The sequence below is a fragment of the Flavobacterium sp. genome, assembly GCF_043780635.1.
In the GTDB taxonomy this organism is placed as follows: Bacteria; Bacteroidota; Bacteroidia; order Flavobacteriales; family Flavobacteriaceae; genus Flavobacterium.
The window spans coordinates 1-41,580 of sequence record NZ_JAYWCK010000032.1 but is presented as its reverse complement, the minus strand read 5'-3'; the positions used below and the strand labels follow the sequence as shown (position 1 = coordinate 41,580).

Annotated in this window: 42 protein-coding genes and 1 riboswitch; of the genes, 22 read left to right on the top strand and 20 right to left on the bottom strand. The window is 33.2% G+C overall.

Annotation, left to right across the window (positions count from 1 at the left end; all coding sequences use genetic code 11):
* On the top strand, positions 1-3,385 hold a 3,385-nt coding region (locus ACH2BV_RS03060; protein WP_395049216.1), incomplete at its 5' end, for a response regulator.
* Positions 3,386-3,414: 29 nt separating this feature from the next.
* Complete coding sequence (locus ACH2BV_RS03055; protein WP_395049215.1) at positions 3,415-4,704, top strand: ATP-binding protein; 1,290 nt, start codon at positions 3,415-3,417, stop codon at positions 4,702-4,704.
* Between the two features lie 148 nt (positions 4,705-4,852).
* On the opposite strand, the gene ACH2BV_RS03050 is transcribed toward ACH2BV_RS03055, so the two are convergent.
* The 5 genes from ACH2BV_RS03050 to ACH2BV_RS03030 form a co-directional block, all read right to left on the bottom strand.
* Positions 4,853-5,272 carry a hypothetical protein gene (locus ACH2BV_RS03050; RefSeq protein WP_395049213.1) on the bottom strand — a complete coding sequence of 140 codons (420 nt, stop codon included), beginning with the start codon at positions 5,270-5,272 and terminating at the stop codon, positions 4,853-4,855.
* 158 nt (positions 5,273-5,430) lie between these two features.
* A complete protein-coding gene (locus tag ACH2BV_RS03045; RefSeq protein WP_395049212.1) occupies positions 5,431-6,039 on the bottom strand; it encodes a YkgJ family cysteine cluster protein in 609 nt (202 codons plus the stop codon).
* A gap of 145 nt (positions 6,040-6,184) precedes the next feature.
* On the bottom strand, positions 6,185-7,483 hold the full coding sequence (locus ACH2BV_RS03040) for a TIGR00341 family protein (protein ID WP_395049210.1): 1,299 nt from the start codon (positions 7,481-7,483) through the stop codon (positions 6,185-6,187).
* A gap of 57 nt (positions 7,484-7,540) precedes the next feature.
* Positions 7,541-9,346: an acyl-CoA dehydrogenase gene (locus ACH2BV_RS03035; RefSeq protein WP_395049208.1), complete on the bottom strand. Its 1,806-nt coding sequence runs from the start codon at positions 9,344-9,346 to the stop codon at positions 7,541-7,543.
* A gap of 59 nt (positions 9,347-9,405) precedes the next feature.
* Positions 9,406-10,173, bottom strand: a complete 768-nt coding sequence (locus ACH2BV_RS03030; protein WP_395049207.1) for a glucose 1-dehydrogenase — start codon at positions 10,171-10,173, stop codon at positions 9,406-9,408.
* A 216-nt stretch (positions 10,174-10,389) separates the two neighbouring features.
* Here ACH2BV_RS03030 and ACH2BV_RS03025 point away from each other — a divergent pair, with 216 nt between their 5' ends.
* From ACH2BV_RS03025 to ACH2BV_RS02990, 8 genes are all read left to right on the top strand, one after another.
* Complete coding sequence (locus ACH2BV_RS03025; RefSeq protein ID WP_395049206.1) at positions 10,390-12,471, top strand: CotH kinase family protein; 2,082 nt, start codon at positions 10,390-10,392, stop codon at positions 12,469-12,471.
* Between the two features lie 88 nt (positions 12,472-12,559).
* Positions 12,560-13,459: a MerR family transcriptional regulator gene (locus ACH2BV_RS03020; protein ID WP_395049204.1), complete on the top strand. Its 900-nt coding sequence runs from the start codon at positions 12,560-12,562 to the stop codon at positions 13,457-13,459.
* A gap of 53 nt (positions 13,460-13,512) precedes the next feature.
* Positions 13,513-14,985 carry a phytoene desaturase family protein gene (locus ACH2BV_RS03015; RefSeq protein WP_395049203.1) on the top strand — a complete coding sequence of 491 codons (1,473 nt, stop codon included), beginning with the start codon at positions 13,513-13,515 and terminating at the stop codon, positions 14,983-14,985.
* 2 nt (positions 14,986-14,987) lie between these two features.
* Positions 14,988-15,827, top strand: a complete 840-nt coding sequence (locus tag ACH2BV_RS03010; protein ID WP_395049201.1) for a phytoene/squalene synthase family protein — start codon at positions 14,988-14,990, stop codon at positions 15,825-15,827.
* 37 nt (positions 15,828-15,864) lie between these two features.
* Entirely contained in the window at positions 15,865-16,305 is a 441-nt protein-coding gene (locus ACH2BV_RS03005) for a carotene hydroxylase (RefSeq protein ID WP_395049199.1), read from the top strand.
* Complete coding sequence (locus tag ACH2BV_RS03000; RefSeq protein WP_395049198.1) at positions 16,253-16,984, top strand: lycopene cyclase domain-containing protein; 732 nt, start codon at positions 16,253-16,255, stop codon at positions 16,982-16,984. Before ACH2BV_RS03005 ends, ACH2BV_RS03000 begins: the two co-directional genes overlap by 53 nt.
* A gap of 2 nt (positions 16,985-16,986) precedes the next feature.
* The gene (locus ACH2BV_RS02995) at positions 16,987-17,448 is read left to right on the top strand and encodes a hypothetical protein (protein WP_395049197.1); all 462 of its coding nucleotides are present in this window, start codon (positions 16,987-16,989) and stop codon (positions 17,446-17,448) included.
* A complete protein-coding gene (locus ACH2BV_RS02990; RefSeq protein WP_395049196.1) occupies positions 17,448-18,743 on the top strand; it encodes a cryptochrome/photolyase family protein in 1,296 nt (431 codons plus the stop codon). The genes ACH2BV_RS02995 and ACH2BV_RS02990 overlap by 1 nt, the downstream gene beginning before the upstream one ends.
* Position 18,744: 1 nt before the next feature.
* On the opposite strand, the gene ACH2BV_RS02985 is transcribed toward ACH2BV_RS02990, so the two are convergent.
* From ACH2BV_RS02985 to ACH2BV_RS02960, 6 genes are read right to left on the bottom strand one after another with little or no spacing between them, the layout of a single operon-like run.
* Positions 18,745-20,163 carry an SDR family oxidoreductase gene (locus ACH2BV_RS02985; protein WP_395049194.1) on the bottom strand — a complete coding sequence of 473 codons (1,419 nt, stop codon included), beginning with the start codon at positions 20,161-20,163 and terminating at the stop codon, positions 18,745-18,747.
* A gap of 22 nt (positions 20,164-20,185) precedes the next feature.
* Positions 20,186-20,800, bottom strand: a complete 615-nt coding sequence (gene folE, locus ACH2BV_RS02980) for a GTP cyclohydrolase I FolE (RefSeq protein ID WP_395049193.1) — start codon at positions 20,798-20,800, stop codon at positions 20,186-20,188.
* 48 nt (positions 20,801-20,848) lie between these two features.
* Positions 20,849-21,532 carry an SDR family NAD(P)-dependent oxidoreductase gene (locus ACH2BV_RS02975; RefSeq protein WP_395049191.1) on the bottom strand — a complete coding sequence of 228 codons (684 nt, stop codon included), beginning with the start codon at positions 21,530-21,532 and terminating at the stop codon, positions 20,849-20,851.
* Positions 21,533-21,545: 13 nt separating this feature from the next.
* Complete coding sequence (locus tag ACH2BV_RS02970) at positions 21,546-21,824, bottom strand: TIGR03643 family protein (protein WP_395049190.1); 279 nt, start codon at positions 21,822-21,824, stop codon at positions 21,546-21,548.
* Positions 21,825-21,826: 2 nt separating this feature from the next.
* Positions 21,827-23,131, bottom strand: coding sequence for an ABC1 kinase family protein (locus ACH2BV_RS02965; protein WP_395049189.1), 1,305 nt, complete (start codon positions 23,129-23,131; stop codon positions 21,827-21,829).
* Complete coding sequence (locus tag ACH2BV_RS02960) at positions 23,131-23,790, bottom strand: TetR family transcriptional regulator C-terminal domain-containing protein (RefSeq protein WP_395049188.1); 660 nt, start codon at positions 23,788-23,790, stop codon at positions 23,131-23,133. The genes ACH2BV_RS02965 and ACH2BV_RS02960 overlap by 1 nt, the downstream gene beginning before the upstream one ends.
* A gap of 120 nt (positions 23,791-23,910) precedes the next feature.
* Between ACH2BV_RS02960 and ACH2BV_RS02955 the strand changes: the two genes are divergently transcribed.
* Entirely contained in the window at positions 23,911-24,825 is a 915-nt protein-coding gene (locus ACH2BV_RS02955; RefSeq protein WP_395049187.1) for a TIGR01777 family oxidoreductase, read from the top strand.
* 2 nt (positions 24,826-24,827) lie between these two features.
* Here the strand turns inward: ACH2BV_RS02955 and ACH2BV_RS02950 are convergent, their stop codons facing one another.
* Together ACH2BV_RS02950 and ACH2BV_RS02945 are read right to left on the bottom strand one after the other, a co-directional pair.
* A complete protein-coding gene (locus ACH2BV_RS02950; protein WP_395049186.1) occupies positions 24,828-25,373 on the bottom strand; it encodes a YceI family protein in 546 nt (181 codons plus the stop codon).
* A 17-nt stretch (positions 25,374-25,390) separates the two neighbouring features.
* Positions 25,391-25,753, bottom strand: a complete 363-nt coding sequence (locus ACH2BV_RS02945) for a hypothetical protein (protein WP_395049184.1) — start codon at positions 25,751-25,753, stop codon at positions 25,391-25,393.
* A gap of 88 nt (positions 25,754-25,841) precedes the next feature.
* On the opposite strand from ACH2BV_RS02945, the gene ACH2BV_RS02940 reads away from it, so the two are divergent.
* Genes ACH2BV_RS02940 through ACH2BV_RS02925 form a run of 4 tightly spaced genes read left to right on the top strand, consistent with a single transcriptional unit; the run spans position 25,842 to position 28,423 of the window.
* On the top strand, positions 25,842-26,234 hold the full coding sequence (locus tag ACH2BV_RS02940) for a hypothetical protein (RefSeq protein WP_395049182.1): 393 nt from the start codon (positions 25,842-25,844) through the stop codon (positions 26,232-26,234).
* A gap of 10 nt (positions 26,235-26,244) precedes the next feature.
* On the top strand, positions 26,245-26,757 hold the full coding sequence (locus tag ACH2BV_RS02935) for an ankyrin repeat domain-containing protein (RefSeq protein WP_395049180.1): 513 nt from the start codon (positions 26,245-26,247) through the stop codon (positions 26,755-26,757).
* A 7-nt stretch (positions 26,758-26,764) separates the two neighbouring features.
* Complete coding sequence (locus ACH2BV_RS02930; RefSeq protein ID WP_395049179.1) at positions 26,765-27,538, top strand: T9SS type A sorting domain-containing protein; 774 nt, start codon at positions 26,765-26,767, stop codon at positions 27,536-27,538.
* A gap of 9 nt (positions 27,539-27,547) precedes the next feature.
* Positions 27,548-28,423 (top strand): DUF5777 family beta-barrel protein, encoded by an 876-nt coding sequence (locus ACH2BV_RS02925; RefSeq protein ID WP_395049178.1) that lies wholly within the window; start codon positions 27,548-27,550, stop codon positions 28,421-28,423.
* A gap of 4 nt (positions 28,424-28,427) precedes the next feature.
* Here the strand turns inward: ACH2BV_RS02925 and rmuC are convergent, their stop codons facing one another.
* On the bottom strand, positions 28,428-29,777 hold the full coding sequence (gene rmuC / locus ACH2BV_RS02920; RefSeq protein ID WP_395049176.1) for a DNA recombination protein RmuC: 1,350 nt from the start codon (positions 29,775-29,777) through the stop codon (positions 28,428-28,430).
* A 131-nt stretch (positions 29,778-29,908) separates the two neighbouring features.
* Positions 29,909-30,274, bottom strand: a complete 366-nt coding sequence (locus ACH2BV_RS02915; RefSeq protein ID WP_395049175.1) for a hypothetical protein — start codon at positions 30,272-30,274, stop codon at positions 29,909-29,911.
* Positions 30,275-30,444: 170 nt separating this feature from the next.
* Here ACH2BV_RS02915 and ACH2BV_RS02910 point away from each other — a divergent pair, with 170 nt between their 5' ends.
* From ACH2BV_RS02910 to ACH2BV_RS02900, 3 genes are all read left to right on the top strand, one after another.
* The gene (locus tag ACH2BV_RS02910; protein WP_395049174.1) at positions 30,445-31,014 is read left to right on the top strand and encodes a pseudouridine synthase; all 570 of its coding nucleotides are present in this window, start codon (positions 30,445-30,447) and stop codon (positions 31,012-31,014) included.
* An 80-nt stretch (positions 31,015-31,094) separates the two neighbouring features.
* A complete protein-coding gene (locus ACH2BV_RS02905) occupies positions 31,095-31,547 on the top strand; it encodes a tRNA (cytidine(34)-2'-O)-methyltransferase (protein WP_395049172.1) in 453 nt (150 codons plus the stop codon).
* 5 nt (positions 31,548-31,552) lie between these two features.
* The gene (locus ACH2BV_RS02900; protein WP_395049171.1) at positions 31,553-32,365 is read left to right on the top strand and encodes a hypothetical protein; all 813 of its coding nucleotides are present in this window, start codon (positions 31,553-31,555) and stop codon (positions 32,363-32,365) included.
* Here ACH2BV_RS02900 and ACH2BV_RS02895 read toward each other — a convergent pair.
* From ACH2BV_RS02895 to ACH2BV_RS02880, 4 genes are all read right to left on the bottom strand, one after another.
* Positions 32,358-33,140: an ABC transporter ATP-binding protein gene (locus tag ACH2BV_RS02895; protein ID WP_395049170.1), complete on the bottom strand. Its 783-nt coding sequence runs from the start codon at positions 33,138-33,140 to the stop codon at positions 32,358-32,360. The two genes, ACH2BV_RS02900 and ACH2BV_RS02895, sit on opposite strands and share 8 nt — an antisense overlap.
* 99 nt (positions 33,141-33,239) lie before the next feature.
* Positions 33,240-33,650 carry a GxxExxY protein gene (locus tag ACH2BV_RS02890; RefSeq protein WP_395049169.1) on the bottom strand — a complete coding sequence of 137 codons (411 nt, stop codon included), beginning with the start codon at positions 33,648-33,650 and terminating at the stop codon, positions 33,240-33,242.
* Positions 33,651-33,786: 136 nt separating this feature from the next.
* The gene (locus ACH2BV_RS02885; RefSeq protein WP_395049168.1) at positions 33,787-34,818 is read right to left on the bottom strand and encodes an iron chelate uptake ABC transporter family permease subunit; all 1,032 of its coding nucleotides are present in this window, start codon (positions 34,816-34,818) and stop codon (positions 33,787-33,789) included.
* Between the two features lies 1 nt (position 34,819).
* Positions 34,820-35,962, bottom strand: a complete 1,143-nt coding sequence (locus tag ACH2BV_RS02880; protein WP_395049167.1) for an ABC transporter substrate-binding protein — start codon at positions 35,960-35,962, stop codon at positions 34,820-34,822.
* A gap of 85 nt (positions 35,963-36,047) precedes the next feature.
* Positions 36,048-36,246: riboswitch (cobalamin riboswitch) on the top strand.
* A 79-nt stretch (positions 36,247-36,325) separates the two neighbouring features.
* Between ACH2BV_RS02880 and ACH2BV_RS02875 the strand changes: the two genes are divergently transcribed.
* Positions 36,326-38,266, top strand: a complete 1,941-nt coding sequence (locus tag ACH2BV_RS02875; protein ID WP_395049166.1) for a TonB-dependent receptor plug domain-containing protein — start codon at positions 36,326-36,328, stop codon at positions 38,264-38,266.
* A 65-nt stretch (positions 38,267-38,331) separates the two neighbouring features.
* Here ACH2BV_RS02875 and ACH2BV_RS02870 read toward each other — a convergent pair whose 3' ends face one another.
* The gene (locus tag ACH2BV_RS02870) at positions 38,332-39,810 is read right to left on the bottom strand and encodes a S41 family peptidase (RefSeq protein ID WP_395049164.1); all 1,479 of its coding nucleotides are present in this window, start codon (positions 39,808-39,810) and stop codon (positions 38,332-38,334) included.
* Between the two features lie 121 nt (positions 39,811-39,931).
* Between ACH2BV_RS02870 and ACH2BV_RS02865 the strand changes: the two genes are divergently transcribed.
* The 3 genes from ACH2BV_RS02865 to ACH2BV_RS02855 are packed head-to-tail and all read left to right on the top strand — an operon-like array spanning position 39,932 to position 41,420.
* Positions 39,932-40,441, top strand: coding sequence for an RNA polymerase sigma factor (locus tag ACH2BV_RS02865; protein ID WP_395049163.1), 510 nt, complete (start codon positions 39,932-39,934; stop codon positions 40,439-40,441).
* Positions 40,428-40,880, top strand: coding sequence for a hypothetical protein (locus ACH2BV_RS02860; RefSeq protein WP_395049161.1), 453 nt, complete (start codon positions 40,428-40,430; stop codon positions 40,878-40,880). Before ACH2BV_RS02865 ends, ACH2BV_RS02860 begins: the two co-directional genes overlap by 14 nt.
* Positions 40,881-40,892: 12 nt before the next feature.
* Positions 40,893-41,420, top strand: coding sequence for a DUF4252 domain-containing protein (locus ACH2BV_RS02855; protein WP_395049160.1), 528 nt, complete (start codon positions 40,893-40,895; stop codon positions 41,418-41,420).
* Positions 41,421-41,580 lie beyond the last annotated feature (160 nt).

Sequence of the window (41,580 nt, the reverse complement as noted above, 5' to 3'; positions counted from 1 at the left end):
AATTTATCGTGAAATAGAAACTATTGATAAAAAAACAAAAGAGTTGAAGGAATTGGTTGATGATAAAGGAAAAGTCATTCTGAAAGAATTTGAAACCACTTGGGCCAGTTATCAACCCGATCTCAAGAATATTATTTCATTGTCAATGAAGAATAAAGTTGAGGAAGCAACTGAAATTTCTACTAATAATGGTTTGAAAGTAAGAGATAAGGCAAGAAGTCAGCTAAAGAGGCTCATTGATAAGAATCAATTGAGCATGGAAAATGCTAAAATAGAAAATAACGCAAGTTATAATAGTGCCTTGAGTTTAATTATCTATTTAATTATCGCAAGCATCCTACTAGCAATTATCATTTCCTACTGGATTATTCAAAGTATTACCCAACGAATTTCATTAATAGCAAAAGAAGCTGAAAAAATTGCCAGTCGTGAGTTTTCAAATGAAAAATTGGAAGACCATACAAATGATGAATTAAAACCTATATTCAATTCACTTGTGAGTGTAAATGAAAGTTTTAAGGAGATTACAGAAAATGCAAATAATGTTGCTTCCGGCGATTATACAGTTAGCCTGACTCCCCGTTCAGACAAGGATATTTTGGGCAATGCTTTAAATAAAATGACACGATCATTACATGAAACTACTGAAGCAAATAAAAAACACAATTGGCTTGCAGTAGGTCAAAATCAACTCAACGAAAAATTAAGTGGAGACCAAAGCATAGAAGAACTGGCCAGCAACGCAATTAGTTTTTTATGTACTTACCTGAATGCAAACATTGGAACTGTTTATCAGTTGAATGATAAAGACAAGACACTAGTGCTTTGCGGACAATATGCTTTTTCGTCGCCAGAAAATACAAAAGAAAAATTTGCACTTAATGAAGGATTGATAGGCCAGGCAGCAACTGAAAAAAAACAAATTTCTTTAACAGATATAACTGATGAACAAATACGCATCACTTCATCCGTTCTGAATACTAAACCAAAGCATTTAATCATTACTCCCTTTTTGTTTGAAGGCAAAACAGTGGGCGTAATAGAAATAGGCAGCATTACAGATTTCAACGAAACAGAAAAAGAATTTATCACTATTTCAATGAACAGTATTGGTATTAGTGTTAATTCGGCCATTTCCAGAAAACAGATACAGGAATTACTCGAAGAAACACAGGTTCAGACCGAAGAACTTCAAACCCAGCAGGAAGAGTTGAGACAAATGAACGAAGAACTGGAAGAACAAACTCAAAATCTGAAACAGCAGCAGGAAGAATTGCAAATGACCAATGAAGAATTAGAAGAGCAAACCCAATCATTGGAAGAAAAAAATAAGGAAGTAGAAGCTTCAAAAAACGACATTGAACAGAAAACAAAACAACTGGAAATAAGCAGCAAGTATAAATCTGAATTCCTTGCAAACATGTCGCATGAGTTACGAACACCGCTGAATAGTTTACTCATCCTATCGAAAGATTTATCTGAAAACAGAAAGAAAAACCTGGATGCTATCCAAGTTGAAAGTGCCGAAATAATTTATAAAAGTGGTCACGATTTGCTGATATTAATTAATGAAGTTCTTGACCTCTCCAAGATTGAGGCAGGAAAAATGTCAATAAATATTGAACGAGTATCATTGAAAATTTTTACTGAAGACCTCATTCGCAATTTTAAACATCACGCAGAACAAAAAGGATTGGAGCTCACGGCAAAATTAGATACAGAATTACCTGAATTTATCCACACAGATTCACAACGTTTGAGCCAGATATTAAAAAATCTAATTTCCAATGCTATTAAATTTACCGAAAAAGGAAGCGTAAGTATAAGTATCAACAAATACACGGAAAGCACAGTGATTATCTCTATTGCCGATACTGGTATTGGAATACAGGAAGACAAACAAATGGCCATATTTGAAGCTTTTCAACAGGCCGAAGGGGGTACTTCCAGAAAGTATGGCGGTACCGGTTTAGGGCTTTCGATTTCACGTGAACTCGCCAAATTATTGGGGGCTGAAATTAAGTTGAGCAGCAAGATTAATGAAGGCTCTTCATTTTCTCTAATTATTCCGCTAGAAATCTATCCTGAAGAGGAAACTCTCTCCACAAACACAGTACAAGAATCTGTTCTGTTAAAATCAACCGACGAAAACAGATTGCTATATCTAAATTATCCCACGATAGAAGATGACAGAAATACAATAACCAAGGATGATAAAGTAATACTCATTATAGAAGACGACCTGATTTTTGCCTCTATACTTTTGAAACAAGCCCACACCAAAGGATTTAAATGTTTATCCGCATCAAGCGGAGAAGATGGTTTATTGCTAGCTTCAAAATACAAACCAACAGCCATTATTCTCGATATGGGATTGCCAGGCATTAATGGACATGATGTATTGTTTGAATTAAAAGTAAATCCATCGATACGGCATATTCCAGTTCATATTATTTCAGCAAATGAACGTTCGTTAAACTTAATCAAAGAAGGAGCTATAGAATATTTGATGAAACCCATTAGCAAAAAAGATTTGGAAGAAGCCTACGGCAAAATTGAAAAATTTGTCAATAAAAAAATGAAAAACCTACTCATCATAGAAGACAATGAAAATTCCAGGAAAGCACTGCGTATTCTTATTGGGAATGGTGATGTAAAATGTTTAGAAGCAGGAACTGGAAAAGAAGCTTTGGCCATCTATGAGCAGCATGACATTGATTGCATCATATTGGATATTGGTTTACCTGACATGAGCGGGTTTGATCTTATCCATAAATTAGAGCATGTAAAAGGCCATAACATTCCGCCTATAATTATCTATACCGGCAAGGAACTTACCAAAGAAGAAAACAAAGAACTTGAGAAATATGCCGAAACCATTATTATAAAGGGAATAAAATCTGAAGAACGATTGCTGGACGAAACAGCGCTTTTCCTTCACAGGACCGTAAGCAATTTACCAGAATCAAAGCAAGCAATTATAAATAATTTGTACGATAAAGAATCAGTATTTCATTCAAAAAAAATATTGTTGGTCGATGATGATGAGCGAAATGTATTTGCCTTAACTAAAATATTACAAGAACGCGGAATGGAAATAATAAAAGCAGAAAATGGTAAAGTAGCTCTGGAGATGTTGGATATTCATCCTGGCATTGATATGGTATTGATGGATATTATGATGCCAGAAATGGACGGTTACGAAGCAATGAAGCGAATCCGATCCCAAGCAAAGTTCAAGAGAATGCCTATTATTGCCCTAACGGCAAAAGCCATGAAAGATGATAAACAAAAATGCATTGATGCAGGTGCCAATGATTACATCGCTAAACCTATTGATGTAGAGCGTATGTTATCATTGATGCGTGTATGGTTAAGTAAATAAAAAATAAATTAAACTATTTTACAATGGAAATGAAAAAAAATAGCCCAGTTAAAATATTAATGGTAGACGATAGAACGGAAAATTTATTTGCTTTAGAAGTAATTCTTTCTGACGAAAATTATGTGTGCGTAAGAGCAAGTTCAGGCGAAGAAGCATTAAAAATTATTTTGAGCGAACAAGATTTTGCCATCATATTAATGGACGTGCAAATGCCTAGGATGGATGGATTTGAAACAGTAGAATTAATTCGCCAAAACCAAAAACTTCATGATATTCCGATTATTTTTTTAACTGCCAGTATGGATAATTCTGTTCAAATATTCAAAGGGTATTTGGCTGGTGCAGTCGATTATATGATTAAACCATTTTCTCCTGCAATACTAAAAGCAAAAGTTTCTGTCTTTGTGGATTTGTATAGAAAAAATCAAGAATTATTGCTTCAAAAGGAGGAAATGGAGCAGCTTGTCCAAGATATAACAACTCAAAGGCAAATAGAAATTGAACTAATTGAAGGAAAAAGTAATGCAGAAAAAGCTACACAAAAGGCCGAAGAGTCCGCTAATTTAAAAGGCGCATTTCTTGCCAACATGAGCCACGAAATTCGTACACCCGTAAACTCCATCATTGGATTTTCGGATTTATTATTCAAAAGTAAACTGGAAGATCAGGAAAAAGAATATGTGAAAACAATAAAATCAGCAGGTGAAAATCTTTTGACTATCATTGACGATATACTTGACATGTCAAAGATTGAAGCAGGCATGATGATTTTCGAAAAAAATAATTTTAGCGTTAAAGAAGCTTTTAAATCACTCAATATAATATTGATGGAAAAGGCGAAAGAAAAAAATCTTGAATTAGTATTCACTTGCGATAATGACGTTCCTGATGTTTTGCTTGGAGACCGTAGGCGACTTTCTCAAATCATCATCAACCTTACGGGAAATGCAATTAAGTTCACAGAAAAAGGAAAAGTAGAGGTGCATGCAAAAGTTCAGGATTTGAAAGACGAAAATATTTTTATTGAATTCTCAGTTAAAGATACAGGCATAGGAATATCCCAAAATAAAATTGAGCATATTTTTGAGCGATTCTGGCAAGGAGAATCTAATGCCATAAGAGAATACGGAGGAACAGGACTTGGGTTGAGTATCGCAAAACAGTTGGTAGAACTTCAGGGTGGCACTTTGTCTATTGAAAGCGAATTAAAGAAGGGATCTGTTTTTTCCTTTTGTATTCCCTACAATAAATCAATGCAAATTAATACGACACCTACAATCGTAAACGAAAATAATATAAAAAAGACCTGGTCAAATTAAAATGTTGCTAGTTGCAGATAACCCTTTACGTGTAAAACTGATTTATAATTCCCAATGTTAAATTTAGCACTGAACCCGCTTTTTTGTAAAAACCCTCTTGTGCGTAGTTCTTTTTGAAGGCTACCCCCCTTTTCTGTCAAAGTGTAAATTAGAGTTTTGGGCTCTTTTTTCCATAACCAAAAAGCCAGCCTATAAAAGCTCCTGCAACTGCATAGTTTACAGCAGAAACAAATACATGAACTCCAACTGCTTTGATGCTGGGAGAAAGAGTGATTGCATAAGTAACCAAAAAATTACCCAAACCTATCAATAAGCCGATAACAAATCCTGTACTTACCCCTTTTTTGAGAGTAGAAATATTTGCTTTTATAAAAAAATAAACGAGCAAAACTCCAGAGAACAAATTCCCTAATACTAATGCCCACCAGACCATTGTATCAGGATTGGTAACTGGCCCACCATTTTCGGCAAAGAAATCTTTCAGTAAAACACCAATAAATAAAAATCCAAGAAAGAATTTAATTATTCCACCTACAAAGCTTCCGAGAACAAATTTTTGTATATTCATAATAGTTGATTTAGAATTACGCAGAACTTGCTTATAGGTCTGACAAAATCATTCCAATCTAAGCGATTTTGGGTAGATAAGTATGACAAACCTCAACCTTTTTGATAGTGCTAATATATAAATTATCAAATGATTTTTCGACTCTTTGTATTACTAATTTAAGCAATATTCTCTAATCCACCAGGAAAGGGTCTATAAGCATAATAATGCAAGACTTCTTCGATCGCAATTTTTATTGCTTCATTTATAGGAAGCATTGTTGTCGCTAGTCTGTAATCAATTTGGGATAACTGCATGTAATAATCGGTAAAAATAGGCACGTAAAGTCCTTTGCTAATGGCTTCTTCGGTGTTGTTGAAGTTTTCGAGTTGGTTTTCTTTAATTATTTTGCAGGTGGCTAATCGCAATTCGCCGTATTTGTCTCTACTGGCGGCATAACCAAAAAGGCGACATATTAATCCACGATAGCGATAGTTGCTACAGCTTCCGTTGTGCTGTTCTAAAAGGGATAGGGGTTGATATAAATGGCAAGTGGTAATCGAGGAGTTGTCTAATTCTACTAACATTTCTTCGGCTTTGCCATTTAAAAATAAATGCAATGCCCAAGGTAAAAATTCTAAAGGCGATGCATCAATGTCGGGTTTGGAACAGCACTTGCCACAGCCGGCGAGACAATGTAAACTGGTTTCGGATTTGAAAGCAGTAATTTCATTTTCAAGTCGGTCAAATAATTCTTCAACCTGCCGAACCTTAAGTTCTATCGCCATTTTTTTTGGTAAGGTAGGCTATTATAAATGGCTAGTAGTATAAAGTAGTTTTACTTACGATTTAATGCGAAGTTTTTACTTTTTGTAGCTAAAAGTAGAGTTAAGTATATTAAACAATTTTTCTAAATCTTTTTCTCCGATCCTCTTATTTTTGTTTGTAAACTTCTATTTTTTCTACAGAAAGTCTTTGTTGTAACCACAAGCTTATTTTTTGTTTTGAAGCTTCTGGTAGTTCTTTTTTGCTTTGGTAAATTAGAATAGGAATTGTTTTTACACTATCAGTGTTTTTATTAAAAGTATGATTGGAAATAGATAAATTATCGATTTCAGGAAATATTATTTTTACTTCAGATAATATTGCTTTGTTATCGTATTGGTCGAACAAGAATTTATTTTCTAACCTAGCAATTATAAGATCTTTTTCATTTATTCCGGTTTTTCCAAAATTTATTTCGTTGAGAATATATCTTTTTATATCAGTTGTATCCTGCCTGATTTGTAATTTGGTGTTAAGAATATTATAGTCTATTAATTTCTTATTCAAAACTTTTATTTCTGCCACAGTAAATTTTTTGGTTAAAAATCCGAGATCTAATTTTTTCGGATTGGTATTCAATGTTGATTTTTTAAAAAGGAGTGTGTACCCTTTATTTTTAAATTCATTAGTAACAAATAGTTCAATATTCTGTTCGTAATTTTTTTGCTCCCTAAGCTTGTATGCAAAATAAATACTAGGTAATATCAATACTAAAATTAAGGCAGTTATTGTATATTTTACCCTCTTTTCATGTTGTTTATCTAATTGTTTTGTGGGTGGATATTTTAAATATTTGACCATAAAAAAAGTTGCAATACAAATAAAAACACAGTTAATTGTGTATAAAAATATTGCTCCAAAGAAAAATTTTAAATTACCTATTGCTAGTCCGTATCCTGCAGTACATAAGGGAGGCATCAAGGCTGTGGCAATTGCAACACCCGGTATTGGATTTCCTTTTTCGACTCTGGTTACGGCAATTACGCCAACAAGTCCGCCAAAAAACGCAATTAAAATGTCGTATATATTTGGGGAAGTTCGGGCTAATAATTCGGATTGAGGTTCCTTAAATGGGCTTAAATAGAAATAAATTGTTGACACTAATAAACTCACAATTGTAGCAATTGCTAGGCTTTTCAGAGATTTTTTGAACAGTTCAAAATCAAATATTCCCAAACTAAAACCGGCACCCAAAATTGGCCCCATAAGTGGAGAAATAAGCATTGCTCCGATGATTACAGCTGTTGAATTCATATTTAATCCAACAGATGCTATGACAATAGCACAAGCCAAAATCCATAAATTAGAACCCTTGAAAGAAATATTCGATATTACGTTTTCTAATACTTTTTTCTTATCTTCTTCTCCAGTATGAAGGTCTAGGAACCTTAGTAATTTATTTGTCATCGCTTTAATTATTTATACTGCTGTATTGTAAATGTCTCAAAAATCTTTCAACTTACTTTATATCAACATTTCCTTGTCCGTTTTTATAGTTACTATTTCCGGGTTCATTAAGCTATTGCTGATGGAAATATATTTTGGTAATTCATATTTAAAGAAGAATTTCATCGTTGCTATTTTGCTTTCATAAAAGGCAATACTTTGGTTTGTTGTCTCTCCGGTTTTCAAAGCTTTTTGCGAAATAGTTGCTTGTTTTAGCCATTGCCAGGCTATTGTAATTATTCCCGAAAGTTCCATAAACAAAGTGGCATCGGCTAAATATCTTTCAATTTCTCCTTGTTTTGCAAATTCTTGCAAATGAGACAAAGTGGTTTTATAAGTTTCCATTGCCAAAGCCAATTTATCGGAATATGGATGAAGTTCATCGAAATCTTTAGAAGCAATGATAGTTTGCATTATTTCATCCACCAACAATTGAAAGGCTTTTCCGTTTTGCATTGGAATCTTTCTCCCTAATAAATCCAATGATTGAATGCCAGAAGTGCCTTCGTAAATTGACATAATTCGAATGTCACGGTAATATTGCTGTAAATCAAAATCCATGGTAAAACCATAACCTCCTAAAACCTGCAAAGCATTGCTCACTGATGTAATTCCTGCATCTGAAGGATATGTTTTTACGATAGGAGTTAAAATTTCTAAGAGCAAATACATTTTTTCTTTTTCGTCTCCTTCAGTTGCTTTTTCCAAGTCAAAATATTTCAAACATTCATAAATCAAACTCAATGAACCTTCGACTATTGCTTTTTGTTGAAATAACATTCGGCGAACATCGGCGTGATTGATGATTAAAATTTGTTCTTGTGCCAAATCTTTACTGGCAATAGGTCTGCCTTGTGGTCTTTCATTGGCATAATGCAAAGAAGCATAATAGGCCGCCGAAGCTACTGCGGCTGCAGTTTGTCCAACGGCAATTCGGGCGGAATTCATCATTTGGAACATATAAAACAAACCTTTATTAGCTTCGCCAACTAGGAAGCCTTTTGTGATTCCGCTTTCGCCAAAAACCAAATGCGTCGTGGCATAACCGCGTTGTCCCATTTTTTGGAAATCTCCGGCACAAACTACATTGTTGTATGTAAGGTTACCATTTTCGGGAATAAATTTTGGAATCACAAACAAAGAAATTCCTTTCGTACCAGCCGGAGCTCCTTTTATTCTTGCCAAAGTAAGATGAATAAAGTTGTCGCAAGCTTCGTGTTCGCCACCAGAAATAAATATTTTTTGCCCCACAATTTCATAATATCCACTTTCAGTTGGATTGGCAGCAGCTGTAATATCAGACAATGAACTTCCGGCTTGCGGTTCCGTAAGCGCCATTGTTCCTTGCCATTTTCCGGCAATCATATTGGGTACGTAGGTTTCATTTAGTGATTTGTCTCCAAAAGCTTCTATGAGTTCTAATGCGCCGGTAGAAAGTCCAATATAGCCCTGAGCACTACTATTTGCAGCTTCAAAAATAAGATGTCCAGCAGAATATAAGGTAAAAGGCAATTGCATTCCGCCTTGTTCCAATTCGGATGTGGCACTAAACCAACCAGCATCGGCGATAGCTTTAAAAATATTTTTCAGTTGCGGATGCGAATGGATTTTCCCATCTTTAAATACAACGGGTTTTTCATCCATTTCTTTAAAAAACGGAAACATTTCCTTGTCGGCGATGTCTTTTGCGGCATTAATCATCAAGTTTATTTCTTCGATACCACCAACGTGTTCATAACGTTTGTAGTTTAATAAATCTTGTATTTTATGCACTTCGTATAAAAGAAAACGAAGGTTTTCCATACTCATATATTGCTTTGTCATCACTCTTTGATTTTATTGGTTTAGTAATCGTTTAAAACTATTTTCTTTGGATTGTTTTATTAGATAGTATAACCGCCATCGGCAGTAATTACGGAACCGGTACAAAATGAAGAGGCATCTGAAGCCAGAAATAATGCCAATCCGGCAATATCAAGAGGTTCGGCAAGTTGTGGCAATGCTTGTTTTGCCAATACGTGTTTTAAAATCTTTTCATTCTCTACTAATGTTTGACTGAATTTTGTATTGATTAAGCCGGGACAAATTACGTTAGCTCTTATATTATCTGCGCCCCATTCTTTTGCCAAAACCTTCGTAAGGGCAATTAAAGTGGCTTTGCTTATGCTGTATAATCCCAAACCCTGTCCAGGCGATATTCCTTCAATACTGCTAATGTTGATTATGGAACCCGAACCTTTCTGTTTCATAAATGGATACGCCAGTTTGCATAATTCCATAGGACCTTTTACGTTCACTTCCATTATTTTGTCAAAAACGAGGTTGTCTGTTTCTACTATTGGACCAAAAGTGGGATTGATAGCTGCATTATTGACAACAATATCGATTCCTCCAAAATGTTTTACCGTTTGACTTACCATATTTTTTATTTGGTCGCTGTTTCCCATATGTGCGGCTATACCAATAGCTTCAATTCCTTCGGCTAAAAATTCTTTTGCAGTTTCATCCACAGCCTCTTGTTTGCGGCTAACAATTACGATTTTTGCGCCTTGCTGCCCCAAAGCTTTTGCAATGGCTTTGCCAATTCCTTTACTGGCACCAGTTATAATGGCTACTTTATTGTCGAGACGAAATTTATTGGAGATAGTCATAGATTGTTTTTGATAAAGTTAGGGAAAATATAGGGAGTAATTTGTTTGCAAAATATTCAATTCAAATATAGTTTATTTATTTCTCGTTTACTTTTATTTAATTTATATTCCATTGCTTTTTGGAATATATCATCTTCAAAAACAGTGTGAAATTGATGGGTTATTATCTTTTTTATTGTTGCATTTATACTTAAATTTGATGTAAATAAATGTGTTATGTCAAAATTATATTTTTTAAAGTTTAAAGTGATTTCCCAATTCATTTTTGTAATTATATTGATTTCTTCCTTTTCTGTTTCTTCTCAAACTTTTACCGACAGTAATTTACCAATTGTTATTATTACTACGGATTTGGATGTCAATAGTCAACCGCTCGAGATACTTGATGATCCCAGAATTTTGGCAAGTATGAAGGTAATCAAACACCCAGACGGAAGCCGAAATTATCTTTCGGATGCCAATACCGTTGCTTTTTTAAATTATAATGGCAGAATTAATATTGAAATTAGAGGTTCGTCTTCACAAGCATTGCCTAAGAAAGGCTACGGCTTAACTACATTAAAAACAGATAATATCAGTAATAATAATGTGAGTTTATTGGGAATGCCAAGTGAAAACGATTGGATTTTGAGCGGAATTGCATTCGACCCATCACTAATCAGAGATTATTTATCATATAATTTGTCCAGACAAATAGGAGAATATGCAACACGAACTGCTTATTGTGAATTAGTTATTAACGGGGAATATAGGGGATTGTATATATTGCAGGAAAAAGTAAAAGCAGGAACCTCTCGGGTTAATGTTTTGAAAATAGCAGCTACTGATATAACATCACCTAATATCACAGGTGGGTATATCACTAAAGCTGACAAAACTACCGGTGGTGATCCGATTGCCTGGACAATGAGTTCCTATGCAGGCTGGACTGATTATATTCACGAATTACCAAAACCAGCAGTTGTTACTGCAGAACAAAATGCCTACATATACAACCAATTTTTAAATTTGGAATCGAGTTCTAATGCAAATAACATCGATTTGATTTCAGGCTATTCTTCTGTTATTGATATTCCCTCATTTGTCGATTTTATGCTCATCAATGAGTTGGCTTCAAATGCTGATGGTTATCAATTCAGTACTTATTTTCATAAAGACAGAGCTGGTAAACTACGTGCTGGACCGATTTGGGATTTTAATTTAAGTTTTGGGAACGATTTGTTCTTATGGGGTTTTGATCGGAGTCATTATGATGTCTGGCAATTTGCGAATGGAGATAACGAAGGAGCTAAATTTTGGACAGATTTATATAATAATCCAACTTATAGATGCTATTTGTCTAAAAGGTGGAACGAACTTACTCAACCTGGGCAGCCTTTGAACTATAACAGCATTGTACAATATATTGATGAAACTATGGCTTTAATTAGCGAAGCTAAAGTAAGGGAAGAGCAAAAATGGACAACTGATGTTTATCCGGCTGTTCATTTTCCGCCAACTGAAATTAATGATATGAAAATATGGTTGTCAAATAGAATCTCTTGGATGACTAGCAATTTAGGCTCTTTTTCAGGATGTAATACTGTTTCCATTCCACAACTTGTTATTAATAAAATAAATTATAATCCACAAGGAGCAACATCTACTGAAAGTGATAATTTAGAGTTTGTAGAGATTAAAAACACAAGTAATACCACTGTTAATCTGACTGGAGTTTATTTTAAAGAATTAGGATTGAGTTATCAATTCCCTGCCTATTCATCGGTTATAGCGGGAGGAAGTATTTATTTAGCAAGTAATTTAGTTGCTTTTCAAACTAAATATGGAATTTCTGCTTTTGGACAGTTCACTAGAAACTTATCAAATAGTTCTCAAAAAGTTGTTCTAGCTGATGGTTTTGGTAATACGATTGATTCCGTAGAATATTTTGATGCATCACCTTGGCCAACAGCAGCCGATGGAGCAGGAAGTTATTTGCAATTACTTAGTACAGCATTGGACAATAATTTGGCCTCAAGTTGGATTGCATCATCAATTATTTCGTTATCAGCGACTTCGTTTGATGAGACTTCTACTATTGATATTTATCCAAATCCAGTAACTCATTTTTTAAATATTAACACAACCAAACCAATGAGTGGTATTAAGATTTTTGACGTTTCAGGAAAATTAATTTATGATTTAAAACAAAAATCGAGCAATATAAATACCGATTGGAGTAACTATTCTAGTGGTGTCTATTTCATTTCGATTTATGATGAAAACGGATTTGTTACTAAAAAAATAATTAAGGAATAATTTTACAACTATTTTTTTCTCTTTAAAAAAAATAAATTTTTAAGAAATATAAAAATTTATTATACCTTTGTTTATTAAATTTACAAAAATGATAAACAATGTTAAATCAGTTTTTAGTATAAAAGATCTGGAAAATCTTTCCGGAATTAAAGCACACACAATTCGAATTTGGGAAAAAAGATATAATATTCTTGAACCAATGCGGACAAATACTAATATAAGAACCTATGATTTATCTAATCTGCAAAAGCTTTTAAATGTTACTTTATTAAATTCTTACGGCTATAAGATTTCTAGGATTGCAGAATTAAATACAGATAAAATTTCACTTCTAGTTCGGGAAATAATATCTGATAAAAGTTCCAAAAATCATGCTTTAAATGCTTTTAAGGTAGCAATGATTAACTTTGATCAGGCTTTATTTTTTAATACGTATAACAATTTGCTTTCTGAAAAAACATTTCGAGAAGTTTTTTTTGAGATTATTATTCCGCTGATGAATGAAATAGGTTTGTTGTGGCAGTCCAATACGATTTCTCCCGCTCAGGAGCATTTTATTTCCTATTTGATTAAGCAAAAACTACTCATAAATACTGAAAAAGTTCAAATTTTAGAGCCTACAAGAAACGATAAAATCTTTGTTTTGTATCTCCCGGAAAATGAAATTCATGAACTGGGTTTAATGTATTTAAATTACGAAATTTTATTAAACGGTTACAAGACAATTTATCTTGGTGAAAGCGTTCCTATTGAAAGTTTAAAGGATATGAAAAATTATTTTGACAACATTGTTTACATTTCATATTTGACTGTTCAGCCTACAAAAGATGCTATTAATGATTATGTAAAAGAAATATCTACTGAAATTATTGATACTAATTCGCAGGTTTGGTTCCTCGGAAGAATGACGGAATTTATTGATAAAAAAAATCTTTTTGACAAAATTTCTATTTTTCATTCTATTTCTGACTTAGTTCAAGAATTATAATTTAATGTTAATATAGTTATTTTGTTTAACTTATTCGTATATTTGCTAAACAAATGAAAAATTCAATTACAATTATCGGTTCAGGGTTTTCGTCATTGTCAGCTTCTTGCTATTTGGCGAAGGAAGGTTTTGATGTTACCATTCTCGAAAAAAACAATACTGTTGGCGGAAGAGCCAGACAATTTGTTAAAGATGGTTTTACTTTTGATATTGGTCCTACTTGGTATTGGATGCCAGATGTTTTCGAGAAATTTTTTGCAGATTTCAACAAACATCCTTCTGATTACTACCATCTAGATAAGTTAAGTCCTGCTTATGAAGTCTATTTTGATACTTTAGATTCCATTCAAATTGCTGATAATTTACCCGATATTCTTGCTGTTTTTGAAAAAGAAGAAGTTGGAAGTGCCAAACATTTAGAATCATTTCTTGATAATGCTAAACATAACTATGATGTTGCAATTAAAGATTTGGTATATAAACCCGGAATTTCTATAACCGAATTAATTACTCCTGTTACAATAAAAAAAGCAAATCAGTTTTTTAGTACAATTAGAACTTCTGTCAGAAAAAAAATTAAGAACAATAGGTTACAGCAAATTATGGAATTTCCGGTTTTGTTTCTTGGTGCAAAACCCTCGAATACGCCTTCATTTTATAGTTTTATGAATTATGCTGATTTTGGTTTAGGAACTTGGCATCCAAAGGGAGGAATGTATGAAGTTGTTAAAGCGATGTATATTTTAGCAGCAGAATTGGGTGTAAAAATTCAAACCAATCAAAATGTTGAGAAAATAAATGTTGAAAATGGTGTTGTGAAAAGTGTTATTTCAAATGGAGTTACGATTGAATCCGATGTAGTTTTGAGTGGAGCTGATTATCATCATACCGAAACTTTATTGGATGAAAAGTATAGAGGATATTCTGAAAAATATTGGAATTCTAAAGTTTTTGCCCCATCTTCGCTTTTGTTTTATGTTGCTTTTGATAAAAAAATTGAAAATGTATCCCATCATACTTTGTTTTTTGACACTGATTTTGATGTTCATGCTAAAGATATTTATGACAATCCAAAATGGCCTGATAAACCATTATTCTACGCTAGCTTTCCGAGTAAAACCGATTCTATTGTTGCTCCTGAAGGCAAAGAAGCTGGGATATTTTTGATTCCAATTGCTCCTGGAATTAAAGATTCAGATGCAATAAGAGAAATATATTTCGAAAATATTATTAAAAGATTTGAAAAATTAACCAATCAAAAAGTAACAGAAAGTATAATATTTAAAGAAAGTTTCTGTGTCAATGATTTTGTAAAAGATTATAATTCATACAAAGGAAACGCATATGGATTAGCAAATATTCTTACACAGACTGCTTTTTTAAGGCCAAAAATTATTAGTAAAAAAGTAAAGAATTTATTTTTCACCGGACAACTAACTGTGCCTGGACCAGGAGTTCCTCCGTCAATAATTTCAGGAAAAATAGTTTCAGATTTGATAAAAAAACAATTTTCAAATAAGCAGTAAATATGAAAAAATTATTTGATGATGTATCGTTTAAGTGCAGTATTTTGGTAACTAAAAGTTACAGCACTTCATTTTCTTTGGCTGTTAAAATGCTTGCGCCAAGTATTAGAGACGCTATTTATAGTATATATGGTTTTGTGCGTTTCGCAGATGAAATTGTAGATTCTTTTCACGGGTTCGACAAAGAAACTTTGATAAATGATTTTGAAAATGAATACTATAAAGCTCAAAAGTTTGGTATTAGTTTAAATCCAATTTTAAATTCTTTTCAACAAACGGTTGTTAAATATAATATTTCAGACGATTTAATTCAGTCATTTTTGAAGAGTATGAAAATGGATTTGATAAAATCTGATTATCACAGCAAGCAGGAATATGATGAATATATTTATGGATCTGCTGATGTGGTGGGCTTAATGTGTCTAAAGGTTTTTGTTAACGGAAATGATGAAAAATATAGTGAATTGAAAGACGAGGCCATGCGATTAGGTTCTGCTTTTCAGAAAGTTAATTTTTTAAGAGATTTGAAAGATGATAATTTGGTTTTAAACCGAAATTATTTTCCAGGTGTCGATTTAAATTCTTTTGATGAGAAATCAAAACAAATGATTATTAAAGAAATTGAAGATGATTTTCTAATTGCTTTACAAGGAATTAAAAAATTACCTTTGGAAGCTAAATTCGGAGTTTACACGGCTTATGTTTATTATAAGAAGTTATTGAAGAAGCTTGAAAACACACCTTATTACGAAATTGGAAATTCAAGAATTCGAGTTTCAAATTATACTAAAGCACGATTGTTAACCAATTCTTTTGTAACTTACAAACTGAATTTGGTTTAATGAGCTTTTCTTTATATAAAACTAAAAACGTTTTAAAATGATATATTTCTTAATTTTTTTGGCTACCTATTTAGTTATGGAATGCATCACTTGGTGTACCCATAAATTTGTTATGCATGGTTTTTTATGGTACCTTCATGAAGATCATCACCAACCAAAATACGCAAATATTTTTGAGCGTAATGATGTTTTTTTTGTAATTTTTGCTATTCCCAGTATTTTGTTATTTTATTTTGGGGCAGATGCAGGTTTTGATTACAAGTTCTTCATTGGATTAGGAATTTTCGCTTATGGATTGAGCTATTTTCTGGTTCACGATGTGATGATACATCAACGTTTCAAGTTATTTAAAAATACCAAAAATAAATATTTGCTAGGTTTACGAAAAGGTCATAAAGTTCACCACAAGCATATGGGTAAAGAACATGGAGAATGTTTTGGGATGTTGTTTGTGCCTTTCAAATATTTTAAATTTTAATATGTCGTTATATTTAATATTAAATATAATGTCCTTTTTGATTCCATTTTTATATAGTTTCGAAAGCAGAATGAAGTATATAAAACGATGGAAATCTGTTTTTTCTTCTATTCTCATAACGGCAGTTTTCTTTATTATTTGGGATATTTTCTTCACTAAGATTGGAGTATGGAGTTTTAATCCACGTTATCATTCTGGAATTGAATTCTTTGGTTTGCCTATTGAAGAATGGCTATTTTTTATTTGCATTCCGTATGCCAGCCTCTTTATTCATTTTGCTTTTCACTATTTTTATCCAAAGGTTTCTTTATCAGACAAAACTGTGAAAGTTATTTATTGGCTTCTGGTGATAATCCTTTTGCCAACTATTATTTTTCATTATGATAGATGGTATACTGCATTGAATTATAGCTTATTAGTATTAGTTTTGACTTATACTGTTTTCAAGGTTCCCAATATTTTGAACACCTTTTTTATTACTTTTCTTATCATATTAATTCCATTTGCATTAGTCAACGGAATTCTCACCGGCAGTTTTATTGATGAGCCGGTCGTGATATATAATAATGCCGAAAATTTAGGAATTAGACTTGGAACGATACCAATAGAAGATATAGGTTATGCTTTTTCGATGTTGCTGATGAGTTTAGTTTTGATAAAAAAAATAGAAAATAATTAAAAATGAAAGTATACACAAAAGAAACGGTTCAATATGTAAATGCGAGTGTCGAGGAATGTTGGGCTTTTTTTTCGAGTCCAAGAAATTTGCAGAAAATCACTCCGGAAACTATGGGTTTCCAAATTACGGATTTTGACAATAAAGCGATGTATGCCGGCCAAATTATTCAGTACACGGTGTCACCTCTTTTGGGTTTAAAACTTGGATGGATGACGGAAATTACTTTCGTTAAAGAGAACAGTTATTTTATCGACGAACAACGTTTTGGGCCTTATGCTTTATGGCATCACAAACACTTTTTTGAACCAACCGAAAACGGCACAAAAATGACAGATTTAGTTCATTATGCTTTGCCATTAGGATTTATTGGAAGAATTATGAATACGCTTGTCGTAAAAAATAAGTTGAAAGAAATCTTCGATTACCGATGTGTAAAAGTAGATGAAATGTTTAATTCCAAATAATGAACAAACAAGAAATTGCTTTTTTTTGGTTCAGGAGAGATTTACGATTAGAAGATAACGTGGGTCTCTTTTTTGCTTTGGAATCTAAATATCCAGTAATTCCCTTGTTTATTTTCGATGAAGCTATTTTAGAAAGCTTGCCAAAAAATGATGCCAGAGTTGGGTTTATTCACGAGTCTCTTTCGAAAATTAATTCTCAATTAAAGGAAATGGGAAATTCTCTTTTGGTAAAAAAGGGAAAAACTCAAGAAGTTTGGCAAACACTAATTCAGGAATATGATGTTAAAGAAGTTTTCTTTAACAAAGATTATGAGCCTTATGCCATCAAAAGGGATTTGGCCATTTGTGAATTATTGGAAGCCAATAAAACAGCACAATTTTCTTTTAAAGATCAGGTGATTTTTGAAGAAATGGAAATCACAAAAGCTGATGGACTGCCATATACAGTTTATACTCCTTATAAAAATAAATGGCTGGAGAAATACAATTCAATGGCTCCGGTTCCAGAATACGATACTTCCGAAAAGATCTCCAATTTCTATAAAAACAATTTTATTTTTCCAACATTAGAACAAATAGGATTCGAGGAAAGTTCCATAAAAGTGATTCCGCATAATTTAAAAAATGTTTCCAATTATCACGAAACACGTGATTTTCCAGCTTTGGATAGTACAACTCATCTTTCGCCACATTTGCGTTTTGGAACGGTTAGTATTCGGAAATTAGTTAATTGGGCTGCACATAAAAACCAGGTTTTTTTAAGTGAACTGATTTGGAGAGAATTTTTTATGCAAATATTGTTCAGTTTTCCAAAAGTGGTTACGCACAATTTCAAATCAGCTTATGACGGAATCCAATGGAGGAATAACGAGGAAGATTTTAAGAGATGGTGTTCCGGAACCACAGGATATCCGATGGTTGATGCCGGAATGCGTGAATTGAATGAAACTGGTTATATGCACAACAGAGTGCGTATGGTTGCTTCAAGTTTTCTGTGTAAGCATTTATTAATCAATTGGCAATGGGGAGAAGCTTATTTTGCCGAAAAATTATTGGATTTTGAATTGTCTGCCAATGTCGGAAACTGGCAATGGGCAGCTGGGACTGGTTGTGATGCGGCACCTTATTTCAGAGTTTTCAATCCCGAAATTCAACTTAAGAAATTTGATGAAAAAGGAATTTACATCCGGAAATGGATTCCTGAATTTGATTTAGGATATGGTGAGCCAATGGTGGATCACGCATTTGCGAGAGACCGTGCTATTGCCACTTATAAAGCAGGAATTTTGAAATAAATTATTTAATTAGTTTATTCAACATACCTTTAAAAATAAATCCGTGAAATGGCAAAACGGAATACCAGTATAGTTTTCCCCATATGCCTTTTGGTCTGAATGTCGCGGATTGATACAAGATGTTATGAATGATTTTGAATTCTAGCCAGGCCTCACCAGGCAATTTCATTTCGGCATATAAAACTAATTTTCCTTCTTTTTTATTTGCATATAAAACGCGCCAAAAATCCAATGCGTCTCCCGGATGAATGTCATGTTTGTTAGTCCTGCCTCTTCGGGAACCCACACCACCAAATAATTGATCTATGAAACCGCGAAAATTCCACAACCAATCTCCATAATACCAACCCGTTTCCCCGCCAATTGACCAAATTCTATCTAAGGTGAAATCTAGGTTTTCTATTTTTTTCTTTCTTCTGTCGATATAACAGTTTTTCTTTGGAACCTTTAAAAATTCAGAAATATTGTTCCTGAATCTCCCACTAACTAGTGAATCTTTCCAGCTGGATGCTACTTTATCTTCATCCACTTTTATCAAGGCTCTGGATAAAGCTTGTTCATAGGACATGGGTTTTACACCCAATATATCATTGATTTTGTTGTCTCTGCAGATTACTTCCACTTTCATACTGCTGACTAATGCGGAGGCTAATTTGTATGAAGTTGAGGTTACAAAATACAGCCAATAGGATGATAATTTGGGTGTCATTATTGGAACCGTATAGATCCATCGTTTTAATTTTTTTGCTTTGGCAAAACCCAAAAGCATTTCTTTATAGGTTAGAATATCCGGACCACCAATGTCGAAACTCTTGTTATAAGTAAGGGGATTCAAGAGTGATTTTGATAAAAATTCCAGAACATCGGGTATGGCTATGGGCTGGCATTTTGTGTTAAGCCATTTTGGAGTAATCATAATCGGGAGTTTATTGACTAAATCCCGGATAATTTCGAAAGAAGCGCTACCAGAGCCCACAATGATTCCAGCTCTCAAAGTTGTTATGGCAAAATTTCCTTTGTGTAAAACATCCTCCACTTTTTTCCTAGAGGACAAATGTTTTGAAAGTGATTTATCGTTTACAATACCGCTTAAATAAATAACTTGTTTCGCGAATGTTTTGTCAATGTAATTAACAAAATTTTCTGCAGAAGCTTTTTCTAATTCATCATAATTATCGTCGGATCCTGACATGGAATGTATCAGATAATAGGCGGCTTCAATGTCGTTTGGTATGGCTGTTAATGTTTCTGGTTTCAGAAAATCAACTTCAATAACTTTGATGTTTTTCAAAAATTCTTTCGGAGTATAGAACCTGTTTTTGTCTCTTACACAACAAATAATTTCGTGGTCCTGGGAAACTAAAATAGGCAAAAGCCGCTTCCCAATATAACCTGTTGCACCTGTTAAGAGAATTTTCATAGGATCTATTTATTAAGCAAAATTAACTTAATTTATTGGAAACTAAACTAATAAACTCTTTTCTTGTTTTGTCTTTTTCGAAAGCACCGGTAAAAGACGAAGTTGTAGTAACTGAATTTTGTTTTTGAATGCCACGCATACACATACACATATGTTGTGCTTCAATAACTACTGCAACTCCTAATGGATTTAGTGCAGCTTGAATGCAATCTTTTATCTGATCTGTCAGTCTTTCCTGAACCTGCATTCTTCTGGAAAAAGCATCAACTACTCTTGGAATTTTACTCAAACCAACAATTTTCCCATTTGGAATATACGCTATATGTGCTTTTCCAAAAAAAGGTAACATATGATGTTCACACATTGAGTATACTTCGATATCTTTAACGACAATCATTTGTTTGTGATCCTCTGTAAATAGAGCCGATTTTAGAATTTCTAAAGGATCCAATCCATAACCATGAGTTAAATACTGCATTGCTTTTGCAGCTCTTTCTGGAGTTTTTTCAAGACCTTCTCTGTAGATATTTTCGCCTAGATTTTCTATAATTGATTTATAATTTTCAGCTATTATTGCAGTTGTTTCAGTATCGTATTTTTCGATTTTCTCGTAACCTTTTATTTGTTTTGCTATCATTTTTATTTTATATTTATGTCTGTATTAAAAGTAGGCTTAATTGTTTTTTTACATTTTGAAAGTGACTATACCATAGTCCATTTCGAAAATCTGTCCCGAGATTGATTTTGCATTTTCCGAAATTAGGAAGTTCGCCATATTAGCCACTTCTTCAGGTTTTAAATAACTTTTCATTGGGTGACGTTCTATCATATTTTCTTTCATTCTGTCATTTCGTAAAATCCCTGCCGAAAGGGAGGTTTCGGTGATAGTAGGAGCAATGGCATTGATACGAACAACCGATGCTAATTCTGCACCAAGGGATTTTACCAATCCTTCAACACCTGCTTTTGCTGTTGCAATACTGGCGTGAAAAGGCATTCCTAATTTTGCGGCTACGGTACTGAATAGAACAATCGATGGATCTATTCCTTTCTTCAATACAGGTAAATATTTCTGAATTGTTTTTACGGCGCCAATGACGTTAATTTCAAAATCTTTTCTGAAATCGTCGATACTTAAACTTCCAATAGGTTTTAAATTAATAGAACCCGGACAATAAATCAAGGTGTCAATATTTTCAATGTCGGGAAGATTGTCCTGCAAGATATCCATAGCATAATGTTTTAGGTTAGGATGTGAAATATCCGGAGCATTTCTACTAATGTTGTAAACTAAGTTCGTTTCCAATTGTTGCAACAAAATGGCATTTCCAATTCCTTTGCTGCCTCCAATTATTACTATGTTTTTCATGTTTATATTTTAATTATCTCTTCGAAATTTTGTTGTTGTTGATTTGTCTTTGCATGCTGCATTTGAATCGTCCTTCTCTAAAAGTCCTTAATTTTTCGTGTTTTGTTTTTCGGCCTTGCATTCTTTCACGCCACATTTTAAAACTGGAAGATTTCATTTCAATTCGCATTAAATTGATAACTTCTTGTTCTTTTAATCCAAATTGTAACAAAATCGCATCGAATGTGGTTCGGTCTTCCCAAGCCATTTCAATAATTCTGTCTTTATCAATGTAGGAGAGCTCTTTTTTCAAGATTAATATTTTAGATACTCATTCACCACAATTTTTGCTTTCAAATCAAACATCAAATTGTATAAACCAAAAAATGTTCTATTCATATAGATAAAATGTTTAGATCCACGATTACCATTCATTTTTCTGAGATTGGTATCTTTAGAAAAACGTTCTCCTAATTGCGCTATACTTTCAAAAAAAGCTGCGTCAGCAAAATCAAAATTTTCCGATTGAAATGGTTTGGTAAATAGCGACAATAAATCATAAAACATTTGGGTGAAATATTCGATTTCTTCTTTGGAATCATCCTCTCTAAGAATCTCCAATTCGAATAGTTTTTCTCCAAATAATTTTTTGTTATCTATGACTTCTTTGTTTATCAACTCAAAATATGGAATGTAGAATTCGTTTGGAATTTCTTTCATACAACCGAAATCCAATGCAACCAATTGATTTTTTGGATTTACAAGGAAATTTCCCGGATGCGGATCCGCATGAACTTTTCTTAAAATGTGAATTTGATACATATAGAAATCCCACAATGCCTGTCCAACAGTATTAGCGACTTCTTGATTAATATTTTTACTGGTAAACTCTGATAGATGGATTCCGGTCATCCAATCCATAGTGATAATTTTCTCAGAAGAATACTTTGGATAGTAGTTTGGAAAAACAAGATTATCAATTTTTTTGCAGGCTTCAACTACTTCTTGGCTTTGTTTTAATTCTAATAAATAATTGGTTTCTTCAATTAGTTTGTCTTCGACTTCCTTGAAATATTTATCAGAGTCTTTCCCCTGAAGATTAAACATTCTGATTGCAATGGGTTTTACCATAGCCAAATCTGATGAAATACTATTGGCAACACCAGGATATTGAATTTTTACGGCTAATTTTTTTCCGTTTTTCTTTGCTATATGAACTTGTCCGATACTGGCGGCATTAACAGAAAAGGCATCAAACTCGTCAAAGATTTCATAAGGTGTTTTGCCTAAATTAGCTTTGAAAGTTTTCAAAACCAAAGGAGCTGATAATGGAGGAACTGAGAATTGCGACAACGAAAATTTCTCCACATAAGCTTGTGGTAAAAAGCTCTTGTCCATGCTCAACATTTGCGCCACTTTCAGCGCACTTCCTTTTAGACTTTTCAGCCCGTCATAAATATCTTCGGCATTGTTTTCATTGAGTTTATCACGTGTCATTGTTGGATTAACCATTTTTTCACCGTAATATTTAATGTAATTTACGCCCACTTTTGCACCAGTTTGAACGAGTTTTGTTGCTCTTTCGATTTTTGAAGTAGGGATGTAGTCTATGGTTTTCATTATTTGTTATATATTTTTTCTTTAAAAATAAATTTTCCAAAATCGATTATGCTGTCTAGGGGTGCAATATTCATTAATTCGAAAGTTGCTTTTACAGATTTTTCAATATAGATGTCTGTTTTTTCAAACGCTGGTGATTCATCCTCCAGCCAGAATTTCATTGTCAACAAAAATTGAATCCAAGAGGTTTCCTGAATAGCTTTTTCTTGAAAATTTTGAAATTTTTCGTGTTGGGTTCTTACTTCATCTGTAATAATTTCGGTAATGTAGTTTTTGAATCCGATTCTTAGGTTCGAAAGTTGCATTAGATTTTTCAGTTGGTTTTGGTGTTCTTTCAAACTCATCACAACATAACTTCTATTGGCTGTCAATAATTCGAAAAATGTAAAGTAAAAACTTAGCATTTTGCTCTTCATATCATAGGTTTCGAAAGAAGGATCTTTTTGGATTAATTCTACTGTTTTTTCTAGAAACATCTTAAAAATTTCTTTTTCGACACTTTCGATGGTGCCAAAAAAAGTATAGAATTCCGCTTCGTCAAAACCATTTGTTTTGGTAAACAGATATACGGATTTTGGCTTGTCATTATTTTCCAAACGGTATTTCATATACATTGACACTATTTTGTCTTTTGTTATGCTTGATTTTTTTGTAGCCATTTTAATTTGTATTTATAATTAGGGCATAAAGGTACATAATGTTTAACGATATAATTAAAAAGTTAAACAAAAAGAAATGTTAATGTTTTGCATATCATTTAAAAGGTTAATTTTGTATTTATGAAAAAGAGTGTATTAATAAGTGGAGGTTCAGGATTTATTGGAAAACAATTGACAAATTTGCTGATTGAAAAAGGGTATTCCGTATCTATTTTGAGCAGAAGCAAGAAACAAAACACAGTTGATGTTTCGTATTATCAGTGGGATATTTCTGCTCATTCTATAGAAGAGGAAGCGGTGCTGAAGGCAGATTACATCATACATTTAGCTGGCGAAAATATTGCCGAAAAGCGATGGACAAAAGACCGGAAAGAAGCAATTGTGCGTAGTAGAGAAGAATCTGCCCAATTGATTTATGATGTTTTAAAAAAGAACAATAAAAAGCTGGACGCCTTTGTTTCGGCTTCAGGAATTGGGATTTATGGGGCTATTAACGGTTCTATAATTTGTATCGAAAATACCCCACCTGAAAATGATTTTTTGGGGACGACTTGCCAGAAATGGGAAAATGCTGCTGACATTATTGGAAATTTGGATATTCGGACAGTGAAAATCCGCACAGGTTTAGTGCTAGGTAAAGAAGATGGTTTCCTTAAAAAATTAACGCCTATTTTTAAATTCAGGTTGGGATCAGCACTAGGGTCAGGAAAGCAATATATGCCTTGGATACATATTAATGATTTGTGTACTATTTATCTTGAAGCTATAAATAATACTAAAATGAATGGTGCTTATAATGCTGCAATCAGTGATAATACAACGAATACTGTCTTTTCAAAAACATTGGCAAAAGTCTATGGCTATTCTATTTGGTTGCCAAATGTTCCTGCCTTTTTGATAAAGTTAGCATTAGGTGAAATGGCTCAAATTGTATTAAACGGAAGAAGAGTTTCTTCGGAAAAGATTGAGAAATTGGGGTTTAAATTCCAATTTGTAAATTTGGAGAATGCTCTAAGGGACTGTTTGGGAAAATAGATTTATTTCACCAGAAAATTAGTTTTAATATTTACGGTTTTAGATACTTTCTTGGTCAAAATTTGTGGAATTTCTATATTGAAATCATCTGAGTTTACATCAAAATTAGCGATAATTTCTAGGGCGTCATTTATTTTTCTGATTGTGATATTGGTGTTGATTTCTTTTGATTTTCCGTGCAATACCAGTTTGCCATTCAATTTGAATGCTTTTGGAGAAGTTCCAATGATATTTAAGTTGAATCCCTGAATTACACCTTCGAAAGTAGCTTTAGGATATTTGTCGCTTTCTATATAGTTTTCGTTAAAATGTTCTTCCATTAAAGCAATTTTAAAACGAAATCCTTTCATTAAAACTAAACTTGCAATTTCACCAGTTTTTGTATTTAAAACACAAGTAACGGACTCGTTTTTTGCTTTCACTTCTTCAAATGAAGGAACTGAAGCCTCAAATGTTATGGTGCCTGTTTTGGTGATTTTTTTGTCTTGGCTAAAAGTTTTAAAACCCGTTAAAATCAAAATTGCTGATAATACTATAATTTTTTTCATAAACAGATGCTATTTGATTATTGTGTAAATCCGGTATTCTTCCAGGCGATGACTTGATCAATATTACTTTGTGGCAATCTCGTTCCTCCGTATGGCATCATTCCTGGAGCATCCTGAGCTTTTGAAATTCTATCTATTAATCCCCTGCTTAACACCGCATCTTTCACGTTTTGGTAGCTAGTAAGCGACATTGGTGCACCATTTGAAGAAATATTCCCGTGGCAGAAATTACAATTATTATCTATAATTGATTTTATTGAATTAGTATAAGTTATTGTAGCCTGAGTACTAGAATCCATCAAATCCGATTCCGAATAGTTTGTACAACTCAGTAATAATAAAAATAGAATACAGATGACAGGGAAAAGTTTTGTTTTCATCATTCAATTTTTTACGTGTTAAAATTATAATTTAAAAATGATTTATTAACAATTATTTTGTTAAATTTGTTTAATCAAGTCTTAATAAATGAAAAAGAAAGTAATAATATTCTTTTTTTTGCTGCTTATAGTTGTAATCGGGGCTTGTCTTTATACCTATAAAGATCATAGAGATATAGCCACCGAGAAAGGTAGTTATACTATTGCCGCAACCGAAATTTTTTCGGAGTTTCGGACCAATGAAAATGTTGCAAATGCTAAATACTTAGATAAAACAATTGAGGTTACCGGCGATTTATCAAACATTGATGTTGCAACAAAGTCTATTGTCATTAATGATAAGTTATTTGCAACATTTAAAGAGGGAATTCCCAAAACGCTTCAGTCTAATTCCAAAATAAAAATCAAAGGTCGTTTTATAGGATATGATGCTTTAGTGGAAGAATTAAAAATGGATCAGTGTGTTTTAGAAACCCCATAAAATATTCATTATGAAATATTTTCAAATAATATTTTTCTTATTCCTTTTTCAACTTGGATTCTCACAACAAAATATTTTTGATATCGCCAGAAAAGGGACAGTTGAGGAATTAAAAACAGCAATGAAACAAAACCCAGACGTTATTAATTCTGTGAATGAGGAAGGATACTCCCCTCTAATTTTATCAAGTTATAGAGGAAATATTGAGGTTGCCAAATTTCTAATTAACAATGTGAAAGACATAAACGGGAGTAGTCCAATGGGAACTCCTTTAATGGCTGCTGTTGTAAAAGGAAATAAGGAAATAGTTGTAGCTTTATTAGAGAATAATGCCAATCCAAATTTAACCGACGCCAATGGCACAACAGCACTAATTTATGCAGTTCAGTTTAATAATAAGGATATTGTAAAATTACTTTTAAATTTTAAGGCAGACAAATCAAAAATTGACAATAATGGGAAAACGGCTTTTGAGTATGCTGTGTTCTCTGGTAATGAGGAAATTATTAACCTATTTAAATAAGTTTACTATGAAAAGAACTTTTACATTTTTAATTTTAATTTTTAGCCTGATGGGATTTTCCCAACAGAAATCGACAGGTGATGTATTTTTTTTAGCAAAACTCACGGCGAATTTAACGCTTGACAATTCAAATTCTACCGCAACCCTTGTTATTAAAGGGCCGTCTGATAGGTGGTTTGCGATTACATTTGGTTCTTTTGCTGATCCTGGCGCAATGGATGCGGGCAATGACATAGTTTATTTTAACGGAACTACTTTGAGGGATGCTACTCATAATGGTCAAGGAGTACCACCTTCGAATGACGCAATAAATAATTGGACAGTTACCAGTAACACCGTTTTATCAGGAATAAGAACTCTTATTGCCACAAGACCATTTGTTGCCGAAGCTACAGATTATACTTTTAATTACTCTGATACTTCAATAAGTTTGGCGGGAGCTCATGGTAACACTGCGAGCAACACATTAGCAAATCATTTTGCAAATAGATTTAATGCTGGAAGCGTAGCATTATCCTCGCTAGGAGTTGATGATTATTCTTTGAATGCCACACAGATTTATCCAAATCCATCTAAAGGGGAATTTATGGTTAAAACTAAATCAAATCTTGAAAAAATTAATATTTATTCTCAAACTGGTGCTTTTATTAAAGCATATGAAGTTAATAACAGTAATGATAGTGTTGAAGTTAAAATAAATGGAATGCAGGCAGGGGTTTACTTAATTGAATTAGTGAATGAAAAAGAAAAAACTTGGAAAAAAATAGTAGTTACAAACTAACAGATTTTTATGAAAAAACTATTCCTTTTTTTACTATTCCCAATTTGTGCATTTTCTCAAAATAGTTTATTATCAGAAATTGACACGGTCAAAGCCGATACAAAAGTAGAATCGGCTTTTAAATCTTTAAAAATTGTCAATTTAGAATCAACTAAACTAGCAGGGAAAGGTGATTTCTATTTAGTTGTTGCGCATCGATTCGATTATGTCAATCACGGGTTTGATGACTTTTTTGGTATTGATAACGCCAATACCCAAATAAAATTTTTATACGGATTCAAAGATTGGCTAACGGTTCATATTGCCCGAAGTGGTTTTGAAGAAACTATTGATTCGGGTATTAAATATCGATTGGTAGCCCAAGAAAAAGAAGGTTTCCCTTTTACAATTGTGGGGTTTAACAGTATAGCTATCAATGCTGAAATGAAGGTAGAAAATTACCCAAAATTAGAATTCGAGAATCGTTTAAGTTATGTAACACAGGTATTAATTTCCAGAAAATTTACAGATAAATTGTCATTGGAAATTGCGCCAAGCTATTTTCACGAAAATACCTTGAAAGATATTTTGGATGAAAATAATGCTGTATTAACGCCAAACCCTCAAAACAACGATCAGTTTGCGATAGGAATGGGAGGGAGGTATAAATTTGCAAAGCGTTGGTCATTTAATATGGATTATGCAGCTCATTTGAATAGAGCGAGTCAATCAATCTATACGAATCCATTTTCTGTTGGAGTTGATTTAGAAACTGGCGGACACGTTTTTCAAATGCATTTTACAAACTCACGTGCTATGCATGAAGCTGGTTATTTAGGAAAAACTTCGGGTAGTTGGAGCAAAGGCGAAATTGCTTTTGGATTTAATCTAGTAAGAGTATTCTAAAATATTAATTCAATAATACGTCTTCGTCTTTTTCAGCTCTGTTCAAGATATTATCAGGAAGTGCCTTTTTGGCTTTGGCTCCCATTTTTTTCAATTTTTCGACACTCGTGATAAGGTTTCCTTTTCCATCAACAAGTTTGTTCATCGCACCTTGATATTCGACTTTGCTTTCGTCAATTTTCTTTCCAACTTTGATTAAATCGGCGACAAAACCTTCAAACTTATCATATAAGGCTCCAGCTTGTCGCGCAATTTCAAAGGCATTTTCCTGTTGTTTTTGATTGGCCCACATACTATCGATCGTTCGCAAAGTCGCCAATAGCGTTGAAGGTGTCACTATCACGATATTTTTCTCGAAAGCCTTGTTGTATAAAGTGGTATCGTCATTCAAAGCCAATGCAAAAGCCGGCTCCATCGGGATAAATAAAAGTACAAAATCAGGACTCTCTATTTGATATAAATCCTGATAATTTTTTTCACCTAGTTGCTCTACGTGACGTTTTATCGAATTGACGTGTTCTTTTAAAAACCCACTTTTTAGACTATCATCTTCCTCATTAATGTATTTTTCATAGGCTGTCAGTGATACTTTTGAATCGACTATCATCTTTTTTCCGTCAGGAAGATTGATGACAACATCAGGAAAAACTCGTTGACCACCTTCATTGGTATGAGATTGTTGCACATAATATTCCCTATCTTTTTCCAATCCCGATTTTTCGAGTACACGTTCCAAAACTAATTCCCCCCAATTTCCTTGCATTTTACTATCCCCTTTTAATGCTTTGGTGAGGTTTAAAGTTTCCTTGCTCATTTGCGCATTCATTTCGCTCAAGCCAAGAATTTGTTGGCGTAAAGCTGCGTGATAATCGATACTTTCCTTGTGAGTATCGTCCACTCTTTTCTCGAAAAGCTGAATTTTTTCTTGCAAAGGTGACAAGATGTTTTTCATATTCTCTTTATTCTGCTCGGTAAATTTGCTTGATTTTTCTTCCAGAATTTTATTGGCTAAATTCTCGAATTCTTTGGTAAACTTTTCCTGGAGTTTTTCGACTTCATCCTTTTGTTCTTTGTTGCGTTGCCAAAGATTTTCAAAATCAACTTCTTTTTTCGTGAGTTGAATGTTTATAGATTCTTTTTCGTTGCGAATGCTTTCTTTTTCCTGAATAGTTTGCTGTACAAGTTTTTCTAAAGCCACTTTTTCAATTGAAAATTGCTCTCTTAAGTCGTTTAATTTTTCTTCCAAAAAAACTTTTTCGGATTGAGATTTTGCTGAAAAAATGAGTTTTCCAATGAAGATTCCAATAGCGAGTGCAACAATAAAAAGCAATAAAAAAGGAAGCATATTTGACATAAAAGGATAGTTTTTGTAAAAAGTAAAAGTAAGGAATAATATCAATTTAAGAATGATATAAATGGAACAAAATAAAATAAGCCAACAAGAAATTTAATTCTTATTGGCTTATCATAAACAAAATAATGTTTTTATTCGTCTAACTTTATATTTCCTCGATCTTCGTGATTGTCGGGATTTGAATTAGGATATCGGTGTGCAGTAATATCTGAGTTGTGGTCTTTGTTTTCTATCATTCTTTGAGTTTCTTTATCTGAAAAGATGTCCACGCTGGAACTCGGATTCTCATTATTTTCACTATTATTTTGTTCCGGATTTGCATCAACATTCCGCGCTCTGTGGACAATTTTTTGTTCTCCACTGCTGTTGGTTTCCACTTCTGCAACCAGTTTTGTTGCTGTAGGATCATAATTATCGGGTAGATTTTCGGTGCTGAATTCTTCCGTTGTATTTTGCTTATTGTTCATCTTTTTTGAACCTAGATCATTACTTTCCATAGTGTTTGTTTTAGTATTAATAGTGTCAACTTTTATAAAGATATTCTATTTGCTTATGGTAATTGAATCATTTAACATAGCTTTTGGTTTGTTGGATTGAATTGTATCGCTAGTCAATTTTCAATGTTGGTAAAACAAAACTATCTTTGCTATTAAAAATTAAAGCATAAATGACCCATTCTCATTTCATTCTTCACAAACCTTACGGCTCTTTAAGTCAGTTTATATATGAATTGAAACGCAAGAAAAAGCTCTTGGGCGAATTGCATAATTTCCCACAAGGAACTATGGCAATTGGTCGTATTGACGAAGATTCCGAAGGTTTACTTTTGCTAACAACAGATGGCAAAATGAGTGAAATTGTTCGAAGCAAAAAAGTGGATAAAGAATATTACGCTCAAGTCGATGGGATTATCACGCAAGAAGCGATTGAAAAAATGAAAAATGGTGTCGAAATAGGTTTTAATGGCACAAAATACATCACCAAGCCTTGCGAATCTTTTATCATCAAAGAAATTCCTGTTTTTGGCGCGAGAGGGAAAAAGATTCGGGACGAACGTCACGGACCAACATCTTGGGCTTCCATAACTGTTAATGAAGGGAAGTTTCGCCAAGTTCGCAAAATGACGGCTGCTGTTGGTTTTCCAACTTTGCGATTGGTACGAGTTCGAATAGGAAACGTACATTTGAATGATTTACAAGCCGGAGAAGTGAAAGAAGTTATAAATTTTGAATTATGAGTTATGAATTATTTAAGTAATTTGAATTAGCGCAGAAACTAAAACCCAAAACCCAAAACCCAAAACCCAAAACCTTAAATATGTTAAACATTGTTTTAGTAGAACCTGAAATTCCCAACAATACAGGAAACATTGGTCGTTTGTGTGTAGGTACTGGAAGCCGTCTGCACCTGATTCATCCTTTTGGATTTGTTATCAATGATAAAAATCTGAAACGTTCCGGATTGGATTATTGGATGCATCTTGATGTGACCGAATATCAAAATATTGAAGAATGGATTGTCCAGATTCCTGACAAGTCTCGAGTTTTTCTTATGAGTTCCCACGCTTCAACATCCATTTATGAAGCCGAATTTCAGGACGGAGATTGGTTGGTTTTTGGTAAAGAAAGCGTTGGTTTAAGCGAAGAAGTTTTAAATCGATTTGAAAATCATTTGACGATTCCAATGTCAAATTTAATCCGAAGTTTTAATATTGCTAATTCTGTTGCTTTTGTAGTAGGTGAAGCGAAGAGGCAGATTAATTTAAAGTAAGTTTTATGGTAGGAAAAGTAACTGTCAATCAGGCTTTAAGTAAGGGTAGATGGAAATTGAAATATTTGCCAATGATTGCAACTTTTGGTTGTATTGGAGGAGGGTTTTTTCTTTCTGATCAAAAAATATTTGGAGGTTGGATTATTCCAACAGGATTTGTTGCAGGATTTTCAATAGGATGGATTTTATGGAGCTATTTTGTTATGGAATGGAAAATTTGGGCATATGAGAATGTTAGAAATATTCACGAATTACAACGAAAAGCTGTTGCAGAAAAACTGATTTGGGATAGTGGAAGTTGGTTTGAAAAAACAGAGTTTAAAAATTATGAACAAAAACAAAAGTTAAAGCAATTAGAAAAAAAGTTTCTTGAAAAAGATATCTATAGGGATGATATTTCAGTTCCAAAAGAAACGATAATTTATTATTCAAGAAATACAATCGCATTTTTATTATTTCTTTATTTAGCAATAAGTGTATTAGGTGCCTATTTCTTGTTAGAAAAAGAATATATTGGTTTACTATTTTTTGGTTTTGGCTTGTACTTGTCTTATAATCAAATAAAAAAATTAAGAGAAAAAAGCCCACAAATCATTATTAATGATAAAGGGATTATATTAAAAAATGAAAATTTAATTACTTGGGATAGTATTTATAATGATAGGGTTTATAGCCAAAGTAATGGTAAAAGTTCTACAAATTACTTTGCTTTTAATGACGAAGAAATTTCAATTAATGACTTGGGAACCACATTTTCTGAATTAGAAAAATTATTACACGTTTATCGAGTTCGTTTTGAAAAGAAGAATTTTAACTAATCACGAACTTCCCCTTTTCACTATCAAAAACGATATGCTCATCTTTATATAAAGTATTGAAACTTCCTTTCATAATCAAATTGCAAGGTTGATCTTGAACCACAGTTTCGGGAGTCATAATAATCATTTCGTTGCTCAATTGTATCGCCATATCAATATCGTGAGTCGAAAACAGAATACACTTTCCGGTTTCTTGTGTGAGTTTTTTCAAGAGTTTAAAAAGCACCACTTTATGCAATAAATCCAAGTGGGTTGTGGGTTCATCCAAAATTATCAAAGGCGTGTCTTGTGCCAAAGCTCTTGCAATCAATACGATTTGTAATTGTCCGTCACTAATTTCGTAATGTCTTTTGGATATCAAATGTCCAATTTGTGTCAGTTCAATGGCTTCGTTGATTTTCGCAATATCATTGTCGGTTAATGTTCCAATCCAGTTGGTGTAAGGCTGTCTTCCCAGTGCGATGAGTTCCCAAACGGTCAAATTGCTTGGAGGCAATTTCTCGGTAAGAACTACACTGAGATTTTGTGCCAATGTCAAGGAATCTAATTCGTGAATGTTCTTTTCGTTCAATAAAACTGTTCCCGAAATGGGTTTCTGTATTCCGGTAATGGTTTTTAAAAGCGTTGATTTCCCAATGCCGTTGGCACCAATTATAGCTATTAATTTTCCTTCCTTTAAATTCAAGTTTAGATTTTCGGCAATAGTTGTTGCAGATGTTTTGGTTTTGTAACCAATGCTTAAATTTGAAGTTGAAAGGATATTTTTAGTCCTCATTTTTATTTATATTTTTTAAACACATAGAAACATAGTCGGTTGGATTATAGAAAAGAGTTTATAGTTGAAACTTTGTTTCAAACATAGCAAAATAGATTACTATTCGGGTAAGTTTTTAAAATATTCGTTTACAAAAGTTTTCTGCCCTTCTTTGAAAATATTAAAACAATTAAAATTAATTAAAATTCCTTTTGGAGCTTTTAAAAGTTTCATATAAGTCATAAGTTGAGCTTCAAATATAGGATTTAGATGAATTACAGATTTTAATTCTACAACAAGACAATTCTCAATAAATAAATCACAGTTAAAATCTATTTTGAGTTCTTTGGTTTTATATATTAGAGGAACTTTCATTTCTGTAGAAAATTGAATTTTCCTATGTAATAATTCTTCTTTTAAGCATTGATGATAAACACTTTCTAGCAGTCCTCTCCCCATAATTTTATGGACTTCAATTGCAGAGCCAATAACTTCATAAGTTAAATCATCTAAATATTTTTGTGTAATCATATTTTATTCTTTAAAGTAAATAAGCTTAGTCAATTTTTTAATTTACTTTCAAACTATGAAAAATCGAAGATTTTGTTTCTATCAACATCTTTCAAAAAACTAGAAAAACTATGTTTCTATGTGTTTAAAATAAATATTAGTTCATCATTTTACGTTTTCGAATTAACAACCAAATTACGATTGGCGCTCCAAAAATAGAAGTTACCGCATTAATTGGCAATGTTAAATCACTTCCTGGAAGTTGCGAAATACTGTCACAAATCAACATAATTATTGCTCCTAAAAGCAAAGTGCTCCAGAATAAAATAGTGTGATTACTGGTTTGAAAAATCAATTTGGCAATATGTGGAACGGCCAATCCAATAAATGCAATTGGGCCTGCATAAGCAGTAATACTTCCAGCCAAAATACTGGTGGCAAAAATAATAATCAATCGGGTTCTTTTGTAATTCATTCCCAAACTTCGGGCGTAATTTTCTCCCAAAAGCAAAGCATTCAAAGGTTTGATACTGACAAGACTTAAAAGCAAACCAATTGCTACGCAAACAGATAAAGTTACAATCGACGACCAAGACAAATTACCCAGATTTCCCATTGACCAAAAAGTAAATTTTTGCAATTGTTCAGCAGTGCTGAAATAAGTGAGTGTTCCAACAATGGCACTGGTTAAACTCGCAAACATCAAACCGACAATCAGTATTGCCATTGTATCTCGCAATCGTTGAGAAACCGCTAAAACCGCCAATAAAACCAGGAAGCTACCCAAACTTGAAGTCAAAACAATTCCATAAGAAGAAAGCAAAATAGATGATAAACCTATTGGTAAAAATGCAGCACCCAAAACAATCGTTGCCACACCTAAACTTGCCCCAGAACTCAATCCCAAAACATCGGGTCCAGCCAATGGATTTCTAAATAAAGTCTGCATTAACAATCCGCTGATGGACAATCCCATTCCCACGAGGATGGCGGCAAAAGCTTTCGGCAATCGATAATTGATGATAATGTAATCCCAAGTTTCTTTGCTTGAATTTCCTCCTGTCAGGCTATTGAAAACGTCTTTTAAAGGAATAGAAACCGATCCCAAGCTGATATTCAAAAGCAGTAGCAAAGCTAATGACAATGTCAAAATGGAGAATAATGCTATATTTCTATTGGTATTGGTCAATTTATTCTAATTTCTTAAAGAAAAAAAGTTTATGATTTGGCAATAATTTGGGATGAAAAATTTTTATCAAATCTTTCAAAACCCAGTCGGGGCGAGTAGGTGACCATTCGAAATAGATAATGCCATCTTTCGCTCCTTTGTTTACGCTGTACGAATATACTTTTTTATTTTTAAACGAAGTGAATTGATTGTAATGTGGATTGCTATCACTCATTTGCTCCAAAGATGAAAAATCTCCAGGTGCAATCCAGAAATCGGCATTTTGTGCTTTTTCCAAAATGGTTTCAAATGGCACAGCCAAACTTCCAGTTCCTTTCGTATCTGCCCATAAATAATTGGATTGTGCATCTTTCAAAAACAACGCAGCCCAACTTTTGCCTTGCGGAACATACCATTGTTCTTGGTACATTGCGCCACAAAGAACGGTTGGTTTTGATGTTGCTTTTTTGGCCAAAGCCAAAGTAACGTTGTATTCTTTTTCAATTTCTGAAAAAATAGCATTTGCCTCGGAATTCAATCCGTACAATGCTCCGAAAAATTTCATCCATTCCGCTTTTCCCAATGGAGATTGTTCTGTCCAATCACCGTTGAGCATCACTTTTAAACCACTTTTTTGAAGATTATCCAATGTTGGATTGCTGTTGTTCAACCCGAAACTCACAATTACATCGGGTTTCATATCGATTAAAACTTCGGTGTTTAGATTTTCATTGACTCCGACTTCACGAACTTTTCCGGCATCAATTAGCTTTCTGGTTTTAATGGAAGAAATATAATCCGTATTTGGAAAACCAACTAAAGTATTTTCAACTCCTAATAATTCCAAAGCCGGAATGTGTGTGGTTGAAGTCACGACAATCGATTTTATAGGCACCTGAATAACCGTAAATTGCTTCAGACTATCGGGGATAATTCCATTTTTTTCTTGAAGAATATAAGTAAAACTTTCTTTGGCTTCAGGCCAAGGATTAGTGATTTTTACAATTGAGAAGCCTTGGTGTTTGTAGATTTCCAGGCCTTTGGCATAGTGAATAGAATTTTCAAAATTTGGCGAGGTGTTCTTTAAATTTTCGTTGCTTTTTTTGCATCCGATAAAAGGTATTATTGCTAAAAATAGAATGACACGAAGAACAACAGATTTCATAAAAAGACTTTTTGAAAGAAGTGCAAAGGTATATTTATTCTGTTTTAAAAATCAATTTTATTTTTTTATTCGAATGTTAGGACTACATTTGCATCCGTATTGAGGTTGCTGTTTTTAATTTTAAAACCGCATTAAAAGGGAATCAGGTTTAAAACCTGGGCTGTACCCGCAACTGTAAGCTATCAAGCTTGTTGTTATCTACAAAACCACTGTTCTAAAAATGGAATGGGAAGGTAAACAACAAGACGCAAGCCAGGAGACCTGCCTATTACATCGAGTATCAAACTTTCGGGAAAAAAGGTTTGGGTATGGGTCATTCTATGCTTTTCTCCCATTTTTTATTATTAAAAATGTTTTATTAAAATGAACAACAAAATCGTTCGTATCAGTGCGTTATTCGTGCTGATGACCAACTGTGTTTTTGCGCAGCAAAAAGACAGCATCACTTCACCAACTCTTTTGGATGAAGTTGTAATCTCTGATTCCAAATTTGCTTTAGCCAAAGAAAAATCAGGAAAAGTAATTACCAAAATCACTTCCGAAGACTTAAAAAAGAGAGAAGGACAAAGCATTGCCGCTGTACTAAATTCGGTTGTGGGAGTCGAAATTAATGGTAGTCAAAGTGTAGCCGGGAAAAATTTAGGCTACTACATTCGGGGAGGAAAAAACAATCAAGTGCTGATTCTCATTGACGGAATTCCGGTTACCGATGCATCGGGAATTAGTTTTGAATATGATTTGCGTTTGCTTCCTGCTAACCAAGTAGAAAGTATCGAAATTATGAAAGGAGCTTCCAGTACTTTGTACGGAACTGGTGCCGTGACTGGGGTAATCAATATTACTTTGAAAAAATCCGGTAAAAAAGCAATTCAGGGAAACGCCTATTTTAATGCGGGAACCAACAATACTGCTACTGATAAAAAAACAAATTTAGAGGATTTCAATCAAGGGTTTTCGGTGAATGGAAACGTGAAAAAAGTTAATTATTTTGCCTCTTTGAACAGCACGGAAACTAATGGAATGTCACAAATTGCTCCACCAAATGAAAGTATTAAATATGAATATGACCGTTTTTCGAGAATCAATTATTTAGCTAAATTGGGTTATAGAGCTTCAGAGAAAATGACATTGGATTTCTTTGGAAATTTTGACAAAATCAACAATGATTATGATGGTGGTTTTGACAATACCGGAACAAACGATGTTAGTCAGAATAATTCCAAAACGGAACAATTTCGTTTTGGTTTTATGCCAAAATATAAATATGACAAAGGGCAATTTATTCTGAATTCCAGTTTCAATAAGATATCTCGTTCTTATAATGAATTAGACAGTTATTCTGGGACCGTTGGTCTTTCACAATACGATTCCAGAAGTGTGAATGTTGATGGGTATAACAAATATGAGTTTTCTAAATCTTTGTTTTTGGTGACTGGTGCTCAATACCAGTTTTTCGATATGAATAGTGTAACACCTTATGGAAATATCGCAAAAGAAAGTACAAAATTCAATATGATCGATCCTTATGTTACAGGAGTTTTTGCTTCGGATTTTGGTTTGAATATCAATGCTGGAGCGCGTTTGAATATTCATAGTGAATACGGAAATCAATTGGTTTATAACTTAAATCCATCGTATGATTTTAAAGGATTTCCTTTGAAGGTTTTGGCTTCTTATAGCACTGCTTTTGTGACTCCAAGTTTGTATCAATTGTATTCTCCATACGGAAATTCTACTTTGACACCTGAAAAAAACACGACCATTGAAGCTGGTTTTGAAACGCAACTTTTAGACAAAAAGCTACGATTTTCAGTAGTAGGATTTTATCGCGAACAGACTAATTTTATCGGATTTTCATCGGCCTATAAATACATCAACATCGACGGAACGAATAAAGCCAAAGGAGTGGAAACCGAAATCACTTTTGCTATAAATGAAAACATCAAATGGATTTTCAATTATACTTTTACACAAGTAGATGAAGCTTTAGATAGATTGATTCCAAAGCATAAATTGAATTCATCCTTGGATTTCCAAATTTGTAAAAGAGCCTTTTTAAACGTGAATTATCAATATGTTGATGGCAGAAATGATGCGTTCTTTGATGGGAATTCGTATACAACACAAAATGTTGTTTTGGGTTCATACCAATTGTTAAACTCTACAGTTCGATATGAATTGGTAAAAAACAGAATGACTATTTTTGGAACAGTAAACAATATTTTGAATGCTAATTTTGTGGAGAATGTAGGTTACAACTCACTTGGAAGAAATTTCAAATTGGGATTGACATTTAATCTGTAGTAATTTGGTTCCATAAAAAAGGCTCCGCAATGTCGGAGCCTTTTTTGTATTTACAAATTGTTTTATTATTCTAAAGCTTTTAATAAACCTTCGGGTGCTTTATCAAGATACATTTGGTTTTGTAGCCCGTTTACGGATTTTGAATCTTGAAAATAATCAAATTGTATTCCAGAACTTTGCTGTTTTATTTTGGCTGTTCCAGTAATTTTTCCAATGGATAAAATCAATAATGGTTCTGTTGTACTACCCAGAACATCGAGAGTACTTAAAGTTTCCGCGAGTTGAAAGGTTGGATTTAAGCCACTTTGATAATCGCCAAAACCAGCGCCATTTACAATTTTTAAAACCAGCGGTTGCATCGCATAGCGGTGACTTGGATTTCTATTTGATACGCCAAAATCAGGAGAATCGTATAAAGTTACAGAACCAACATTTTTTCCAACGGTTATATCGCCTATTTGAACAACATCAATATAAGGTTTTAGTCCATTTATAACTAATTCGCTTGCCGAAGCGGTGCTTTTTGAAGTCAGAATATAAACTTTGGTCATATTCAAGCTATTGATAGCAGTAGTTCCTATTTTATCAGTAAATAAGTTTTTCAATGATTCCGGATTATTGGCATTAAAATAGGATTCGATTTTGTCATTCCATTTTTGTTTTGCAAATACTTGTCCAGTAAATTGTCCTGTAATCATACTGGCTAATCGAGCTGCAGTCTGAATAGAACCACCACCATTGTAGCGTAAATCAAGAATAAAATCCGTGATTCCTTGTGATTTTAATGTTCCAAAAGCGTCGTTTAATTGGGTGTCATAATTTGAATAAAAGCCGTTGTACATTAAATACCCTATTTTGTGAGAACCTGAAACAATTACTTTATTGATTAATATTGGATTTTCGTCTAAAACTGTTTTTGTCAATGCAACTGATTTTCCGTTTGGCGTGTAAGCTCCACCATTTATGTCTGCGAGATTTAATGTATAGTCGTTATTAGAACCAAACAAAAGCGCTTGATAATTGCTTATCGTTAGTTGAGTTCCATTTACGCCATAAAAAACATCGCCACGCTTGATGTTTTTTGTCGAAGCATTCGAATTTGGAATTATATAACGCACCCAACCGATTAATTCCGAAGAAGTAGGTGTTTTGCGACTCAATCCAAATTCTACTCCATTATTATTAGTCGTTCCTTGAAGCATTCCTTCTAATTCTAAATAATCACTTACAATCCAACTGAATCTATCAACAGCTTCCCCTGGTTTTGGATAAAGACTTACGGGCTTATAGAGTAGGCTTTGGAATAAGGTTTCCGGTTTGTGATATCCATTCAAAAAAGTGTTCAGCGCCACTTGATTTGCAAATTTGTCATCGGATAAATTAGGAACTTCAGCTTGCCACAAGTAATATAAGTTTAGGCCTTTCCAAATGAAATCATTGATTGCCAGATTGCTTGGGACTGCAATATCGTCTTGGTCTTGGCAACTTTGGAAAGTAAATACCGCTAAAAGAAATACGATTATATATTTGAATTTAGTTTTCATGTTTTGGTTTTGATATACAACTAACGCAAAAATACCAACTTTAGTTTTATTTTATAAAAATTTGTAACAAAAATTGTTTAGATTCGTCTTGATTGTATAACCGTTTTAATAAATGCTTTTTATGGGCCAAAATGAGTTTGTGAAATTGATTGCTCCTTTCAAAGATAAAGTCTTTAGACTGGCAAAGCGATTGCTCATAAGCTCTGAAGAAGCGGAAGATGCGACTCAGGAAGTTTTAGTGAAATTGTGGAGCAGAAATAAGAATTTAGATGATTACAGCAATGTTGAGGCCTTTGCAATGACGATGACTAAAAATTATTGTTTGGATCAATTGAAATCTAAAAGAGCTGGAAACCTCCAAATTGTTCATAATGATTTCGTCAATAATGAGCCAAGTTCTGAAAAAATATTGGAAGACAAAGACAGTTTGGATTGGGTCGAAAAGAGTATTAATCAATTGCCTGAACAACAACGATTAATTATCCAGTTGCGCGATGTAGAACAGTATGAATTTGAAGAAATTGCAAAAATATTGGATATGAATGAAACCGCCATTCGCGTGGCGCTATCGAGAGCAAGAAAAACGGTCAGAGAATATATGACAAAAGCACACAGTTATGGAATCAAATAAAATAGAAACTATTTTAGAAAAATACTTTCGGGGAGAAACCAGTATTGCCGAAGAAAATGCATTGAGAGATTATTTTTCTTCGTCTAATGTTTCGTCGAATTTAGAACAATATAAACCTATTTTTGGTTATTTAACTCTGGCAAAAAAGCAAAAGTTCAAGAATGAAATTGTACTGAAATCAAGAAAACGAAATTTAGCGTGGTTATCGATCGCAGCTTCGGTAGTTGTTTTATTGGGAATTGGAACATACAGTTATTTTAATTACTATAATGCAAATCAAGATCAGGACTTAGGAACTTATGATGATCCAGAAATTGCTTTCAGAGAAACACAAAAAGCATTGTCAATGCTGTCGACTCATTTAAATACAGGGATTGAAAGCGTACAATACGTTCAGGAATACGAGAATTCCAAAAACTTAATTTTTAAACAACAATAAAAACAATTAACAATGAAAAAATTTCTAATAACAGTAGTAGTAGCATTAGTTTCCAATGCTTTTTTTGCCCAATCGGCTTTTGATAAATATGATGGGCAAGACGATGTGACTTCGATAATAGTCAACAAGAAAATGTTCCAAATGATGGGAAGCGTAAAAGTGGATGCCAATGACAAGGAAACACAGCAGTATTTAGACTTGATGAAAAAACTTGACAACCTGAAAGTGTTTACAACCACAAGTACCAGAGTTTCTGCAGATATGAAATTAACGTCAGATAAGTATATTAAAACTGCAGGTTTGGAAGAATTGATGCGTGTAAATGATGGCGGAAAAAACGTAAAAATAATGGTTAAATCCGGAGCAACTGACAGTCAAGTCAAAGAACTCTTGATGTTTATTGAAGGTGCAAACAAGGAAAATGAAACCGTATTGATGTCATTGACAGGTAATTTTGACTTAAGTGAGATTTCTGTTCTTACTGATAAAATGAAAATTCCAGGTGGTGATGATTTGAAGAAAGCTACAAAAGGAAAATAGTAAAATAAATTAATTTAGTATTGCAAGATTATTAGTTCTAATAAAAATGCCTCAATATTGCTAGAGGGCACTGAAAAAGTCATTTTAGTACTTAATTGATTAATAAATAAGGAGTAGAAAACTAGTTTTTCTGCTCCTTATTTTGTATTTTTAAGTTTAA

What these genes read in the sequence shown, in the direction of transcription:
- ACH2BV_RS03055 (WP_395049215.1), top strand. Translation starts at nt 3,415, where the DNA reads ATGAAAAAAAATAGCCCAGTTAAAATATTAATGGTAGACGATAGAACG.
- ACH2BV_RS03050 (WP_395049213.1), bottom strand. Translation starts at nt 5,272, where the DNA reads ATGAATATACAAAAATTTGTTCTCGGAAGCTTTGTAGGTGGAATAATT.
- ACH2BV_RS03045 (WP_395049212.1), bottom strand. Translation starts at nt 6,039, where the DNA reads ATGGCGATAGAACTTAAGGTTCGGCAGGTTGAAGAATTATTTGACCGA.
- ACH2BV_RS03040 (WP_395049210.1), bottom strand. Translation starts at nt 7,483, where the DNA reads ATGACAAATAAATTACTAAGGTTCCTAGACCTTCATACTGGAGAAGAA.
- ACH2BV_RS03035 (WP_395049208.1), bottom strand. Translation starts at nt 9,346, where the DNA reads ATGACAAAGCAATATATGAGTATGGAAAACCTTCGTTTTCTTTTATAC.
- ACH2BV_RS03030 (WP_395049207.1), bottom strand. Translation starts at nt 10,173, where the DNA reads ATGACTATCTCCAATAAATTTCGTCTCGACAATAAAGTAGCCATTATA.
- ACH2BV_RS03025 (WP_395049206.1), top strand. Translation starts at nt 10,390, where the DNA reads ATGTCAAAATTATATTTTTTAAAGTTTAAAGTGATTTCCCAATTCATT.
- ACH2BV_RS03020 (WP_395049204.1), top strand. Translation starts at nt 12,560, where the DNA reads ATGATAAACAATGTTAAATCAGTTTTTAGTATAAAAGATCTGGAAAAT.
- ACH2BV_RS03015 (WP_395049203.1), top strand. Translation starts at nt 13,513, where the DNA reads ATGAAAAATTCAATTACAATTATCGGTTCAGGGTTTTCGTCATTGTCA.
- ACH2BV_RS03010 (WP_395049201.1), top strand. Translation starts at nt 14,988, where the DNA reads ATGAAAAAATTATTTGATGATGTATCGTTTAAGTGCAGTATTTTGGTA.
- ACH2BV_RS03005 (WP_395049199.1), top strand. Translation starts at nt 15,865, where the DNA reads ATGATATATTTCTTAATTTTTTTGGCTACCTATTTAGTTATGGAATGC.
- ACH2BV_RS03000 (WP_395049198.1), top strand. Translation starts at nt 16,253, where the DNA reads ATGGAGAATGTTTTGGGATGTTGTTTGTGCCTTTCAAATATTTTAAAT.
- ACH2BV_RS02995 (WP_395049197.1), top strand. Translation starts at nt 16,987, where the DNA reads ATGAAAGTATACACAAAAGAAACGGTTCAATATGTAAATGCGAGTGTC.
- ACH2BV_RS02990 (WP_395049196.1), top strand. Translation starts at nt 17,448, where the DNA reads ATGAACAAACAAGAAATTGCTTTTTTTTGGTTCAGGAGAGATTTACGA.
- ACH2BV_RS02985 (WP_395049194.1), bottom strand. Translation starts at nt 20,163, where the DNA reads ATGAAAATTCTCTTAACAGGTGCAACAGGTTATATTGGGAAGCGGCTT.
- folE (WP_395049193.1), bottom strand. Translation starts at nt 20,800, where the DNA reads ATGATAGCAAAACAAATAAAAGGTTACGAGAAAATCGAAAAATACGAT.
- ACH2BV_RS02975 (WP_395049191.1), bottom strand. Translation starts at nt 21,532, where the DNA reads ATGAAAAACATAGTAATAATTGGAGGCAGCAAAGGAATTGGAAATGCC.
- ACH2BV_RS02965 (WP_395049189.1), bottom strand. Translation starts at nt 23,131, where the DNA reads ATGAAAACCATAGACTACATCCCTACTTCAAAAATCGAAAGAGCAACA.
- ACH2BV_RS02960 (WP_395049188.1), bottom strand. Translation starts at nt 23,790, where the DNA reads ATGGCTACAAAAAAATCAAGCATAACAAAAGACAAAATAGTGTCAATG.
- ACH2BV_RS02955 (WP_395049187.1), top strand. Translation starts at nt 23,911, where the DNA reads ATGAAAAAGAGTGTATTAATAAGTGGAGGTTCAGGATTTATTGGAAAA.
- ACH2BV_RS02950 (WP_395049186.1), bottom strand. Translation starts at nt 25,373, where the DNA reads ATGAAAAAAATTATAGTATTATCAGCAATTTTGATTTTAACGGGTTTT.
- ACH2BV_RS02945 (WP_395049184.1), bottom strand. Translation starts at nt 25,753, where the DNA reads ATGAAAACAAAACTTTTCCCTGTCATCTGTATTCTATTTTTATTATTA.
- ACH2BV_RS02940 (WP_395049182.1), top strand. Translation starts at nt 25,842, where the DNA reads ATGAAAAAGAAAGTAATAATATTCTTTTTTTTGCTGCTTATAGTTGTA.
- ACH2BV_RS02935 (WP_395049180.1), top strand. Translation starts at nt 26,245, where the DNA reads ATGAAATATTTTCAAATAATATTTTTCTTATTCCTTTTTCAACTTGGA.
- ACH2BV_RS02930 (WP_395049179.1), top strand. Translation starts at nt 26,765, where the DNA reads ATGAAAAGAACTTTTACATTTTTAATTTTAATTTTTAGCCTGATGGGA.
- ACH2BV_RS02925 (WP_395049178.1), top strand. Translation starts at nt 27,548, where the DNA reads ATGAAAAAACTATTCCTTTTTTTACTATTCCCAATTTGTGCATTTTCT.
- rmuC (WP_395049176.1), bottom strand. Translation starts at nt 29,777, where the DNA reads ATGTCAAATATGCTTCCTTTTTTATTGCTTTTTATTGTTGCACTCGCT.
- ACH2BV_RS02915 (WP_395049175.1), bottom strand. Translation starts at nt 30,274, where the DNA reads ATGGAAAGTAATGATCTAGGTTCAAAAAAGATGAACAATAAGCAAAAT.
- ACH2BV_RS02910 (WP_395049174.1), top strand. Translation starts at nt 30,445, where the DNA reads ATGACCCATTCTCATTTCATTCTTCACAAACCTTACGGCTCTTTAAGT.
- ACH2BV_RS02905 (WP_395049172.1), top strand. Translation starts at nt 31,095, where the DNA reads ATGTTAAACATTGTTTTAGTAGAACCTGAAATTCCCAACAATACAGGA.
- ACH2BV_RS02900 (WP_395049171.1), top strand. Translation starts at nt 31,553, where the DNA reads ATGGTAGGAAAAGTAACTGTCAATCAGGCTTTAAGTAAGGGTAGATGG.
- ACH2BV_RS02895 (WP_395049170.1), bottom strand. Translation starts at nt 33,140, where the DNA reads ATGAGGACTAAAAATATCCTTTCAACTTCAAATTTAAGCATTGGTTAC.
- ACH2BV_RS02890 (WP_395049169.1), bottom strand. Translation starts at nt 33,650, where the DNA reads ATGATTACACAAAAATATTTAGATGATTTAACTTATGAAGTTATTGGC.
- ACH2BV_RS02880 (WP_395049167.1), bottom strand. Translation starts at nt 35,962, where the DNA reads ATGAAATCTGTTGTTCTTCGTGTCATTCTATTTTTAGCAATAATACCT.
- ACH2BV_RS02875 (WP_395049166.1), top strand. Translation starts at nt 36,326, where the DNA reads ATGAACAACAAAATCGTTCGTATCAGTGCGTTATTCGTGCTGATGACC.
- ACH2BV_RS02870 (WP_395049164.1), bottom strand. Translation starts at nt 39,810, where the DNA reads ATGAAAACTAAATTCAAATATATAATCGTATTTCTTTTAGCGGTATTT.
- ACH2BV_RS02865 (WP_395049163.1), top strand. Translation starts at nt 39,932, where the DNA reads ATGGGCCAAAATGAGTTTGTGAAATTGATTGCTCCTTTCAAAGATAAA.
- ACH2BV_RS02860 (WP_395049161.1), top strand. Translation starts at nt 40,428, where the DNA reads ATGGAATCAAATAAAATAGAAACTATTTTAGAAAAATACTTTCGGGGA.
- ACH2BV_RS02855 (WP_395049160.1), top strand. Translation starts at nt 40,893, where the DNA reads ATGAAAAAATTTCTAATAACAGTAGTAGTAGCATTAGTTTCCAATGCT.